This is a genomic window from Sulfitobacter sp. G21635-S1, assembly GCF_027213915.1.
Lineage (GTDB): Bacteria > Pseudomonadota > Alphaproteobacteria > Rhodobacterales > Rhodobacteraceae > Sulfitobacter.
Map to the genome: position 1 here is coordinate 1 of NZ_JAPWGV010000027.1, position 56,245 is coordinate 56,245.

At 62.9% G+C, this 56,245-nt stretch carries 53 protein-coding genes and 2 tRNA genes; 27 read left to right on the forward strand and 28 right to left on the reverse strand.

Annotated elements, in window-relative coordinates:
* The first annotated feature begins 186 nt into the window (after positions 1-186).
* From O4H53_RS21325 to O4H53_RS21345, 5 genes are all read left to right on the forward strand, one after another.
* Positions 187-822 carry an SDR family NAD(P)-dependent oxidoreductase gene (locus tag O4H53_RS21325; protein ID WP_269367137.1) on the forward strand — a complete coding sequence of 212 codons (636 nt, stop codon included), beginning with the start codon at positions 187-189 and terminating at the stop codon, positions 820-822.
* Between the two features lie 80 nt (positions 823-902).
* The gene (gene surE, locus O4H53_RS21330; RefSeq protein WP_269366979.1) at positions 903-1,688 is read left to right on the forward strand and encodes a 5'/3'-nucleotidase SurE; all 786 of its coding nucleotides are present in this window, start codon (positions 903-905) and stop codon (positions 1,686-1,688) included.
* The gene (locus O4H53_RS21335) at positions 1,685-2,341 is read left to right on the forward strand and encodes a protein-L-isoaspartate(D-aspartate) O-methyltransferase (RefSeq protein WP_269366981.1); all 657 of its coding nucleotides are present in this window, start codon (positions 1,685-1,687) and stop codon (positions 2,339-2,341) included. The genes surE and O4H53_RS21335 overlap by 4 nt, the downstream gene beginning before the upstream one ends.
* 62 nt (positions 2,342-2,403) lie before the next feature.
* Entirely contained in the window at positions 2,404-3,639 is a 1,236-nt protein-coding gene (locus O4H53_RS21340; RefSeq protein WP_269366983.1) for a LysM peptidoglycan-binding domain-containing M23 family metallopeptidase, read from the forward strand.
* 145 nt (positions 3,640-3,784) lie between these two features.
* Positions 3,785-4,813 (forward strand): Hint domain-containing protein, encoded by a 1,029-nt coding sequence (locus O4H53_RS21345; RefSeq protein WP_269366985.1) that lies wholly within the window; start codon positions 3,785-3,787, stop codon positions 4,811-4,813.
* A 2-nt stretch (positions 4,814-4,815) separates the two neighbouring features.
* On the opposite strand, the gene O4H53_RS21350 is transcribed toward O4H53_RS21345, so the two are convergent.
* The 4 genes from O4H53_RS21350 to tatA are packed head-to-tail and all read right to left on the reverse strand — an operon-like array spanning position 4,816 to position 7,472.
* A complete protein-coding gene (locus O4H53_RS21350) occupies positions 4,816-5,658 on the reverse strand; it encodes an ATP-binding protein (protein WP_269366987.1) in 843 nt (280 codons plus the stop codon).
* Entirely contained in the window at positions 5,655-6,563 is a 909-nt protein-coding gene (tatC, locus tag O4H53_RS21355; RefSeq protein ID WP_269366989.1) for a twin-arginine translocase subunit TatC, read from the reverse strand. Before tatC ends, O4H53_RS21350 begins: the two co-directional genes overlap by 4 nt.
* A gap of 3 nt (positions 6,564-6,566) precedes the next feature.
* The gene (gene tatB / locus O4H53_RS21360) at positions 6,567-7,202 is read right to left on the reverse strand and encodes a Sec-independent protein translocase protein TatB (protein ID WP_269366992.1); all 636 of its coding nucleotides are present in this window, start codon (positions 7,200-7,202) and stop codon (positions 6,567-6,569) included.
* 6 nt (positions 7,203-7,208) lie between these two features.
* On the reverse strand, positions 7,209-7,472 hold the full coding sequence (gene tatA / locus O4H53_RS21365) for a twin-arginine translocase TatA/TatE family subunit (RefSeq protein ID WP_269366993.1): 264 nt from the start codon (positions 7,470-7,472) through the stop codon (positions 7,209-7,211).
* A 212-nt stretch (positions 7,473-7,684) separates the two neighbouring features.
* Between tatA and O4H53_RS21370 the strand changes: the two genes are divergently transcribed.
* Positions 7,685-7,993, forward strand: a complete 309-nt coding sequence (locus tag O4H53_RS21370) for a hypothetical protein (protein ID WP_269366996.1) — start codon at positions 7,685-7,687, stop codon at positions 7,991-7,993.
* A 21-nt stretch (positions 7,994-8,014) separates the two neighbouring features.
* Positions 8,015-8,680: a helix-turn-helix transcriptional regulator gene (locus O4H53_RS21375; protein WP_269366998.1), complete on the forward strand. Its 666-nt coding sequence runs from the start codon at positions 8,015-8,017 to the stop codon at positions 8,678-8,680.
* A gap of 91 nt (positions 8,681-8,771) precedes the next feature.
* Here O4H53_RS21375 and O4H53_RS21380 read toward each other — a convergent pair whose 3' ends face one another.
* The 7 genes from O4H53_RS21380 to O4H53_RS21410 all read right to left on the reverse strand — a co-directional run bounded on the left by O4H53_RS21380 (position 8,772) and on the right by O4H53_RS21410 (position 14,373).
* A complete protein-coding gene (locus O4H53_RS21380; protein ID WP_269366999.1) occupies positions 8,772-9,131 on the reverse strand; it encodes a Lin0512 family protein in 360 nt (119 codons plus the stop codon).
* On the reverse strand, positions 9,124-9,477 hold the full coding sequence (locus O4H53_RS21385; RefSeq protein WP_269367001.1) for a Lin0512 family protein: 354 nt from the start codon (positions 9,475-9,477) through the stop codon (positions 9,124-9,126). The genes O4H53_RS21380 and O4H53_RS21385 overlap by 8 nt, the downstream gene beginning before the upstream one ends.
* The gene (locus O4H53_RS21390; RefSeq protein WP_269367004.1) at positions 9,470-10,570 is read right to left on the reverse strand and encodes an ABC transporter ATP-binding protein; all 1,101 of its coding nucleotides are present in this window, start codon (positions 10,568-10,570) and stop codon (positions 9,470-9,472) included. The genes O4H53_RS21385 and O4H53_RS21390 overlap by 8 nt, the downstream gene beginning before the upstream one ends.
* A 33-nt stretch (positions 10,571-10,603) precedes the next feature.
* Positions 10,604-11,962, reverse strand: coding sequence for a sodium:proline symporter (locus tag O4H53_RS21395; RefSeq protein WP_269367006.1), 1,359 nt, complete (start codon positions 11,960-11,962; stop codon positions 10,604-10,606).
* 103 nt (positions 11,963-12,065) lie between these two features.
* Complete coding sequence (locus O4H53_RS21400; protein ID WP_269367008.1) at positions 12,066-13,190, reverse strand: DNA alkylation repair protein; 1,125 nt, start codon at positions 13,188-13,190, stop codon at positions 12,066-12,068.
* 2 nt (positions 13,191-13,192) lie between these two features.
* Positions 13,193-13,579, reverse strand: coding sequence for a hypothetical protein (locus O4H53_RS21405; protein WP_269367010.1), 387 nt, complete (start codon positions 13,577-13,579; stop codon positions 13,193-13,195).
* Positions 13,580-13,593: 14 nt separating this feature from the next.
* A complete protein-coding gene (locus O4H53_RS21410) occupies positions 13,594-14,373 on the reverse strand; it encodes an SDR family oxidoreductase (RefSeq protein ID WP_269367012.1) in 780 nt (259 codons plus the stop codon).
* Positions 14,374-14,512: 139 nt separating this feature from the next.
* Here O4H53_RS21410 and O4H53_RS21415 point away from each other — a divergent pair, with 139 nt between their 5' ends.
* Entirely contained in the window at positions 14,513-15,526 is a 1,014-nt protein-coding gene (locus O4H53_RS21415) for a Hint domain-containing protein (RefSeq protein ID WP_269367014.1), read from the forward strand.
* 77 nt (positions 15,527-15,603) lie between these two features.
* On the opposite strand, the gene O4H53_RS21420 is transcribed toward O4H53_RS21415, so the two are convergent.
* Complete coding sequence (locus O4H53_RS21420; protein WP_269367016.1) at positions 15,604-18,450, reverse strand: calcium-binding protein; 2,847 nt, start codon at positions 18,448-18,450, stop codon at positions 15,604-15,606.
* Between the two features lie 76 nt (positions 18,451-18,526).
* Between O4H53_RS21420 and O4H53_RS21425 the strand changes: the two genes are divergently transcribed.
* Positions 18,527-18,841 carry a hypothetical protein gene (locus O4H53_RS21425; RefSeq protein ID WP_269367018.1) on the forward strand — a complete coding sequence of 105 codons (315 nt, stop codon included), beginning with the start codon at positions 18,527-18,529 and terminating at the stop codon, positions 18,839-18,841.
* A gap of 146 nt (positions 18,842-18,987) precedes the next feature.
* Here O4H53_RS21425 and choV read toward each other — a convergent pair whose 3' ends face one another.
* The 3 genes from choV to O4H53_RS21440 form a co-directional block, all read right to left on the reverse strand.
* Positions 18,988-20,004, reverse strand: coding sequence for a choline ABC transporter ATP-binding protein (gene choV / locus O4H53_RS21430; protein WP_269367020.1), 1,017 nt, complete (start codon positions 20,002-20,004; stop codon positions 18,988-18,990).
* The gene (gene choW / locus O4H53_RS21435; protein ID WP_269367022.1) at positions 20,001-20,834 is read right to left on the reverse strand and encodes a choline ABC transporter permease subunit; all 834 of its coding nucleotides are present in this window, start codon (positions 20,832-20,834) and stop codon (positions 20,001-20,003) included. The genes choV and choW overlap by 4 nt, the downstream gene beginning before the upstream one ends.
* 82 nt (positions 20,835-20,916) lie before the next feature.
* A complete protein-coding gene (locus O4H53_RS21440; RefSeq protein WP_269367024.1) occupies positions 20,917-21,840 on the reverse strand; it encodes a choline ABC transporter substrate-binding protein in 924 nt (307 codons plus the stop codon).
* A 409-nt stretch (positions 21,841-22,249) separates the two neighbouring features.
* Here O4H53_RS21440 and O4H53_RS21445 point away from each other — a divergent pair, with 409 nt between their 5' ends.
* The 3 genes from O4H53_RS21445 to O4H53_RS21455 all read left to right on the forward strand — a co-directional run bounded on the left by O4H53_RS21445 (position 22,250) and on the right by O4H53_RS21455 (position 27,507).
* Positions 22,250-24,109, forward strand: a complete 1,860-nt coding sequence (locus O4H53_RS21445) for a hypothetical protein (protein WP_269367026.1) — start codon at positions 22,250-22,252, stop codon at positions 24,107-24,109.
* Positions 24,110-24,145: 36 nt separating this feature from the next.
* The gene (locus tag O4H53_RS21450) at positions 24,146-24,973 is read left to right on the forward strand and encodes a glycosyltransferase (RefSeq protein WP_269367028.1); all 828 of its coding nucleotides are present in this window, start codon (positions 24,146-24,148) and stop codon (positions 24,971-24,973) included.
* A gap of 113 nt (positions 24,974-25,086) precedes the next feature.
* Complete coding sequence (locus O4H53_RS21455) at positions 25,087-27,507, forward strand: class I SAM-dependent methyltransferase (RefSeq protein WP_269367031.1); 2,421 nt, start codon at positions 25,087-25,089, stop codon at positions 27,505-27,507.
* A 14-nt stretch (positions 27,508-27,521) separates the two neighbouring features.
* Here the strand turns inward: O4H53_RS21455 and O4H53_RS21460 are convergent, their stop codons facing one another.
* Positions 27,522-28,541, reverse strand: coding sequence for a hypothetical protein (locus O4H53_RS21460; protein WP_269367033.1), 1,020 nt, complete (start codon positions 28,539-28,541; stop codon positions 27,522-27,524).
* 95 nt (positions 28,542-28,636) lie between these two features.
* Here O4H53_RS21460 and O4H53_RS21465 point away from each other — a divergent pair, with 95 nt between their 5' ends.
* Positions 28,637-30,715, forward strand: a complete 2,079-nt coding sequence (locus O4H53_RS21465; protein WP_269367035.1) for an AMP-binding protein — start codon at positions 28,637-28,639, stop codon at positions 30,713-30,715.
* Positions 30,712-32,529, forward strand: coding sequence for a polyketide synthase (locus O4H53_RS21470; protein WP_269367037.1), 1,818 nt, complete (start codon positions 30,712-30,714; stop codon positions 32,527-32,529). Before O4H53_RS21465 ends, O4H53_RS21470 begins: the two co-directional genes overlap by 4 nt.
* A gap of 91 nt (positions 32,530-32,620) precedes the next feature.
* On the opposite strand, the gene O4H53_RS21475 is transcribed toward O4H53_RS21470, so the two are convergent.
* Positions 32,621-33,391, reverse strand: a complete 771-nt coding sequence (locus O4H53_RS21475; RefSeq protein WP_269367039.1) for a class I SAM-dependent methyltransferase — start codon at positions 33,389-33,391, stop codon at positions 32,621-32,623.
* An 88-nt stretch (positions 33,392-33,479) separates the two neighbouring features.
* Between O4H53_RS21475 and O4H53_RS21480 the strand changes: the two genes are divergently transcribed.
* From O4H53_RS21480 to O4H53_RS21495, 4 genes are read left to right on the forward strand one after another with little or no spacing between them, the layout of a single operon-like run.
* Positions 33,480-33,767: an acyl carrier protein gene (locus O4H53_RS21480; RefSeq protein WP_269367040.1), complete on the forward strand. Its 288-nt coding sequence runs from the start codon at positions 33,480-33,482 to the stop codon at positions 33,765-33,767.
* Positions 33,764-35,062 (forward strand): polysaccharide pyruvyl transferase family protein, encoded by a 1,299-nt coding sequence (locus tag O4H53_RS21485; protein ID WP_269367042.1) that lies wholly within the window; start codon positions 33,764-33,766, stop codon positions 35,060-35,062. Before O4H53_RS21480 ends, O4H53_RS21485 begins: the two co-directional genes overlap by 4 nt.
* 3 nt (positions 35,063-35,065) lie before the next feature.
* Positions 35,066-35,932 (forward strand): phytanoyl-CoA dioxygenase family protein, encoded by an 867-nt coding sequence (locus O4H53_RS21490; protein WP_269367044.1) that lies wholly within the window; start codon positions 35,066-35,068, stop codon positions 35,930-35,932.
* Positions 35,929-36,753, forward strand: coding sequence for a phytanoyl-CoA dioxygenase family protein (locus tag O4H53_RS21495; protein WP_269367046.1), 825 nt, complete (start codon positions 35,929-35,931; stop codon positions 36,751-36,753). Before O4H53_RS21490 ends, O4H53_RS21495 begins: the two co-directional genes overlap by 4 nt.
* Here O4H53_RS21495 and O4H53_RS21500 read toward each other — a convergent pair.
* A complete protein-coding gene (locus O4H53_RS21500) occupies positions 36,750-37,607 on the reverse strand; it encodes a glycosyltransferase family A protein (RefSeq protein WP_269367048.1) in 858 nt (285 codons plus the stop codon). The two genes, O4H53_RS21495 and O4H53_RS21500, sit on opposite strands and share 4 nt — an antisense overlap.
* A gap of 75 nt (positions 37,608-37,682) precedes the next feature.
* On the opposite strand from O4H53_RS21500, the gene O4H53_RS21505 reads away from it, so the two are divergent.
* The gene (locus O4H53_RS21505; protein WP_269367050.1) at positions 37,683-38,840 is read left to right on the forward strand and encodes a cytochrome P450; all 1,158 of its coding nucleotides are present in this window, start codon (positions 37,683-37,685) and stop codon (positions 38,838-38,840) included.
* Between the two features lie 137 nt (positions 38,841-38,977).
* Positions 38,978-41,878 (forward strand): polysaccharide pyruvyl transferase family protein, encoded by a 2,901-nt coding sequence (locus tag O4H53_RS21510; RefSeq protein ID WP_269367052.1) that lies wholly within the window; start codon positions 38,978-38,980, stop codon positions 41,876-41,878.
* Positions 41,879-43,184: 1,306 nt separating this feature from the next.
* On the opposite strand, the gene O4H53_RS21515 is transcribed toward O4H53_RS21510, so the two are convergent.
* The 7 genes from O4H53_RS21515 to O4H53_RS21545 form a co-directional block, all read right to left on the reverse strand.
* Entirely contained in the window at positions 43,185-43,706 is a 522-nt protein-coding gene (locus tag O4H53_RS21515; protein WP_269367054.1) for a hypothetical protein, read from the reverse strand.
* A gap of 90 nt (positions 43,707-43,796) precedes the next feature.
* Positions 43,797-44,297 carry a helix-turn-helix domain-containing protein gene (locus tag O4H53_RS21520; protein ID WP_269367055.1) on the reverse strand — a complete coding sequence of 167 codons (501 nt, stop codon included), beginning with the start codon at positions 44,295-44,297 and terminating at the stop codon, positions 43,797-43,799.
* A gap of 10 nt (positions 44,298-44,307) precedes the next feature.
* Positions 44,308-44,634, reverse strand: a complete 327-nt coding sequence (locus tag O4H53_RS21525; RefSeq protein WP_269367057.1) for a hypothetical protein — start codon at positions 44,632-44,634, stop codon at positions 44,308-44,310.
* A 186-nt stretch (positions 44,635-44,820) separates the two neighbouring features.
* Positions 44,821-45,030, reverse strand: coding sequence for a MerR family transcriptional regulator (locus O4H53_RS21530; RefSeq protein WP_269367059.1), 210 nt, complete (start codon positions 45,028-45,030; stop codon positions 44,821-44,823).
* A gap of 98 nt (positions 45,031-45,128) precedes the next feature.
* Positions 45,129-45,989, reverse strand: a complete 861-nt coding sequence (locus tag O4H53_RS21535; protein ID WP_269367061.1) for a hypothetical protein — start codon at positions 45,987-45,989, stop codon at positions 45,129-45,131.
* 11 nt (positions 45,990-46,000) lie between these two features.
* Complete coding sequence (locus O4H53_RS21540) at positions 46,001-47,206, reverse strand: tyrosine-type recombinase/integrase (protein ID WP_269367063.1); 1,206 nt, start codon at positions 47,204-47,206, stop codon at positions 46,001-46,003.
* Between the two features lie 146 nt (positions 47,207-47,352).
* Positions 47,353-47,442: transfer RNA gene (locus O4H53_RS21545), tRNA-Ser, on the reverse strand.
* 228 nt (positions 47,443-47,670) lie between these two features.
* On the opposite strand from O4H53_RS21545, the gene O4H53_RS21550 reads away from it, so the two are divergent.
* The 3 genes from O4H53_RS21550 to tmk are packed head-to-tail and all read left to right on the forward strand — an operon-like array spanning position 47,671 to position 50,369.
* Positions 47,671-48,561 (forward strand): SPOR domain-containing protein, encoded by an 891-nt coding sequence (locus O4H53_RS21550; RefSeq protein WP_269367066.1) that lies wholly within the window; start codon positions 47,671-47,673, stop codon positions 48,559-48,561.
* Positions 48,562-48,582: 21 nt separating this feature from the next.
* Positions 48,583-49,734: a D-alanyl-D-alanine carboxypeptidase family protein gene (locus tag O4H53_RS21555; RefSeq protein WP_269367068.1), complete on the forward strand. Its 1,152-nt coding sequence runs from the start codon at positions 48,583-48,585 to the stop codon at positions 49,732-49,734.
* The gene (tmk, locus tag O4H53_RS21560) at positions 49,731-50,369 is read left to right on the forward strand and encodes a dTMP kinase (RefSeq protein WP_269367070.1); all 639 of its coding nucleotides are present in this window, start codon (positions 49,731-49,733) and stop codon (positions 50,367-50,369) included. The genes O4H53_RS21555 and tmk overlap by 4 nt, the downstream gene beginning before the upstream one ends.
* Positions 50,370-50,483: 114 nt before the next feature.
* Here tmk and O4H53_RS21565 read toward each other — a convergent pair whose 3' ends face one another.
* Complete coding sequence (locus tag O4H53_RS21565; RefSeq protein ID WP_269367072.1) at positions 50,484-51,197, reverse strand: hypothetical protein; 714 nt, start codon at positions 51,195-51,197, stop codon at positions 50,484-50,486.
* A gap of 269 nt (positions 51,198-51,466) precedes the next feature.
* Between O4H53_RS21565 and O4H53_RS21570 the strand changes: the two genes are divergently transcribed.
* The 4 genes from O4H53_RS21570 to O4H53_RS21585 all read left to right on the forward strand — a co-directional run bounded on the left by O4H53_RS21570 (position 51,467) and on the right by O4H53_RS21585 (position 55,205).
* Positions 51,467-52,582, forward strand: a complete 1,116-nt coding sequence (locus tag O4H53_RS21570) for a DNA polymerase III subunit delta' (protein ID WP_269367074.1) — start codon at positions 51,467-51,469, stop codon at positions 52,580-52,582.
* 10 nt (positions 52,583-52,592) lie between these two features.
* Positions 52,593-53,393, forward strand: coding sequence for a TatD family hydrolase (locus O4H53_RS21575; RefSeq protein ID WP_269367076.1), 801 nt, complete (start codon positions 52,593-52,595; stop codon positions 53,391-53,393).
* On the forward strand, positions 53,393-54,193 hold the full coding sequence (locus O4H53_RS21580) for an MBL fold metallo-hydrolase (protein ID WP_269367078.1): 801 nt from the start codon (positions 53,393-53,395) through the stop codon (positions 54,191-54,193). The genes O4H53_RS21575 and O4H53_RS21580 overlap by 1 nt, the downstream gene beginning before the upstream one ends.
* A gap of 79 nt (positions 54,194-54,272) precedes the next feature.
* Positions 54,273-55,205, forward strand: a complete 933-nt coding sequence (locus O4H53_RS21585) for an AEC family transporter (RefSeq protein ID WP_269367139.1) — start codon at positions 54,273-54,275, stop codon at positions 55,203-55,205.
* A 15-nt stretch (positions 55,206-55,220) separates the two neighbouring features.
* Here the strand turns inward: O4H53_RS21585 and O4H53_RS21590 are convergent, their stop codons facing one another.
* Positions 55,221-56,000 (reverse strand): short-chain dehydrogenase/reductase, encoded by a 780-nt coding sequence (locus tag O4H53_RS21590; RefSeq protein ID WP_269367080.1) that lies wholly within the window; start codon positions 55,998-56,000, stop codon positions 55,221-55,223.
* A gap of 155 nt (positions 56,001-56,155) precedes the next feature.
* Positions 56,156-56,241 (reverse strand) — tRNA-Leu (locus tag O4H53_RS21595).
* Positions 56,242-56,245 lie beyond the last annotated feature (4 nt).

The window sequence follows — 56,245 nt, forward strand, 5'->3', positions numbered from 1 at the left end:
GCGCGGCGGATTTTGCCTCTGCCATCCCGGATGTTCGCTTCCAATGATCACATTGCTGCGCTCACATCAGGGCGCCAACGGCAAAATCCGTCTCGCGCGGGTGGGCGACAATAAATGTCAACACGACCTAAGATCCAGGCCCTGGCAACTATTGACGGCGCGACCGTGGCAAGGCACATGGCCAACATGACAAAAACCGCATTGATCACCGGCGCATCGCGCGGCCTGGGTGCCGCGCTGGCAGAGGCGCTTTGCCCCACCCATCACATCATCGCTGTGGGCCGTACCACCGGCGCGCTGGAAGAACTGGATGACCGCATTCAGGCCCGGGGCGGCGCCGCAACCCTGGCCCCGATGGACGTCACCACGGCCGAGGCCATGGCGGTGCTCTGCCGGGGCATTCACGACCGCTGGGGCAAGCTGGACCTGTGGCTGCACTGCGCCATCCACGCCGCCCCCCTTGCCCCCGCCGATCACGTCGATGCAAAGGACATGGAGAAATCCCTTGTCTGCAATGTCACCGCCACCGCCCGGCTGATCACCTTTGTCGCCCCCCTGCTGGGAACATCCGGTCAGGCGGTGTTTTTCGACGATCCGCGCGCGGGCGAAAAGTTCTTTGGTGCCTATGGCGCCTCCAAGGCGGCGCAGATCGCGCTGGCCCGGTCCTGGGCGGCGGAAACGGAAAAGAACGGGCCAAAGGTGCATATCCTGACCCCGGAACCGATGCCCACCGCCACCCGCGCAAGGTTCTTTCCGGGCGAGGACCGCCACAAGCTGGCCGATCCGCAGGCCCAGGCCGCTGCGGTAATCGCGCAACTCTAGGCACCCATCCTTTTTCAATCGGCCTGACCCGTCCTTGCCGCCCGCGCGGCCCTCGCCTATCAAGGGCAAAAGGGCTTTCCATGCGCATTCTCATTACAAACGACGACGGCATCGCCGCACCCGGCCTCAAGGTGCTGGCCCGTATCGCCGCAGAACTGGCCGGAGCAGACGGCGAAGTCTGGACCGTGGCACCGGCATTCGAGCAATCAGGCGTCGGCCATTGCATCAACTACGTCAAACCCACGATGATCAGCGAACTGGGCCCGCGCCGCTATGCCGCCGAAGGCTCACCCGCCGATTGCGTGTTGATCGGCGTTCATGACGTGATGAAGACCGCCCTGCCCGACCTGGTGCTGTCGGGCGTGAACCGGGGCAACAACTCGGCCGAGAACACGCTTTATTCCGGCACCATCGGCGGAGCGATGGAAGCGGCATTGCAGGGCTTTCCCGCCATTGCGCTGTCGCAGTACTTTGGCCCTGCGAACCGTGATCTGGACGACCCTTTCGAGGCGGCAGCGGCCCATGGCGCAGAGGTGATCCGGCGCATTCTTGCGGTCAGCCCGGAGGATCAGGGCGATTACCGGCTGTTCCACAATGTGAATTTCCCGCCGGTTCCGGCCAGTGCCGTCAAGGGGACGCGTCTGGCCCCGCAGGGTCGCCGCCCCGGCGTGGTCTTTGCAACCGAACCGCATCTGGCCCCCTCGGGCCGCCGTTTTTCCTGGATCAAGGGGGGAAACCAGCAGGTCATGACCGCCCCCGGTTCCGATGCGGCGGTGAACCTTGAGGGATATGTATCGGTCACGCCGATGCGGGCCGACCTGACGGCGCATGACATGATGGACAGATTCGCGGGCATCAACACGTGACCGATGAGGAACTGACAGAAGCCGAACGCAAGATGCAGTTCCTCTATGCCCTCCGCTCCAAGGGGGTGACGGATACCCGCGTGCTGAACGCGATGGAAACCGTCGATCGCGGGCCCTTCATCAAGGGGCTGTTTGCGCAACGCGCCTATGAGGACATGCCGCTGCCCATCGCCTGCGGCCAGACCATCAGCCAGCCCTCCGTGGTGGGGCTGATGACCCAGGCGCTTGAGGTCTCGCCCCGCGACAAGGTGCTGGAGATCGGCACCGGATCTGGCTACCAGGCGGCAATCCTGAGCAAGCTGGCGCGCCGGGTCTATACCATCGACCGGCACCGCCGGCTGGTCCACGAGGCGCGGGTGATCTTTGAGCAGATGGACCTCAACAACATCACCGCGATCACGGCGGACGGCAGCTTCGGGCTGACCGAACAGGCCCCCTTTGACCGCATCATCGTGACCGCCGCCGCCGAAGACCCGCCCAGCCCGCTGCTGGCGCAGCTCAAGGTCGGGGGCATCATGGTGCTGCCGGTGGGCCAGTCGGACACCGTTCAGCACCTGATCCGTGTGCGGAAAACCGCTCAGGGCCTTGAATATGACGAAATGAGGGCTGTTCGCTTCGTTCCGTTGCTCGAAGGGTTGGGCAAGGACACATAATTGCGCTATAAGTGCGGCAAATCCCCGGGATTACACGGGGGAGGATACATGAGGACATGCAGATGCGTCATTCATTCATGCGCCGCCCCGTGCGGCTGAGCTTTCTGGCCGGGTCCAGCGCCCTCTTGCTGAGCGCCTGTGCGGACCAGCCACTGGACTTTGACCTGCGCGGGAATCTGGGCAGCTTCACCACGGCACAGGCCGCGACAGCCCCCCTTGCGGACCGGCCCAGCCCGGACAGCCGCGGTGTGATTTCATATCCGAATTACCAGGTCGCGGTGGCCCGGCGCGGCGACACGCTGGCCGATGTGGCCGCGCGCGTGGGGGCCAGCACCTCGCAACTGGCCAGCTACAATGGCATCGACCCCACGGTGCGCCTGCGCAAGGACGAGATCATCGCCCTGCCCAACCGCGTTGCAGAACCATCCGCGGCAACCGGTGCCGCGTCGGGGCGGCCGGTCGATATCTCTTCGCTGGCAGGCGGCGCGATTGACCGCGCGCCTTCGGCACCCGGCGTCCAGACCGCGACGCTTGCACCGGCCTCCCCCGCTCCGGCGGCCACCGCGCAATCCGCCCGGGAACCGATCCGCCACCGCGTTGAACGGGGCGAGACGGCCTATACCGTGGCACGGCTCTATTCCGTTCCGGTCAAGGCGCTGGCAGAATGGAACGGGCTGGGTCCGGATTTCGCGGTGCGCGAAGGTCAGTTCCTGCTGATCCCCGTCCCGCAACAGAATCCGCCAAAACGCAGCACCGCCGGTACTGCAACCCCGGCAGCCGTTCCGGCGCCCGAGACCACCACATTGCCCGGTCAGGGCAGCCCGACACCGACGCCGCCATCCGCCAAGACGGCCCTGCCCGAAGATGACACCGCCAAGCCGCTGCCGCCTGCCGCCACACCGCAAAAGCCGGTCGCGGATGTTGGCAAGACAACCGCCAGCACCTCCAAGGCCAAGATGGCGACCCCGGTTCAGGGCAGCATCATCCGCGGCTATGCCAAGGGCAAGAATGAAGGCATCAACATCAAGGCCGCGGCGGGTGCGCCGGTCATGGCCGCCGATTCAGGCACCGTGGCCGCCATCACCAAAAGCGCCGAAGGCGTGCCGATTGTCGTGGTCCGCCACGAGGGCAACCTGCTGACGGTCTATGCCAATGTGGCCGGCGTCAGCGTCGCAAAGGGCGACAATGTGGCGCGTGGCCAGCAGATCGCCAAGCTGCGCAGCGGTGATGATGCCTATGTTCATTTCGAAGTTCGCAAGGGTTTTGAGAGTGTTGACCCGGCCCCCTACCTGAACTGACCGGCCTGCCGCGCGCCTTTCGGCGCGCGGAAAAACACCTCTGAAATGTCCCGTATTTGCCTTAAATGCCCGGCTTCTGCCGCAAGGCTGCCGCGTTGCGGTATTAGAAACAATCCAACGCAAATTGTTGCGATTGGATATTCCGATGCCCGTCCACTACGGCTACACGAACACGATCTACGGCACCCAGAGCACGATCAACGGCTCCGCGCATAACTATGCCTTTGCGCCGCCCGCAGGCTCTACCTGGCGCTACACCGGGCCGGACACCTATTTCGTGGTCGACGAGAACACCGGCGCAACCCAGTTCAACGGCGACCCCACGAACGAGGTTGTTTCCCCTCAGGAGCGGATCGGCGGATTTGGCCAGCAGACCACAGATGTCGGCGGCACGCCGCGTCAGGTGATCTACGATTATACCTTTACGGTGACCGATGGCACGACAACCTGGCGCGTCGCGGTCATTGATGTCGACCTGAACAACGACAACGATCTGGACGATGCGAACGAGGACGGCTTTTACCTGGTCTTTCCCGACGGCATGCCGCCAGCCGATACCAACCTCACCGCCAGCGGGATCACCGACAACAGCGACCTGATCCCGCACAGCAGCCTTGGCGCCAGCGTGGTATGCTTTGCCAGCGGCACCCTGATCGAAACGGCAAAAGGCCCCGTCGCGGTCGAAGCGCTCTGCCCCGGCCAGCTTGCCCTGACCCGTGACGGCGGGCTGCAACCCATCGCCTGGATCGGCTCGACCACGGTGGCGGCGCTGGGGGACCTGGCCCCGATCGTGATCAGCAAAGGCACATTGGGCAACACCCGCGATCTGGTTCTGTCGCCCCAGCATGCCATCCTGTTGCAGGACTGGCGGGCCGAGCTTCTGTTCGGGCAGGAGGAAGTGCTGGTGCGGGCCAGGGATCTGATCGGCCATGACGGTGTCTACCGGCGTCCCGGCGGCATCGTGACCTATCACCACATCCTGCTCAAAGCGCATCACCTGCTGCGGTCCGAAGGGCTGTGGACCGAAAGCCTCTATCCCGGCGACATGACCCTGCAGGCGGTCAACGGCGCCGCGGGTGCGGAGATCAGAAAGCTGTTTCCCGACCTTGCAGCATATGGCCCCAAGGCCGCCCCCTGCCTGCGCACCTATGAAGCCGGTCTGCTGGCAACCTGAACTCAGGCGACCCGCACGCCCTTGCGGCCCGCGAGGTCGATAAAGTACTGCCAGGCCACCCGGCCCGAACGGGACCCGCGCGTGGCCTGCCATTCAACCGCCTCGGCGCGCAGGGTTTCCGCGTCGATCCTGACCCCGTAAGCATCGCAATAGCCCCGGATCATCGCCAGGTATTGATCCTGGTCGCAGGCGTGGAAACCAAGCCAGAGGCCAAAACGGTCCGACAGGGAAACCTTTTCCTCGACCGCCTCCGCCGGGTTGATGGCGCTGCCGCGTTCGTTTTCGATCATGTCGCGCGGCATCAGGTGGCGGCGGTTGGAGGTGGCGTAAAGCACCACATTGTCCGGCCGCCCTTCGATGCCGCCGTCCAGCACGGCCTTGAGCGACTTGTAATGGGTATCGTCATGGCCAAAGCTGAGGTCGTCGCAGAACAGGATGAACCGTTGCGACGCGCCGCGCAGCAGATTCAGCAGACGCCCCACCGAGGGCAGATCCTCGCGTTGCAACTCAACCATGCGCAGCGCCTCATGTGATGCATGAACATCGGCGTGTATCGCCTTTACAAGGCTCGATTTTCCCATGCCCCGCGCACCCCAGAGCAGGGCGTTGTTCGCAGGCAGGCCAGCCGCGAACTGGCGGGTGTTCGCCAGCAGGGTATCGCGCGACCGGTCCACGCCGATCAGCAGGTTCAAGGGCACGCGGGAGACATGCTCCACCGGTTCCAGCCGGTCAGGCCCGGTGTGCCAGACAAAGGCCGCAGCCGCGTCAAAATCGGGTGTCGGCAGGGGCGCCGGCGCCATGCGTTCCAGCGCCGCCGCGATACGGTCAAGCGGGTCGTCTATCACTTCAGATCGCCCTCATCGTCTTCGGGATCCTGGTCAAATTCCCTGACCAGAGGATCTTCTTCGACGTCGTCGTCGTAATAGCCATCCGCGCGCAATTGTGCCTCGCGCTTGGCCTCTACCCGGCTGACAAGGAAGATCGACACTTCATAAAGCCCATAGACCACGACAAAGAGGATCAGCTGCGTCACCACATCCGGCGGCGTCACCAGTGCCGCCAGCAGCAGGATGCCCACAACCGCGTATTTGCGCACGTTGCGCAGCCCCTCGGTGCTGACCAGCCCGGCCTTGCCCATCAGGGTCAGCAGGACGGGAAGCTGAAAGCACAAGCCAAAGGCCACGATCATTTTCAGCGTGATATCAAGGCTTTCGTTGACCTTGCCGTTAAAGACGATGTCGATGCCCGACTTGCGCGCATCGCCGTCGACCACCATGGCGGTCAGATAGGAAGCAGCATCAGAGAAGCCAAGGAAGAACTGCATCGCCAGCGGCACCACCACGTAATGCGCAAAGGCCGCCCCCAGCAGGAACAACGCGGGCGAGGCAATGAGGAACGGCAGGAAGGCGTTCTTTTCGTTCTTGTAGAGGCCCGGCGCCACGAAACGCCACAATTGGGTGGCGATCACCGGAAAGCTGATTGCAAGCCCGCCCACCATCGAGATGCGGATCAGGGTAAAGAAATACTCCTGCGGGGCGGTGTATTGCATCACCGGGTTCGGATTGCCCAGGTTGCGCATCGTGTGCTCGATCGGCACCAGCAGGAAATCGAGAATCGTGCTGCCGAAGGAAAAGCAGATGATCATGCCCACGATAAAGGCCAGCACGGACCGGATCAGCCGGGTCCGCAGCTCTGCCAGATGTTCGATCAGCGGCGCTGCGCTGTCGTCGATATCGTCGGTGGCGCTCATGGCTTACTCTTTTTTGGCCGCTGTAGCGGCGGGCTTGGCCGCCGATTTCTTCGCGGCGGGCTTCCTGGCGGCGGGTTTCGCGGCAGGTTTGGCTGCCGTTTTTGTCGCGGCCGGCTTTTTGGCGGGTGTTTTCCGGGCCGGGGCCTTTTTCGCAGGTGCCTTCTGTGCGGCCGGCTTGGCGGCTTCCGCCCTGGGGGCGGCCGGGGCGGTCTCGGCTTCCAGCGCATCGGCGCGGGCCAGGGCCTCTGTCGCCTCGCGCTGCTTGCGTTCGGCGGCGGCGCGGGCGGTCTTGGCCTGAATTTTCTTCACATCCTCGGCCCGTTGCGCGGCCAGCTTGCCGGTTTCGCTGTCGGGGTCGATGTCAGCGAGCGATTTGGTCGCCGATTTGACGCCATCCATCGCCGCTCCCAGCGGGTTTGTCGCCGCCTTGAGGGAGGTGTTCAGGTTCGACGAGATTTCGCGCATGCCGCTGCTGTCGGCCGCGTCGTTCATCGCTGTGGTGAATTCGCGCGCCATGCCCTTGGCCTTGCCCACGAACTGCCCCACCTTTCGGAACAACACCGGCAGGTCCTTGGGGCCCACGACGATCAGCGCCACGATGCCCACGACCAACAGCTCGGTCCAGCTCATATCGAACATGGGTGATTACACCTTGTTCTTTTTCGCGCCCTTGTCGGCAACCTTGTCCGTCTTGGGATGCGTGCCGGTGTCGCTGTGGCTGGGCAGGTCCGCGCCATCCAGGTCTTCGACCTGCGTCATCTCGGTCTCGCCTTCGCTGACGCCTTTCTTGAAGCTGGTGATGCCCTTGCCGACTTCACCCATCAGGCTGGAGATCTTGCCGCGCCCGAAAAGCACCAGCACAACCACCGCAATCAGCAAAAGGCCCGGCAGGCCAATATTGTTCAACATCTCGATTCTCCCATCTAAACCGTGGTGCCCCGGAAAGGGGCCATTTGTTCCTGTCTACCGCCCGGCGCAGGCGCCATGAAGGGCGAAAGCGGTGCACGGATGCCGCCGGACCCGCAGAATTGCTCTTTTTCACAGGCGCGGCACCTCAACTGACAGGTTTATGTCAGTTGGACCCTGTCATAGGCAAGCTGTCAATCACCAAGGAGAGCAAGATGACACAAGAACACGTGAGCGAAATCGTTACATTCCGGCTGATCCCCGGCAGCGACGCAGCGGCCTTTACCAGGGCGGCGGCGGATCTGGCCCCGTTTATCGCACGCAGCGGCGGAATGATACGCCGCACCCTGTCGGTGGATGAAACCGGGCTCTGGACCGATCATGTCATCTGGGAGGACTTGGCCGCCGCCCAGCGCGCAGCGCAGGGGATTTCCAAGGCCCCGGAGGCAGCGGCGCTGATGGCGATGATTGCCCCCGGCGAGGTTCAGATGCGGCATGCAAGGATCACCTTGCAGCAGCCCTGACGCGGTGTCAGTCTAGGCCCGATGCGCCGCACGGACCGCCTTTTTGATATCATCCAGATCCTGCGCGACGGGCGGTTGCACCGCGCGCAGGACATCGCCCGCAGGCTTGAGGTGTCAACCCGCACGATCTATCGCGATATGGATACGCTGGTGGCCTCCGGCGTGCCGGTGGCAGGCGAACGCGGCGTCGGCTACATGATCACCGAAGCGATCACCCTGCCGCCGCTCACCCTGACCCCGGCCGAGCTGGAGGCGCTGAACCTTGGCATTGCCGTGGCCACGCAGATTGCCGATGCCGAATTGCAGGCGGCGGCCCTGACCCTGGCCGACAAGATCGACGCGGCGCTGCCGACCCAGACCATCGCCGAGGCGGACGCCTGGAAATTCGCCGTCTACCCCTTTGCCGATGCGACCCATAATTTCACCCATATGCCCGTGGTGCGCGCGGCGATCAAGGCGCGGCAAAAGCTGCGGCTGGTCTATACCTCCAAGGAGGCGATGGTCACCACCCGCACCGTGCGTCCGCTGCATATGGAATACTGGGGCCGCGTCTGGACCCTGACCGCCTGGTGCGAGTTGCGCGAGGGGTTCCGGGTCTTCCGGCTCGACCTGATCGAAAGCGCGGAGGCCCTGCCGGAGTTGTTCGTGGACGAACCGGGCAAGCGGTTGAAAGATTACGAGCCTTGATCCGCACCGCGCGCGCCGCCGGAGTTTTCGAAAACTCCGGTCCGTTTTCTTTGAAGAAAACGGCGTCGCGCGGTTATAGCCGACCGCCAGATCATCCCTTCAGCCGCCAGACCCCGATCTGATCCGGCAGAAACGCCTCCACGCTGGCCTGGGCCATGACGATGGTTTCACCGCCCGCAGGCACGTTCAGCCCGCCAAAGACTGCGCGCACCTCTGCCCGGCCGCGCGGCAGTTTGGCGGTCAGCGCGTCGACATCCACCTTGTCCGGTTCCTGAACGGCGACCGTGACCTGTACACGCATCTCTTCATGCGAGAGCCCCGTCACCGCAAACAGGGGCAGCGAGGAATGGCGCAGCGCGTCTTTGATCGCTCTGGCGCAGGCCTTGGTGTAATCCATGCCGTGCAGGTCGTTGCCCATGCCCATTTCGATGATCACGCGTTGCTCAGCCATCGGCCCGCTCCATGTCAAAGGCGACGGAGAGGGCGACATTCGCCATGATCGTCGGATGGCCATCCCCCTCGGGGCGCGGCACGTCCAGCCCTCCGCGGTGCAGGTTCACCGTGACATGGCCATAGGGAAAGACCGCGCGCAGCGCCCCGGCGTCCACCTTGTCGGGCTGCTGGACGCCCACATCAAGGGTGATGCGCATGTCCTTCTTGTCAAAGCCGAAAAGCTCGGCGAGGTTGATCGAATTGTGCCACAGGGCATCGCGGACCGCGCGGGTCGCGGCCTGGGTGTAATCGCCCCGGCGCAGGGAGGACCCCATGCCGAATTCCACCATCAATGTTTCAGGCATTGCGCCCTCCTGTCACCGGGAAAACAAAACACCTGTCGCGGCGCACGGTTAGCCACATCACCGCCCCCGGCTGCGGCAGGAAGACATTGGGCACCGTCGCCTTCAGACGCAGCCCGCTGTCGTCCAACACAAATTCCACCAGTGATTCATTGCCCATGAAACGGGCGCGTTCGACCACGGCGCGCGCGGCGGTGCCATCCGTCGCGGTGGGGCGCGGCCCCTGGCCCGCGCGGTCAAAGTCGATGCGCAGATGCTGGGGGCGAAAAACGATGTCCACATCGGTGCCATCCGGCACACCGGGGGCCAGGAACTGGCCAAAGGGCGTATCGGCCAGCGCCCCTTCGACCCGTGCGTGCAGCATGTTGGCGTCAGAGAAGACCGCGACCGCCGCGCGGTCCACGGGGCGGGTATAGACGTTGTAGGGCGCGCCCTGCATCACGATCCGACCGCCGCGCATCAGCGCGATTTCATCGGCCATGCGCATCGCCTCGTCCGGCTCATGGGTGACCAGCAGAACGGCAGTGTCCTCTTCCTTGAGGATGCCCAGCGTTTCATCGCGGATGCCGTCGCGCAGCCGGTTGTCGAGACCGGAAAAGGGTTCGTCCATCAGCATGATGCGGGGCCGCGGTGCCAGGGCGCGGGCCAGCGCCACGCGCTGCTGTTCGCCACCCGACAATTGATGCGGAAAACCGTCGATGTAGCGTTTGAGGTCCACCCGCTCCAGCAGTTCCTCGATCCGGGCACGTTTCTCGGCGCGGGTGCCCTTTTTCAGGCCAAAGCCCACGTTATCGGCGACGCTGAGGTGCGGAAACAGGGCAAAGTCCTGAAACATCAGCCCGATTTCCCGCCGCTCGGGCGGCACGCGGAAGGTGGTGTCGCAGATCAGCTTGCCATCCACATGGATCGTGCCGCTGTCCTGCATTTCCACCCCTGCAATCATCCGCAGCGTCGTGGACTTGCCGCAGCCCGACGGACCCAGAAGGCAGGTCACCTGCCCCGGCATGATCTTCAGGGAGACGCCATCAACCACCGGACGGCCATCATAGGACCGTTTGAGGTCTTTGATTTCGAGGCGGGGAACTTCGGCAGTCATGGGTATCCGATTAAATCACTCGGAGATCAGCTATCAGCCCCGCCGGGTCCCCGCAAGCACCGCAGCAAAGCCCATCGCCAGAACGCACAGGCAAATGATCAAAAGCTGCTCGTATTTGTGACCCTCCGGCAGCAGCGCGGCAAAGACAGGCCAGCCCCGGCCAAGATAGGCCAGCGCGCCCAGCATCGCGGCGCCAAATGCCAGAAGGTACGACCAGCGCGCGACCCTGCGGCCCCCGACCAGCGCCACCGCCAGCACCGGGGTCAGGAACATCGACGCGGTGCCGGATACGGCGACGGCATCGAACAGGGTGGCATTGCCCCAAAGCGTCAGCAGCGTGCCTGCCACCATGAAGCCCACCATCACAATGCGCCCGCCCGACAGGCTGCGCGGGGCGATGCGCCATTCCTCGACCATCAGCCGCGCGGCCGAGGCAAGGGCGGAATCCAGCGTGCTGAGCGCGGAGACCAGAAGCGAGATCATCAGTGCCACAAAGACCCAAGGCGGAAACATCACCCCCCAGGTGCCGATCAGCTCGCCCTCATAGGCCGCGCCGGTCAGCCCCGCCTGAATGCCGAAAAAGCCGAAGCCGATGATGCAAAGGGTCGATATCCAGAAGGCATGCAGAAAGGAGGCCCTGGTTGTGGCCTCATCCGCGATAAAGCCACGGTCCATCATCACCGGGTCATGCGCCGGGTAGGAAAAGACCTGCAGCAGCGCGACCGCCAGCAGCACCCAGCCGTTCCAGGGGCCGGAGGTGCCGGGCGCCGTCAGCACCGCAGCGATGGAGAACTCCGGCCCGGTCACAAGCGCCAGAAAGGCCGCGCCAAAGACCGCGAGAAAGACACACATCTGCACCACATCGGTGCGCAGGGCCGCCGACAGCCCGCCCCATGCGGAATAGGCCAGCCCCAGCACCGCAACGACCAGGATCGCCGTGGTGCCGCTGCCTGCGAGTACCGCATCAAAGATCAGGCCGACCACAAGCAGGTTGGCAAAGACTTCGGACAAGAGCCGCAGCGCCACGACCATATTGTAACAGGCGGTGCCGCTGCTGCCGAACCTGTCGCCCAGCCAGTCCTGCATCGACCGCGCCCCGTTGCGGCGCAGGCGCGCGACGATGAAACCGCCGGTCAGGAAGGATCCGTAATAGGCGGCATAGGCCAGCGTGCCCGCAATGCCATAATAATATCCCAGGATCGCGGCGTTCATCAGGGAGCGGGCGAAAATCCAGGTGGTGACCTGGCTCAATACCAGCACCCAGAGGCCCGGTGCGCCACCGCTGGCGGTCTTGCCGCCAAAGAAGCCTTCGACACTGGCGCGCCGGGGAGCGGCCAGAAGACTGGCCAGAAGAAGCGCCGCAAAAAGGGCAATGAGGAGGCTGGATTGCATGAGGGGCGTCCCGATCTGTTCTGTTCAGGGTCAAGTCGTAGATCAGCCACAGCGGCAGGGCGAGACAGCACGACCCAGCTATCCGAAATGTGATGAACTGTGGTCAGGCAGCAGTCAGATCGAACTGTGCCTCCGCCACGTCCACCCCGTTGACCTGCACGATGATCCCATGCTTGCCGGGATGCAGGGTAAAGGTTGTGGCATCGCCCTTGAGCTTATGGGATTTGCGCAGGCTCAGATTTTGCCCCGCCGCGATCTGCGTCGCTTTCAGCTTGAAGACCTTTTCCGCCTCCTTGCCGCCGGGCCGGGCAAAGCGCAGGCGGTAGTCCACCATCACCGGCAGGTCCTGCGGGGCCTCCAGTTGCAGCGAGAAGGCCAGCGCGCCGCCAATGGCGACGCTTTGCGCCTCAAGCGTCAGCTGTGCGGTCACCGGCACATCGCGGCGGTAGCCCAGCAGGTCGAGGGCAGCAGCGTCGCCCTGTTTGATCAGGGTGCGCAGGGCGTGGCGGGTCATCCAGGCCAGTTCCTTGCCGTCCTGCCGGGCCGATTTTTCCCAGCCGAGCAACAGGTTCACCACCCGGTCCGGTTCCTTTTTCGCGATATCATTCAGGTGGTTGGCCACCGATCTTGAGACATAGCGCGTCGGGTCGGCATGCAGCCTGTCCAGCAGCGGCAGGGTCTGATCGCTGGTCAGGGTCACGGCCCGCGCCCAGGGCAGGCGCGGCCTTGTGCCCTCGCTGACCAGACGGCGCACGTGATAATTGTCATCCTCCACCCAGTGCGAAAGCCGGGCCAGCGTTTGCTCGGGCCAGCGGTTCAGGAAGGGGCGGATATAGTATTCCATCGAAAACCGCCGGGTGGCGGCATGGATCAGGTCCAGCGCGCGCTCGCGGTGATTCTCCAGCCCGTGGCGCACCGCCAGTATCCCTGGCACCGCATGGATGAAGCGGCCAAAATCGTCGTCGCGCAGCCTCGGGTCCAGCGGCGGCGGCATCATCGCCTCCAGCTGCTCCGCCATGGTCGGAAAATCGGCGGCCAGATGCGGTTCAAGGCAATCGGCGATCCAGTCGAGCCGCTCCATCAAGGCGCGCTCGGGGAAGCCGGCCAGGGTTTCCTGCTGAAAACGCGCCGCATCGAATCCCGGCAGGCCGGCGGCATATTCCTCCGCCAGCTCCCCGATGCTTTCCGCGTTGAACAGGTGATCTTTCAGCGAAAAAGGTTCTGCCATGGTTACAACCCCATGCCGCAGGTGCGGGTGATCGGGACCAGATCACGGTTCAGGCGAATGCCCGCATCGCGATGGATGCGGGCGGCCAGACCGCCGAATTCACCCGCAGAACCGAGCCGGGCAGCCTCACTTACCGCCTTTTCGACGGCGCGGACGTAGGTCTCAGCGGTCTTACGGCCCCGCCGGCGCTCAAGTTCGCGCAGGGCACAGGCCGAGGCGGCGCGGCGCGCCGGGTTCCAGCGCGCACCGGCGGGATCAGCGCCCATCACCGTGAGCATCCGCGCGTCGATCGCCCCCTGCGCGGCTTCAAGCCGTGGCAGAAGTTCATCTGCCCCGAGGGGCAGCGCCGCCACGCAGAGCGCGGCGGCACAAAGGACAGGTCTGAACATCCGCCAGGCTCCGCTCACATGGTGAGGTTGGTGGCCCCGCCGTCCAGCAGCAGGTTCTGGCCCACGATAAAGCCCGCGTGCTGCGAACACAGGAAGGCACAGGCCGCGCCAAATTCCTGCCGGGTGCCATAACGCCCCGCCGGAATGCCGGAGGCACGCTCCTTGCGGGCTTCCTCCAGCGTGATGCCCTTGGCCTTGACCACGCCTGCGTCGAGCGAATCCGCCCGGTCGGTGGCGTGGATGCCCGGCAACAGGTTGTTGATCGTCACGCCCGAGCCTGCGACCTGCCGCGAGGTGCCCGCGACATAGCCGGTCAGCCCGGTGCGGGCCGAGTTCGACAGGCCCAGCACACCGATCGGCGCGCGCACGGATTGCGAGGTGATGTTGACCACCCTGCCCCAGCCCCGGTCCATCATGCCCGGCACCAGCGCCTTGATCAGGGCGATGGGGGCCAGCATGTTGGCATCCAGCGCCGCGATGAAATCGGAGCGGTTCCAGTCCTTCCACATGCCGGGGGGCGGGCCGCCTGCGTTATTGACCAGAATGTCGATCTCTCCGGCGGCGTCGATCAGGGTTTTCTGCCCTTCCTCGGTCGAGACATCGGCCGCGACGGTGGTGACAGACACGCCGTAGGTGCTGCGCAGCCGCTCAGCCGCCGCCTCCAGCGCCTCGGCGCCGCGTGCGTTCATCACCAGGTTCACACCGGCCTCTGCCAGTGCCTCGGCACAGCCCAGCCCCAGCCCCTTTGACGACGCGCAGACAAGTGCGGTTTTTCCCCTGATCCCCAGATCCATTTGCGATTCCTCCTGATTGGTTGTCAAAGACCTAACATGCCCCGCCGGGGATGCCAGCAAAACACCGCGCGCTTGACCCAAGTGCGACACAATTCTAGCGTAATCCGCTGACCAGATTTCCAATTGACCCGAGGTTCCGATGGCCCGTTCACGCCCTGCTCCTGCCCAGTCCGCCCCGGTTTTCAGGGCCAGCGACATCCGGGCGACAGATGGGGCAAATATGGGCGATACCCTGTCCTTTGCCGCCGAACTGGTGCTGGATGACATCTATGAGCTGCCCTATGGCGTGGCGCCCCTGCGGCTGTCCCTGCTGCCTTCCATGAGCAACCGGTTCACGGTGGCCGAGGACAGCGAAACCGGCACGCCCGGTTCGGCGCTTCATCTGGACAGCGCGCTGATGTTCATGTCGCCTGACGGCCAGACCCAGGAGGCGCTGTTGCTGGTGGAGGTGGATCAGGACGGATCGGCGGTGGAAATCTATCTCTTGCCGATGGCACAATTGCTGCCGCAGGTGGAATACCGTCTGGTGGGGATCGACACCAAGACCCCGCGCCGCAAGTTCGCGCAGGTGGGATGCGTGTCCTTCACCCGCGGCACCCATATCACCCTGGCCAGCGGCGAACAGCGCCTGATTGAGGATCTGGTGGTCGGCGACCGGGTGCTGACCCGTGACGATGGCGTGCAGGCGGTGCGCTGGATCGGAGAGAGCACGGTGCGCGCGGTGGGCGATTTCGCCCCGATCCGCATTGCCGCCGGAACCCTGAACAACGAGAACGACCTGATTGTCAGCCCGGACCACCGCCTGTTCATCTACCAGCGCACGGATGAGGTGGGCGCGGGCCGCTCAGAGCTGCTGGTCAAGGCGCGGCATCTGGTGAACGGCTATACCGTCACCCTGCTGGACGGCGGTTTTGTGGATTATTTCCAGCTTTTGTTCGACAGCCACCAGATCATCTATGCCGAAGGGATCGCGGCCGAGACGATGCTGATCGACACGCGGACCCGGGCCATCCTGCCCGATGATCTGTCACAGGCCATGGGAGAGGTCATCCCCGGCCATTACGACCTGCCCCATGCCGGGCTGGACGTGAACGAGAAACTGCTGAAACGCCCCGACGCCGCAGAACTGCTGCGCAAGGCCTCCACCCGCTGAGCGCGTCGCGACGGACCGCCCGCCGCGCATGAAAAGGGGGCCGGTGACGGCCCCCTGTCGGTGTTGCGGGATCGGGATCAGAAGATGAAGTCGGATGCATCCAGATCGTTGCGGTCGACCCCTTCCAGCAGGATGGTATTGCCACCGCCCGCGTCGATCAGCACGTCCTGCCCGACCTGGGTCGCATGGTTGGTCAGCAGGTCGTTCAGGTCGCGGATCGAGGAGACAAGCCGCAGGTCGATCCGTTCAAAGACGTTGTTGGCGTCAAAATCCCGGATCGTATCCTGGCCGAAGCCGCCACCGAAATCGGCAAAGACAAAGGTGTCGGCGTTGAAGGCACCGACCAGCAGGTCGTTACCGGTGCCGCCGACGATGGTGTCGAAGCCGGCGCCGCCAGTGATCTCGTCGTCACCTGACCCGCCATCGACAAGGTCATTGCCCTGACCGCCGAACAGCCGGTCATTGTCGCCCTGACCATAAAGCCGGTCATTGCCGAGCTGGCCAAAGAGCGCATCGGTCCCGAACCAGCCATAGGCCACATCGTCGTCGTCGCCGCCAAACAGACGGTCAAACCCGTTGCCGCCCAGCAGGGTATCTTCGCCCTGTTGGCCAAAGAGGTTGTCGGCCTGATTGCCCCCGTTCATGAAGTCATTGCCGGAACCGCCATACATCAGGTCGAAGCCGGCACCGCCATCCATGGTGTCATTGCCGGTGTCACCGAAAAGCAGGTCTTCCTGATTGCCGCCTTCGATCACGTCGTTACCGGCACCACCGCGCAGGGTGTCGTTGCCGTTGCCGCCATTGATGATATCATTCCCGCCCGCAGCCGAAACTTCGTCGTTTCCGGCAAAGGCGCTGATGTCATCCGCGCTTTCGCTACCCACGATGAAATCGGAGGTTTCCTCGCCAAACAGGTACAACACGCCGCTGTCGTCGGGTGTTGTCACGTCATCGGCCAGGAAACCGTCGGACAGAAGGATCACCCACATGCCGCCAAAGTTGGCAATGCCCATGGCGTTGTAGTCCAGCCCGATCAGCGCCTGTGACCCGGCGGTCGAGTTGCTGAGATAGGCAAACACCTCTGCCGCCGTGGCACCGGGGTTCCAGGCCGCGAGGATCTGGGTCTGCGACAGGTCGATCCCCGCCGCATCGGCGATGCTGTCCAGCGCGTCCTGATAGCTTTGCCCGTTGGTCAGCATCTCGGCCCAGGTAGCCGCAGCAGCGGCAGACGCCACGCCGAACGGCGCTTCGGCACGGTTGCCGATCCAGTCCACCGCGATCCGGTTGGCAAGGGCCGAGAGCGCCGCGTTGAATGCGTATTCGGTGCCATCGGTCCGTTGCTCGTTGATGTAATCGGCCAGATTGGCCTCTGGCGTCGTCACACCGTCACCGGGCCGCGTGCCCAGTTCCGCGGCAAAGACACCGATATCAAAGAGGTTCGCGGGATTGTCGATGGTGACATTCAGCGCCAGATCGGCAGGTGCTACTACGGTGCCCTGATCGTTGATCTGATGGCCCTGGTTGATCCCGATCGACAGGTAATAGGCCAGCGCGCTGACCGCGGCACCGGAGTTCACCGCCTCGGCGGCATCGGCATAGGTGTCGAGATAGAAGTCGGCGTCAAAGATGTTGGCCGAAATGTCGACATCGCCCGCAACCTCATCAACCCCGATCAGATCGCCCGGCAATGCGCCGCTGTTTTCAAGGTTCGCCTCGTTCAGCAGGTCATCGTACCAGCCGTTCGCCGCATTGCGTACAGAGTTGCTGAGCCCGAAGGTATAGATCAACCCGGTGACGAAGCCGCCCAGGACGCCCGCAATCGGTGTGCCGACAAACGAAACGCCGGCAGTGACGGCACCGGTCGCGGCCATGCCGGTGAACATGTCCACAATCTCGATAAAGGCCTGTCGGGGCGCGTCATTGGAATTGTAGACGTTGTCGATCCGGTTGCCGATGTCCAGCACCAGACCCAGAACGCCAAAGGCCTTGCCGATCTTGCCCAGGATACGTGCCGCGTCGTCGGCATTGTCCATGTTGTCGATGACAAGCTGGAAAATCTCGTATTTCTTGGCGTTGAAGTCAAAGACAAGCGCCCCGGCCACGCTGGCAAAGAGATCGTCGATCAGATCATCCTCGGGCAGGCGCGTCGGCGGGTTCACATCCACGATCACCGAATAGGGTTCGGCATCGGTATAGCCCGGCAGCGCGCTGAGCTGGATGATGTTCACCCCCTGCTCGAAGGTTACGGCCAGTTCGCGCACATCGTTCGGGTTGCTGTTCAGATAGACCCGGATCGTCGCGGTCAGCTGTTCGTTCGCGGTCAGGCGGATGTAATCCTGCGTGTCCACTTCGCTGACGGAATCGGAAAAGAAATATTCGGTATCCGCCTCGATCACGCCAAGGTCGCGGTCGACCCCTGCGGGCACGGTATCCAGCAGTTCGATGGTCGGCGGATCCAGATCCGCAATCGGATCGCCAAAGACCACGGTATCGACAGAAAATCCCGCGTCATCAAAGCTTTCGTCGATGGCGGCCACCGAGGCAATGCCGAGATCAGAGGCAAATTCGAAGGTCAGAACGCCAAGGCCGCTGTTATGCGCGACATGGATGACATTGCCCGCCGCATCGCGGAATTCGATACGGGTGCTGCCGACATTGTCGAAATAGCCGACATCCAGGCTGACGTAGTTTACCGGGTTTTCGAAATACAGGAACACCGGGCCACGGTAACTGGTATTGGCCGCAATGACCGGCGATTGAGGCTGGGCCCCGTCGCTGACGATCTGACCCACTGTCGTAACAGTGTTGTTGTCGAATTCAAATGTCGGGTTGGTCGTGAAGCGCGGTTGCTCTGAAAAGGTGATGGTGGTCAGGACCTCGGGCACTTCCGTGGTCGGATCCTCTGCAAGCTGAGTCTGGGGCATGGTTCTTCCTTAGGTCGTTAAAATATCTGTGTCAGTGCGAATGACGAAATGGATTGGCGGGTAATTCCGGGCGCGCGTGAAAATGGCCAGCTTTGGAAAGGCGCATGGCGCGGCGCTGCCGCAACAACAGGATGAAAAACTCCCCCCGAAACTTCTTGCACAAATGCAATTCCGGGAAGATCACATCCTGCGAAAAATCGCGGGAACTCCCCAGACAATAACCAACCCTATTACCCAGAACCCCGCAATCTTCAGCAACACCGAGGTCTGGGCATTCGACAAACCCTTTTCGCTCATCGCCGCAACGACAAGCAAAAGTCCCGAGGCCAAATACGCGAAAAGAACCAGCTTATCTGCAAAAAACTGCATCGCGGTTCCATCGGGAAAATAGACCGACAGGCACCTCAGTATTGCCAAAACGACCGCGCTGATCAAGAAAAAGTACAGCATAAGACATCTCCCCCCGAGAAAAAATTATCTGGTCAGAGCAATTCTGCCCTGTCAATCACCTGATTTGACAGCACTCCTGCGCGCGCGTCAGCCTTTCAATCGTTCGACAATTGTCTGCGCCGTGACCGCCCCGATGACCGCACCTCCATCAGTTACGTCGAAACAGCTTTCCGCGCCGCCCAACCGGCTGATCAGATCGGCCACCGGCATTTCCGCATCGACCGATGCGTGTTCGCCGGTCCTGGCCGCCCCCATCACGTCGCGCGCGGTCAGCACGCCAAGCGGGTTCATGTTGGCCACGAATTCGGCCACATAGTCGGATGCCGGGTTCGAGAAAATCTCGCGCGGGGTGCCGACCTGCACGATCCGCCCGCCTTCCATGATCGCGATGCGCCCGCCCAGCTTGAAAGCTTCGTCCAGATCGTGGCTGACAAAAATGATCGTGCGTTTCAAATCGCGTTGCAGTTCCAGCAGTTCATCCTGCAGGCGGGTGCGGATCAACGGGTCCAGGGCCGAAAAGGGTTCATCCATCAGCAGGATCGGCGCTTCGGTCACAAAGGCGCGGGCAAGGCCCACGCGCTGCTGCATCCCGCCCGACAGTTCGCCGACCTTGCGATCGGCCCAATCGGACAGGCCCACCAGTGCCAATTGCCTGTCCGCGCGCTCCAGTCTTTCGTCGCGGGGCACCTTTGCCAGTTCCAGCGCCAGCGCCACATTGTCGCGCACGCTGCGCCAGGGCAGCAGGCCGAATTGCTGAAACACCATCGACACGCATTCGCGACGGACCTTGCGCAGGTCGGGTGCCGAACAGCCCTGCACATTGGCCGACCATGCACCGTCATTGACGGTGACAGAGCCGCGCACCACCGGGTTCAGCCCGTTGACCGCGCGCAGCAGCGTCGATTTACCCGAGCCGGAGAGGCCCATCAGCACCAGGATCTCTCCGGTGGCCACGTTGAGCGTACAGTTATGAACGCCCAGCACCTGCCCGGTCGCCGCCTCGATCTCGGACCGGCTTTGGCCCTGGTCCATCAGCGGCAGCGCCTTTTCCGGCTTGTCGCCAAAGACGATGCTCACATTGTCGAATTCTACCGCGTTGCTCATTTGCGTGTCACCCGCAGCATCCGGTCGAGCATGATGGCCACGACAACGATGATCAGCCCGGATTCAAAACCGAGCCCCGTGTTCACCTGGTTGAGCGCCCGCACCACCGGCACCCCGAGGCCATCTGCCCCCACAAGCGCTGCGATCACCACCATCGACAGCGACAGCATGATGGTCTGGTTCAGGCCCGCCATGATCTGCGGCAAGGCATAGGGAAGTTCGATTTTCCAAAGCGTCTGGCTGGGCTTTGCACCAAAGGCCTGGGCCGCCTCAAGCAGCGCCTTGGGCGTGCTTGAAATGCCCAGCTGCGTCAGCCGGATCGGCGCGGGCAGCACAAAGATCACCGTGGCGATCAGCCCCGGCACCATACCGATGCCAAAGAAGACGATGGCCGGGATCAGATAGACGAAGGTGGGCAATGTCTGCATCAGGTCCAGCACCGGCGCCATGAAACGATAAAGCCCGGGACGGTGCGCCGCCGCGATGCCGATGGGCACGCCCACCCCCATGCAGACCACACAGGCCGACAGCACCAGCGTGAGGCTTTCGGTCGTTTCCTCCCAATAGCCCTGGTTCAGGATGAAGAGAAAGCCCACGATGACCAGCGCAGGCACCTTCCAGTTGCGCTGAATGACCCAGGTGAGGGCCGCAAAGACCGCGACGATGATCAGCGGGTTCGGTGTTTGCAGCACCCAGAGGATCGCCTCGATCAGCGTCTCCATCGCCACGGAAAGGCCGTCAAAGAACCAGCCGCCGTTGATCTGCAACCATTCGAACGCGCCTTCGGCCACGTCGTCGATGGGTATCTTGTTGTCGGTCAGCCAATTCATCCGCGCGTCCCCGTTTCGTCAGGCAAGATCATAAAAATGCCCACCCCGCCGGGGGTGGGCATCTTTCATTCATTGATGGCGATCAATCCAGTTCGTCCTTGACCGCTGCCATCGCGTCGCCGCCGTCCTTGGTGGTCACGCCGTCCAGCCAGCCATCCAGCACGCCGGAATTTGCCTTGAGCCATGCTTCGGCCGCATCGTCCGGGTCCTTGCCGTCATCCAGGATCGCGCCCATGATCTCGTTTTCCATCGCCAGCGAGAACGACATGTTCTCCAGCAATTTGCCGACGTTCGGGCATTCGCCGACATAGCCTGCGCGGGTGTTGGTATAGACGGTGGCACCGCCCAGGTCGGGGCCAAAGAAATCATCACCGCCCGACAGGTAGGTCAGTTCGAAATTGGCGTTCATCGGATGCGGTTCCCAGCCGAGGAAGACAATCGGCTCGCCCTTGCGGGACAGCCGCTGGACCTGCGCCAGCATCCCCTGCTCGGAGCTTTCGACCACTTCGAAATCCTTCAGGCCAAAGGCGTCATCATCAATCATCGACTGGATCAGGCGGTTGCCGTCATTGCCCGGCTCGATGCCGTAGATCTTGCCGTCCAGCGCATCTGCCTTGGCGGCGATTGCATCGAAGGAGGTGATGCCCATGTCGGCGGCGGCCTTGTTCACCGCCAATGTGTATTTCGCGCCTTCAAGGTTGGCACGCACGGTGTCCACGGTGCCTTCATCGCGGTATTTGGCGATATCGGCTTCCATCGTGGGCATCCAGTTGCCCAGAAAGACATCAATGTCGCCCGCGGCCATCGAGGTATAGGTGACCGGCACGGAGAGGATCTTGATCTCCGTCTCGTAGCCCAGCGCATCCAGCACGACGGTGGCAGCGGCGGTGGTGGCGGTAATGTCGGTCCAGCCAACGTCGGAGAAGGTGACCTTGTCACAGCCTGCGGCGGCAACGGCGGTGCCGACCGTCAGGGTAAGCGCCGTGGTGGCAAGTAGGTTTTTCATAGGTGATCTCCCGATATTGTTTTTCTGTAGCTACAGGAAAACGCTCCCGCACGACTTTGCAACCGGATAAATGGATTGATCGCCGGTGCCGCGCCCCCTGCCCGTTGCTGTTCCATCATTACCGCAAAGGGCATTGCGGCACAAACGACACATAGCCAGCCCCGCCCACGGCACGCCATGGGGTGCCGAACCGGGCAGATGTCCGGGCCTGGTCATTTCCAGCCAGGCCAGGACGAAAACCGACTTTGCGATGCCGTCAGGGTCAAAGGGCATCTGCCGGTGGCAGAGTTGCCGCACAGATTAATGTCACGCAACCAGAGGGAAAGTTCTTCCCGTTCGCCAAAGTAGTGATATACCACCTATGGTTACCGCTACCTCAGAAAGTTCAACTATGCCGAATACCGAAACAATGACCAAATTGTCGTATCGACAAGGCGAGGCATTGGGTCGGATCGAAAATCAGCTGGACGGCAAATACAGCGGCTGGCTGGTGGGCGCAGAGGATGGCACTGAACCGCTGGTCCTGAAAAACGGTTTTCCGGTCAAGCTGTTACGAAAGGACATTCCGCGTCGGGATGTCAACAAGAAAGTTGGCCTGCCCGGTGATCTCGGGTTTGAATTCTCTGCCGAGGGCATTGAAATCGGAGACCGGCTTGAGCTGCATGCCTGCAACGGAGAGCATTCCTGGCTCGTACACGTCAAGGTTGCCGAACAGCGCGTCCCTGCCGGGGCCATCCTGCAGCAGGTCATGAAGGCCAGAGAGGTTGCGACGCACCCCGATAGCGTTGCAATCGCCTGCTGGGAATCGAGCCATAATCCCATTGGCCGCGCCCATGTGCTTTACAACGTGATCGCCAGACATCGCCCGGCCTTTCTGTTTTCCTTCAACTTCCCGGAATTCGGAACCAGGCTTTGGGCACCATTGGAGAATGACAGCTTCGACAGGATCGTCATTCCCTGGGAAGAAAGACATCAGTATTTCGCGCTCTTCCAGATGGTCGACCTGCATTTTCCGACGATTTGGCTGAGCAAACCCAGGCTGCCCACGTTCGAACTGGCGGCGCGAATTTCCGGCAAGACCACAAAGCTGATTCTGGATCACGACGACAACGATCATCATTTTTCCAAACAGACCAAGGCAGATCGGTACTATGGCCCGAATTCCGTGCCGCTGGCCTCTTACCTGCAACAGGGTATCACCGCGCATACCGCTGCAAGCGCCACGCTGGCCGAGGAATGCGACGCCGAAATCGTGCGCCACGCGAGGGCCACGCATCACACCATAACGCCACCGGCGGCAAACCCCGCGGCCATCAAGATCGGCTTTATCGGCACCGTGCGGCCCCACAAGGGGCTGATCGAAGCGGCGCGGGCCATACGGGTCTCAAGCTGGAACCTTCAGATTCCCCTGGAATTTCACGTATATGGTGATTTCAGCCCGGCCTCTTTGAAAGATGACCTGACCGAACTGGGCGTCATCGTGCAAGACAATGTCAGGAATGCCGACCTGTTCGACCTGATCTCCACCTTCGACCTTGTTCTTACCGGGTTTCCGACACAGGGCGTCAATGACGAGAACATTACCCGCTATCAGATCTCTTCCAAGATCGGCGATGCGCTGGCGGTGGGCCGCCCGGCGCTTGTCCCCTACAGTCAAAGCGTCGCGGATCTGGAGAACATCAAAGGGGTCTTCATTTTCCACGGATCGACGTTTTCTGCCTCCGTCAAGAATGCCCTGTCCCTGCAAACAGAGATCGGGCTACCGCATCAATTCTCGTTTGACGGCGCTTACGAGGCCTTTCACGCAGCCGAGGCAAAGGCCGGAACACCGCCGATGAGCTTCAGCCTTCTGGCCGAAGACAAAGCCAGGCAGGCGATTGCGCCCCAGGACACATTGGTTCTTCTTTGGAAACAAAATGATGCCGGCATCTACGGTCGGCGCATCGATCAGATCGCGCGGTCCTACAAATCGCTGTTTCCGTCCTTCCGGGTGATCGTGTTGGAGTTCTGCCACCGGACGACCTATGATTCCATTCTCAAGCAGACCTTTGAATTCTCGGGCGATGCCAAGATCGTCGGCCCCGCAATCGAACGGAAGATCGCAAGGTCCTTCCGGGACGGTTTCGGTGTCGATTACCACACCATCCTTCATACCTCTGTCGGGTCGCTGAACGAAGATTTCATGGCCTACCTGATCGAGCAGCGCATATCCCCGACGCACAGCACGCTGATCCTGTTTCCGGTCATTCGTTTTCTTGAAGAAATCTAAGATATCATTTCGCAATTCCGCTGCATCATCGACATCGTGGACAACCAGTTTCCATGGTCGAACGACCAGACCAAGAGATATGTGGGCGCGCAATATTTCAGCCTGATCTCGATGGCGGAGACGCTTGTCTTCAACTCGCAGTTCAACGTGGACTTCTTCAAGGACTACGGAATGATCTCGGACCGCGACATCGAGAGCGGCAGGGTTTCGGTCATCCCGAACTGGTATACCGGCGCAGACGAACAGCCGCCCGAGGCGCAAAACGGTGACGAGACCGGGTTCAACGTTATCTATTCCGGCAACATGAACGACCGGATCGACTGGGGTCTGCTGGAAAGCCTGACCATGATCTCCGATGACATCACCCTGCACCTTGTCGGCGCGGCAAGGCGGCAGATTCCCGCGCTGAGCAGGCTTACCGCCAGAAAAAACGTCGTCTACTGGGGGCCGATGCAGGAATCACAGGTTCTGAACCTGTTGCGCAGATGCGATCTGGGCATTCTGCCCCATGTGTCGGACGAGATATCACGCTACATGAACCCGCTGAAGGTACATATGTACCGGGCAATGGGCGTTCCTGTCATTTCAACCGAAGTGCTTGGCCTGGCGGCGGATGACGGTCTGTCCGTCTTTCCCGATCATGTCGGTTTTCTGGACGCGGTAAAGCTGGCCTGGGAACAACATCACCTGTCAGGCAAACCCTCCCGGATCGACCTGCCGAAAGCCGAAACGAACCCCTCGGCGCGCGCTTACATGAAAATCATTATCCAGTCATTTGCGGGCAGGAAGGACGTAAAAAAGGTGCTTAATATTCAGGAACCTAAAAAGAATCTGCCGGAATTGCTCCCGCCCCTCGATTGCTAAGACCACCAATACAGGCCATCCCGGCCCCCATTATCCAGCCGTCGCCGGAATGCGGTGACCAAAGTTCTGCACTGACGGCTGACTGAACTTACTTCGTGCAAGGAGAATTGAATTTGCAGGAAATCCAACAAAACGGGCTTTGTACGATCTGCGGATACCAGGGAAACTTTCCGCTCGGCAACGAGCGGTCCCTGCGCGAGTCCTATGCCTGCCCCAACTGCAGATTCACCCTGCGCTGGCGTGATCAGGCCAGCGTCATCATCGACGAATTCGGTCGCGGACAGGCCCTGTCGATCGACGATCTCGTCTCGAAGAAGCTGCTGCAGGACGTCGCCATCTACGAACCTGCTCTGCGGGGGCCCTTTGTCCAGCGGCTGCGGGGGCTGAAGAATTACACCAGGTCCTATTTCCGGCCAGATGAACCGCTTGGCACCGAATCGTCGGATGGCGTCCGCAACGAAGACCTGACCCAGCTGACCTTCGACGAGGACAGCTTTGACCTGATCATCTCTTCCGATGTGATGGAGCATCTGCCCAACATCGAACTTGCCTTTGCCGAGACACTGCGCGTGCTGCGGCCAGGCGGGGTGCATGTCTTTACGATCCCCAATGATTTTCCCTTCCCCGACCGCACGGAGCCGCGGGTGAAGATCGTGAACGGCCAGGAGATATTCACCAAGCCCGCGCGTTATCACAATTCCGGAGACGGGACGAAATGTCTGGTCTACACGGATTACGGGGCCGATATTTCCGACATGCTGCGTTCGCTTGGCGGTCGGCTGGCGGTGGTGCGCCGCAGCATCGCCCATAATCCAAGCTATTCCAATGCCACCTTTGTGCTGCGCAAGATCGTGTCCGCCGGCGCGCGGCGCCCGGTCAGCCACCTCGGGCAAAGCCCGGCCTTCAAACACCAGCCGCCAAACCCCGCCCCCGCCAAAGCCGGGGTCAGTGAGGTTTCGGCTCAGACCCCCGAACTGGAATGTCCGATTTGTCAGGGAACGGAATTCGAGGCCTTCAACGGGCGCAACAATGCCCGGTGTACAAAGTGCAGAAGTGTGGAACGCAACCGGCTGATGTGGATGACGCTTGACCGGCTTGGCGGTTTCCAGCCCGGCAAACGGGTTCTGCATCTTGCGCCGGAGCTGGGGCTTGCGCGCAAGCTGACGGAATTGTCCGGCGAGGCCTATCAGGGCGCTGATCTGGATGTGGAGCGCTACAAGAGCAAGTTCATCAAGATGCGCAAGCTGGACCTGTGCACCGATCTGGGCGAAATCCCCGATGCCAGCTACGACATGATCCTGCACAGCCATGTTCTGGAACATGTGCCCTGCGACGTGGAAACCGTCCTGCGCGAGATGGACCGGATTCTGGCACCGGGCGGCGTTCATTTCCTGTCTGTCCCGATCCGGGGCGAAAAGACCGTCGAGGATCTGTCGCCGGATCTCACCGATGCCGAGCGGCTCGCGCGATTCGGGCAGGAGGACCATATGCGGATCTTCGGCTCTGCCGATCTGCAGGCGCTGCTGACCGGGGTCTGGGGACCGGGCGAGCACCTTGTCGAACCGATCCAGTTGTTCAAACGCGATGATCTGCGCCGCGCCGTCATTCCGACTGTCGCCTGGCAGGGCATATCGGGTCACAGCATCTTTCATTACAAGAAAGGCGCGCGCCCGCCAGCGGAGGCGTTTTCGCCTCCAAAGCGGAAAGAGCAGCCTCCAGCGCCCGAACCCGCCGCGCAATCTTGGGCAGCCCCGGCTGCCAATGCCGCACCGATCCTCTCGATGGTCCGTGCGGAACGCGACGCGATGGGGACTGTCTTTCCTGCCGAAGATGTCCCGCCCGGGTCTGATGCCATCCTGGGGCTGGGTGCGCTCCGGCGCGACCAACCCTGGCCGGATTTTCCCTGGGACGAACACGCGCCCTTTCTGCTGGCGCTGGATTGCAACGGCGACGGCGGCCGCGAGATCATTCAAAGCCTGCTGATCGAAAAAGATATCCGCCTGATGGTCGAAATCGGCTGCTTTCTGGGCGGATCCGCCCTGCACTGGCTGAACACCAAGCCGGATCTCGAACTGATCGGCGTGGACCCCTGGAATGGCAACTGGGCAGAGTATGTCGAGAGCATGTCGACGCATCCGACGATGTCCCGTCACGTCGAGCACCTTTCCGACGGCGAAGTGGAACGGATTGTCGGCCTGTTGCTGGAATACGGCAACTACCCCGTGGCACTGAACAATCTGCGCGCCTACAAGGACCGCTTTTATCCGCTGCGTCTTTCGTCACCGGAAGCATTGTATTATCTGCGCCGCCGCGACATCATCCCGGACCTGATCTATATTGATGCCTTCAAGCACCAGGTCGACCTTCAGATTGCGCATCATCTTTTCCCGGATGCCATCCTGTGCGGTGACGATTGGCTTTGGCCGGACGAGACCGGCAAGTTCGTCATGCAGGATGTGGTCAAGAACTTTGCCCATGAACGGGGTTTCGAAGTCGAGGCCAAGCGTCAATCCTGGGTGCTGCATCGCAGATGAGCGCAATGAACCCGTCAGTCCTGCACAGGTTCAAGGGTCAGGATCGGCCCGACATAGATCCGCAACGGCGTTTCCCGGACGCCCTCGCGCAACTGGACGTCGTCGGCGGGGGCCGTGGGAGAGATCCTCAGGCCCCGCAGTTCCCTGCCGCGCATCTTGTCAAAGGCCAGGACGCCAATCCTGGTCGTGTTGCTGTGGGGATCAATCGTGGCCAGGGGCATCGCTTCACCCGAAGGGTCCAGTGTCACGGTGTTGCGCCCGCCGCTGAGATGATAGAGGTGCACAAGGCCCTGCGCCCGTATCGTCCGGTCCAGTTCAAGTATCGCCTCGCCCCCCTCGATCCGCGCGAAATCAAGGGACAGGCCAAGGCAGTCGTGACGCTCTCTTGGCCAGGGCGACAGCGCCTTTGCAGTCGACAAGACCCTGCGACGCAAACGCGGACGGGGCAGGCAGCGCCCCGTCAACGAGGGCTCGCGGCGCAGATAGCCGGTCAGAAAGGGCGTCAGCGTTTCTGCCATGGCTTCGCCCCCCTCTTTCGTGGTGTGCGTTTCATCGCGCATCCATGCCGCGATCTGATCGGCCCCGTGCCGTTCGATCCAACCTGCGGACAGGTCGATCAGCGGCAAATCCAGTTCCGCGCAGAACCGGCGGACAAGGGCATCGAAATCGAGATAGACCTGCCCCGTCCAATGCCGCAGGTGCAACATGAAGGCCGCCTCTGCTCCGCAATCCTGAACCGTGAGGAGGATATCCGCCAACAGCTCCCGACCGTTCTCCTCGGTCGAAAGCGGATGCATGGCGTAGGCCGAAGAATTGATTTCCAGCAGCACATGGGTAAACGGCCCCAGCAACTCTGCGGCCGTCCGGATAAACGGGGGAATGACCTGTGGCTGCAAGGCGCCCAAACCGACACGAAAGGCTTCCAGCCCCGGCCAGGCCTCCTGGAGACGTTCGATTGTCGGGACGGAAAAGCCATTTGTCGTGGCCACATTCGAAAACCCGATGATCAAGAGCCTTGGTTCAGTTCTGGTCATTTGTGCCGTCTTCTCTTTGCCGTTTTATCGCATAAGATGATCCGCTTGCCAGATATGCAATTCCAAGTTGTTGGATGCGTCAGAAGGAACCACCGATGACGCAAGTGCCGGACGCCCTGCACCGCCCTGCCCCGGCCACTTGCGGCTTGCTGCCCGCGGTCGTCCTGTCGCATGCGGACACCAGACCCCGGCAGATTGCATTTCACTACATCAACCCGGCAGCGCCATCGCAGGAGCTGACCTATGGCGCGCTGGCGCAGAATGCGCGCGCCCTGGCAGGCGGGCTTTTGGCAGCAGGCTGCGAAAACGGCGCGCGGGTCGCCCTCATCTGCGGCCACGGCCCGGCGTTCATCACCGGGCTTGTCGCCATTCTCATGGCCGGATGCGCGGCTGTGCCTGTCGTCTTCCCTGCCGGGGCCATCATGCGGTCGCGCGCTGCGGCAATCCTGCGGGAGGCCGGTTGCGCGGCGATTCTGACAGGCGCAAGCCGAGCGGAGATTGAAGCCGCAGGCGCGGATGATCTGTTCGCCGGGCATCCCCTGCTGCGGATCGACGAGCTTGCAAGCCCCGGCGGGACACAAAGCAACCCGGCATTGCCCCTTGTGCGGCCAGAGGACGTGGCAATCGTGCAATATACCTCGGGCTCGACCAGCGCGCCGCGCGGGGTGCTGGTGACCCATGCCGCCCTGGCCGCGCAGCAACGGGCAATTTCAGCGGCGGTCCAACCGCGCGCGCAGGAGCGGTCAGTGACCTGGCTGCCCCCGGAACATGATATGGGGCTGATGGGCGGATTGCTGTTCAACCTCTGGCGGGGGCATACCACCTGCGTGCTGGCCCCTGCGGCCTTCATCAATCGGCCGATCCGGTGGCTGGAGGCGATCAGCCGTTTCAAGGCGACCCTGTCGGTGGCACCGAATTTTGCATATGACCTGTGTGTGCGGACCATCCCGCAAAACCGCCGCGCCGGGCTGGACCTGCGGTCCTGGCGGGTGGCGTTGAACGGTGCCGAACCGGTGCAGGCGACGACATTGGACAGCTTCGCGCAGGCCTTTGCGGACTCCGGTTTCGACCGCCGGGCCTTCCTGCCCTGCTATGGACTGGCGGAAGCGACGCTACTGGTCGCGGGGGCAAGCGGGGGCAATGGTGCCACAACCGGCTGGTTCGACCCCGAGGCGATGGCACAAGGCATCGTCGCGCGGGCCGGGGCCGGACAGGGGCGGCAGCTTGTTTCTTCCGGGCCGGTCCGGACCACCGGTGGCATACGAATCGTTTCAGCCGATACCGGTCACCCCTGCCCGCCGGAGCGGATCGGCGAGATCTGGATCGCAGGCGACAGCATGGGCAGCGGCTATCTCGGCCAGCCGGAGGCCAGCCGGGATACCTTTTGTGCCTATACCGCCACGGGGGACGGCCCCTATCTGCGCAGTGGCGATACCGGCTTCCTGCTTGACGGAGAGCTTTTTGTGACCGGACGCATCAAGGACATCGTCCTGTGGCATGGACGTACCCTGCACGCCGCCGATCTGGAGCGGGCGCTGGAAGGTGTCGAACCCCGTGTCCGGCAACGGCGCCTTGTGCTTCGGCAAACCGGCGCGGGAGAAATCGTGTTGATCGCAGAGGTTCCGCCAAACCGGGAAGACGCGCCAATGACGACGGCAGGCCGTGACGACCAGGCACTTGCATCGCGACTTTGGCGGCGGCTGTTGGCAAAAACCGGGGTCGAGGTCGATCAGGTCGCGCTGGTGCGCCCCGGCACGCTGCGCTGGACATCCAGCGGCAAGATCAGGCGCGCCGCCAGCCTTGCCCGCCTGCAGGATGAGCCGGATCGGGTGATTTGCGACTGGCGGCCGGACCATGGGAAATCCCGGCAGGCGCAGCTTGCCGCGCTGCGCGCGCTGGCGGACAGCGCCCGCAACGGCCCGCCCGATGCGGCGGCGCTGCTGGCGTTCTTCCTGGCATGGGTCGCTGCCGCCACGGATGTGCCGCTGGATGAGGTCGATCCAGATCTGCCCTGGAGCGATCAGGGGCTTGATTCCCTGATGATGACCGACCTCTCGCTGGATCTGGAAAGCGTGCTCGGCGCGCAGATCCGGACCGAAGACCTGTTTGACCAGCCCGACCCGCGCATGCTGGCCCTGACATTGGCACGCCGGATGGTGGCAGCGCAGCCATGACGGCGCAGGTTCCCATTGCGGTGGTTGGCATGGCCTGCCGGTTTCCGGGCGCAGAGTCTGCGGCGGACCTGGCTGACATGCTGCGGACCGGCCGGATCGGGACGGGCCCGGTCCCGGCTGCGCGTCTGGCGCTGATGGGGGTAAAGGAGCCGCCCGCCCCGGCGATGGGCCTGCTGGCGGGCATCGACAGCTTTGATCGCCACCCCTTCCGCATCTCTGCCAATGAAGCGCCGCTGCTGGACCCCCAGCAGCGTCTGGTTCTGGAAATGGCCTGGCATGCCCTGGAAGACGCAGGCCTCTCCCCGGCCCGTCTCGACGGCACGCCGGCGGGTGTCTATGTCGGCGTGGCATCCAACGATCATGCATTGCGGATGGCGCGGTCACCGGATTTCGCCAGCAATGCCCATCTGCCCAATGCGGTTCAGAATGCCGCGGTCTCCGGCAGGGTCAGCTATTGCCTTGGCCTGACCGGGCCGTCGCTGACGGTGGATACGGCCTGTTCTTCGGGGCTGGCCGCCGTGACCCTGGCCGGGGACGCCTTGCGCCTGCAACACTGCGATATTGCCCTGGCCGGCGGTGTGAACGTGCTGCTGGACGCGGCGGGTTTCATGGCATTGGGGAAAATGAATGTCCTGTCACCCTCGGGCCAGACCCGGCCTTTCGATGCGGCTGCGGATGGTTTCGTGCGTTCCGAAGGCTGCGGCATGCTGGTGCTCAAACGGCTGCCGGATGCGCTGGCGGGCAACGACCGTATCCACGCCATTCTGCCGGGCTGGGCGACGGGACAGGATGGGCGCAGCAACGGGTTGAGCGCCCCGTCGCGCGCCGGTCAGGCGCGGGTCATCTCAGGCGCGATGCGCTCTGCCGGGGTCACGGTGGAGGACATCGGCGCAATCGAGGCGCATGGATCGGCGACTGCACTGGGTGACGCCATCGAAACCCTGGCACTCGCGGATGTATTTTCCGGCAGAAAGCAGCCTCCCGCTGCGCTGGGGTCCATCAAGGCAGCTGTCGGTCATCTGGAGGCCGCGGCGGGTATCGCAGGCCTGATCAAGGCCATCGTGATGGTGCGCGACAACATCCTGCCCGGCCAGCCCCGTTTCGACGACCCCTCCCCCCGGGTCGGTTGGAAAGCGCTTCCGTTTCAGGTGCCGCAAGCCACAGGCCCATGGCAGAACCCGCGCCGGATCGCAGGTGTCAGCTCTTTCGGGATGAGCGGGCTGAACTGTCATGCCATTGTCTGTTCTGCCGATGATCGCGCGGTGGCAGATCCCGCTGCCACGGTGCGGGCGACAGCCACCAGCCACCTGTTCCTGCTTTCTGCCGCAAGCCCGGCGGCGCTTCGGGAGCGGGCCAAACAGCTTCTTGCCGCGCTGGAGGACCCACAGGTCTGCCTGCACCGGCTGGCAGCCACGGTGACGCGGCGCTGGACCGGTCTGAACCGGCGCGCAGGGTTCCAGGCGCGCAGCATCGCTGAGGCGAGAGAGGCCGCGGGCAGGATCGCGTCCGGACCACCACAGGACCCCAAGCGGCTGTTGGGCCCGGTGATGCTTGAGACGCCGGAGCCCTTGGCCGGGGCCGATTATGCCAGCCTGCGCCGGGCCTGCCCGGACCTTGTCGCATCGCAGGCCGAAGGTTCGGGTGCCACCGCTGTCCCCGCCCCAGGCGGGGAGATCGCGACAGCCCTGCTTGCGCTGCATCTTGCCGGTGCGACGCTTGATCCCCAGGTCCTCGCAGAAGCAGACCCCACCGCACCGGACCTGCCGGGATACCCATTCGACCGGCAGCGCTGCTGGTATGTTGACGCCCCATGATCGGTCACGTTGAAAACAGGGATAAAGGTCAGATTCGGCAGCGGGACACAGTTGCCGTCACGCCTGCGCATTGATGCTCCCGCCCTGCGCCTCAGCTCACATTGGATGTCGCGCTGCCGTTCACCGCAAGCACCAGCAGATAGCCGGAGACATCTTGCTCGATCGCGCGCCCATAGGCGTGCATTGCATTGGCATGCATTACCTTGGCAAAGGGGGCGGCGGTATCGTCAAGGATGTCTGTGATCTCAAGGGGTTGCAGACCGGTTTCAACCAGGGTCCGGGCATATTCGCTGATCGAGGCTTCACTGTTGGCGGCGGGAATGAAGGTTGTCGGCCTGCGTGCCAGAACATCGGTCAGGATCAGGCGTCCGCCGGGCACAAGCACCCTGCGGGCCTCTTCGAAAAAGCGGCGGCGGGGGTGGAAATGCATGGCGGCTTCGACAGCATGGATGCAATCAATGCTCTGATCCGGAAAATCCAGCGCCGTCGCGTCCATCTGCCGGAAAGTTATGCGCGGACCGGCGTGATGGCGTTCCGCATGGGCGATCTGGCGCGCGGAATAGTTGATTCCGGTGATTTCGGCCTCCGGGTAGGCTGCCGCGAACAGCCCGGTACAGGCGCCCAGCCCGCAGCCGACATCCAGCAGGGTGCGGGTGTTGCCGCGCCCCTGATCGGTCTCGATATGCAGTTGAACCAGCCTTGCCGCGGCCTCGGCCAGCGTGGTGATCCGCCCGCCATCGGCGCTGCGCCAATACCCATAATTGTACAGATCACTTGCACCGAAAAGGCAACGCAGTGCAGGATGGAGAATAGCGAAATCATAATCGCTTTCCCTCAATCTCAGGTCGCGGTCACTTGACATGGATATCCTTTTAGTTGTCCTTGGATGAAAACGAATATAGCATTCCAGGTGAATTGCTATCTTTCATTTCACCGTTGAAAGGACCTCCATGGCCAGCACCGGAACATCACAGGACACCCTGGGCGCGACTGCGGTCAGCGACTGGATGGTAAACTATATTTCGTCCGTGATCGACATGCCGAAGGACTCTTTCCCGGTCAACGAGCGTTTTGACAATTATGGTCTGGATTCCGTCGAGATCACCATCATGTGCGGCATGATGGAGGAGCAATACGAGATCGAGGTCAGCCCCGGCGAAGTCTTCAACAACCCTTCGGTTGCCGCATTGTCCGCGCATATCGCGCAGCGGATCAGCGAGCGTTCCGCCACAGTATGACAGCGGGCGCGCCCGGATCGGAAGGCCCGGGGGAGGTTCTGATTTCCGGCATGTTCGACATGCTCAACTTCGGCGATCTGATGTTCCCCGTGGTGGCGGCACATGAGCTGGGCCAGCGCGGATACCGGGTGCAGGCGCTATCGCCAACCGGGGCCACGGTCGCCCTGAAGCAGGCCTTGCCGACGCGGCCCATCTGGTCCGCCCTTGATCCCGACAGGCAGTTTGCCGGCATGCTGATCGGCGGCGGCTACATCGTTCATACCCACCGGATGGACAGCCTCAGGGAATATCGCGGTCAGGGTATCGGCGCGGCAGTTGCACCCGCCGTCTGGCTGGGATCGACGCTGGCGGCGGCATTGCGTGACCTGCCCCTTGCCTGGAACGCGCCGGGTGTGCCGCATCCGCTGCGTCCGGGTGTCGACGCGCTCGCGGCTGCGGCCTTTGACGCGGCGGATTACCTTTCGCTGCGGGATGCGGGCTCGGCCCGGATGGCCAAGGCCCCCGGGGCAAAGATCGTGCCGGACCCGATCCTGGGCCTTGCCCGGGTCTGGCCGCGGCAGGCGCTGGCAGAGGATTTCCTGCGTCTCTGCGCGCAGATGGGGCTGGAACGACAGGATCGCATCCTGGCCGTTCATGTCCGGCAAAGATCGCTTGGGGGTGAGCCGATCCCGTCTTTTGCAGATGGTTTGGCGGCAGCCTGCGTGTCGCTGGATCTGACGCCTGTGCTGATCGGCCTGGGCACGGCCCATTCCGACGACCGGATCGCACGCGAGATCACTGCGGCATTGCGCGACCGGGGCATCGCGGCGGCAGCGCTGGACCGGCCAGAGGGGTTGCGCGATGTCGCGGCCCTGCTTGCCCATGCCAGGACCTATGCAGGCTCTTCCCTGCACGGCTATATCGCGGCGGCGGTCTATGGCGTGCCGGGGATCTTGGTGGCACGGCCAGCCTACCGGAAATTCGACGGTCTGGTGGCCCATCTGGAGCGCCCCGGGGACCTTGTGAACAGCTGGGACGCGGCGCTGGCGGCACTGCCCGGAACATGTGCGGCCCCGCAGACCAGATTGCCCGACGCCGTGCCGGAACAGCTTTGCCAGCATTGGGACAGCATTGCCGCCGCCTTTGCGGCCGGACCGGCCCCAAAGCGGCAGGCAAGGCTGCGTTTCGCAGCGCTTGCCATGCGCGCCGGACTGGAACAGGCGGGACCGGACTGGGCGATGACGCCTTTCACAACCGCAAAGGACCGCGCAGCGGCGCTGGATGGCACCGACCTGCTCGAAATGGAGCCTTTCTAGATCATGACACAGCAATCCCCTGCCCGCCTTGCCGGATTGGACGAGACCCAATGCGAGACCTTTCGCCGCGACGGGTTTCTGCACCCGGTTGACGTGATGCCCGAGACCGAGGCCAAAGCCCTGAGAGCGCAGATCGAGGCGCTGGAGGCGCGCAAGCACGGGCGTTTGTCCGGCCTGACGCGTGCCAAGCCGCATCTGTTGCTGCCCTACCTTTGGGACGTGGTCCATGATGCCCGTATCCTTGACAAGGTCAGCAGCCTGCTGGGGCCGGACATCATCTGCATCGGCTCCAGCGTGATCGACAAACCCGCCCGCTCGGACGGATATGTCGCCTGGCATCAGGATGCGACATTCTGGGGGCTGACCGAAAACCAGGGTGCCACGGCCTGGCTTGCCCTGAGTGACGTCACAAGCGGCTCCGGTGCCATGCAGGCGATCCCCGGCACCCATGCACGGCAGCTTCGCCATCTGGACACCGCTGACGACAAGAACATGCTGGGCGCCAGAGAGGCGGTCGACAGCCAGCCTGACCTCGGCCGGGCGGTCTGGCTGATGTTGAAACCGGGGCAGATGTCGCTGCACCACCCGCTGGTGCTGCATGGGTCGGGGCCAAATGCCTCTGACGACCGCCGCCTGGGCTTTGTGATCCGCTATACATCCGCGCAGGTCCGGCAAGAGGGGGGCTCCGCGACGCTGGTGCGCGGCAGGAACCTGGCGCAGGTCCCCCTTGAAGTCCGGCCAGAGGCGGAAATGGACCCGGCGGCACTGAAACGGCACGCCGATATCATCCGCCAGGCCGCCAACGTCATCCGCACCGCCAAGGCGCGCCATCTTGCCGAAACGGCGGCTGGCAAGGACCAACTGCAATGACGGGCACATTTGCACAGGATTTCGCGCGCGAAGGCTTTGCCAGCCCGATCAGGGTGATGCCGCAGGCGGCGGCGACAGAGCTTGTGGGCCGTCTTGAAGAGGCCGAGCGCCGGCTTGGCCGGGAAGGGTTTGCGCGGCTCAATGCAAAAAGCCATCTGCTCTATCCGTTCCTCTGGGACCTTGTTCATGATGACCATATCCTTGATCACGTCGCGCAGATTCTGGGGCCGGACATCCTGTGCTGGGGATCGAGTTTCTTTTCCAAGGATGCCGGATCCTCCAGCGTGGTGCCATGGCATCAGGACGGCACCTGCTGGGGGCTGGATGCGCCCAAGGGGGTGACCGCATGGCTTGCCCTGACCCCGAGCACACCGCAAAGCGGCTGCCTGCGGGTGGTGCCGGGCAGCCACCTGAGCGCCGTGCCCCATGCGGTCAGGAACGCCCCCTCCTCCATGCTGCCGCTGGGCGAGGAAGTGGCGGGAGAGGTTGATGAGGCAAACGCCGTGAACTGCCCGCTCGAACCGGGTGAAATGTCGCTTCACCATGTCACGCTGGTGCATGGGTCTGCCCCCAATCAGGCGACCTCCGGCAGGCGCATCGGTTTCGCGATCCGCTATATCGCGGGCGATGTCAGGCAGTTGGGCGATCAGAAGGGTTATGCCACCCATGTGCGGGGGCGCGATCACGGAACCTATCTTCTGGAGGAACAACCGCAAGCCGATCTCGAACCGGCGGCCCTGCGGCGCTACCGCGACATCCTGCGGCACTCGGCCAGTCTGGTGCAGCGCCAGGCGGCGGGGCTTGACCAGCAGCCGCGCTAGCTGCGGGTCAGCGCGCCTGTTGTTGCATCGTAAAGCCAGCCGGGCGCGCGTTGCTTGCGCGGTGGTTTGCCGCGCAGACGAAGATAGTTTCGCGTGGCTTCCTTTACGATTTTTACCGCCTGAGCCGGATCGGAAGTCGATGTGCCGCCGTGGATCTGATGAAATGTCGCGACCCCGGCCATGCGGATAAACTGTGTACCGGCGTGGTTCAGCGCCCGGTCCAGCATGTCGGGATTGCACATGCCGCCGCCCGGCTCCGTAAAGATGGGATCAAAGCCGCGAAGGGCCGACCAGGTGTCGCGATGCAGGAACAGGGCATTCGATTCCAGTATCGGCCCGGTGACCTGGGCCTCTTCGGGCCATGACACGGCAAAAAGGTCCGCTGCCGGATCGGGCCAGCCTGCCTGCGCCAGCAATGCATCCTCGGTCGCCCGGTCATATCCATGCTGCGTCGCGCTGGCCTGACGGTCGAAGCCGAACTGGCGATTGGGCACGGCAATCACCGGGGCCGGATGCGCCTCGGCTGCGCGCGCCACAGCAGCCAGGAGCCCGGATGACGCCATGCGCGCGCCGTCAATCCATGCGCCGACGATCCTGCCCCGCGCCAGTGACAGCGCCTGGTTCATCGCCTGGACCGGCGACGGGGCGGGGTTGCCTGCCGCAATGATCTGCGGGACCGGAGACATCTCTGGCGCGACAGGCAGATGTCCGGAGCCGTTGTCGACCACGATGATTTCCCAGCTCAGCCCTTCGGCACCCTGCTGAAAAGCGCGCGACAGCGACCACAGGGTGCGCGGCAACTCGCGGTCCATCCGCCAGCATGTGATCGCGATTGAAATATCGGGTGCCGCCATCTCAGCGCCTTCCGTTTGCGAGACACTGGGCTTAACCTGCACAACGGCACCATTCTTTTGAAGACAGGCCCGCATATGCGCACATCGGAAATCAATTCTCAAGCCTTCGGCCCGTCCACGATCCGCGAGGCGGCGGACGCCAATCGCGATCCCATCCTGGTCGGCACGCCCTGGCGGCGCGGCTATGGTCATTGGCAGGTGTCGCGCATGCGGGATGTGCGCGCCGTGCTGGCGCACCCGGGCACCACAACCGACGATCTTGCTTTCAGGGTGTTTTCCCGGTTCCGTGAAAGGCACGGTGGTGTTGACAGCATTTTTCGTCTGTCCCGCCAGATCAGCCGCGCACACCGCACCCCCAACGACGCCGAGCGCATGGACGCCATCACCGTCACCAAACGGTTAATGGAATGCCTGCCCGCGCAGGATTTCCGGTCTCCCCTCGCCGCGCTGGTTTCTTCGGGCGAAACCGAGGCTGACGCGATGGCAATGGCAGTGCAAAAGCCGATCATGGAATGGCGCGCCGCAGCACTTGGGATCAACGCGGCCCTGGGTCAGGAAATCGAGACCGACAGCATTGACATATTGGCAAGCCTCGACCGCACCGCGATCCCCGATTTCATCAAGCTGGAGCCAAAGGCCGCGCGCATCATGGGCAATCTCTCGGCGATGAACGTCGGTTGGTCCGCCGGGCAGAAAATACCGCTGATACATTTGATTTCCCCCGCCTTTCTGGCAATTGAGCCCCTGTCCAAGACCAGTGGTCTGATGCTGGCGCATCTGGCCGACAATCCGGACCTTCAGGAGACGCTGCGCAACCGCGCGGAACTTCGCCCGGCCTACCTGCAGGAGGTGGAGCGCCTGCTGGGGGCGGTGCGCTATGTCGCCCGCCAGATCGGACCCGCCGGTCTGGATCTGGGTGACATGCATTTGCCGCCCCATTCTCTTGTGTCCTGCGATCTGGCGGCGGCCAACCGCGATCCGGAGCTTTGGCAAGACCCCGAGGCTTTCCGTTTCGACCGGGCGCGCCTGCAGACAGCCACGTTTTCCTTTGGCTCTCTTGCCTGCACCGGCAGCCAGTTGAGCCGCCTGTTCCTCAGCACCCTTTTGGATGCCGCTCTGGAAACCGTGCGCCTTGCAGCTCCGTTCACCGCAAAGCCGGATGACCGGAGGTTCGCCAGATGGTCGATGATACGGGGCTACGAGAGCTGCCGGCTGCGTTTTGCCGCAATCTGATGGGGTAAACCTTTGAATTTCAGATCATTGCAACCATAGCGATAAGATGCAAAGTATCATGCCATCAGTGGTTTGTATCTTGTCTGTTTTGGTTCATTTTTCACGCCCCACCCGCCCGTAGCGGTCCGGAGAATCCCATGCCTGCTTCCAATGAGCGCCGTATCGCGATTTTCGGCACTTTCGACGTTGAAAACTACGGCGATCTGCTGTTTCCACTGCTGGCACAACAACGGCTTGCGCCTGCAGGTATGGATGTTGTTGCCGTCTCACCGACCGCCGGGGCGACACGCTACCGCGATACGGTTCCGGTCATTTCGCTGGCGGAATTTGCCAAAACGGCGGACAGCTTTGACGGCATCCTGATCGGCGGCGGAAACATCGTGCACATCCGCGATTTCGGTCTGCCGGGCTATGATGAAAACGCCTATCCCGCCCTCTGGGCAGGCGCAACCGCCCATGCCCTGCGCCATGGGCTGCCGGTGGTGTGGAACGCGCCCGGTGTGCTGGCACCGGAAGGGACAGCGCCCGGTCCGGACTGGCTGCAGCGCGTCGCGGCAGCCGCCAACCGTTTTGCCGTGCGGGACACACAAAGCGCCGATGCGATGGAGCGCTGGGCAGGCCGTCGCCCGGAGGTGATGCCGGACACGGCAACCGATCTGCCGCACCTCTGGCCCGAAGCCGCACTGAAGCGGCGCTTTGCCAGGATCAGAAAGAAACTGAAAATCCCGAAAGCGCGGCCGGTGATCGCGCTCCACGTCAAGGCACGCAGCCTGCGCAGAACTTCCGTCGCCGATTTCGCGCAACAACTGGATGCAGCCCTTGAAGCCGCCGGCGCAACCGCCGTTCTGATCGCAATCGGGCGCTGCCATGGCGACCACGAACTGGCCCAGGCGCTTCATGCCGCGGCGCCCCGCCATACCATTGCCTACGACGATGCCGATACCCTGCAAGACATCGCCGCCGTCATTGCGGGGGCAAACGCCTATCTTGGGGCCTCCCTGCACGGCCAGATCACGGCTGCGGCCTATGGCGTCCCGGCGCGGCTGGTTGCCGTGCCGAACCTGCACAAGTTTGAAGGTCAGGCGATCCAGATGGACCGGACCGCGGATGTCGTGGACAGTTGGGAAACCGCGCTGAAGGATCTGCCCCGCGTTCTCGAACAGCCCAAACAAGCCCTGCCTGACGCAATCGCGCCACAGCTTGAGGCCCATTGGAACCGGGTCACCCAGATCTTTACCGCCGGGAAACAAGCTGCGGCGCATGGCGACATCTTTCCAGATGCCGAGATTGAAACAGCACTTGCCGACGCCGTGGCAGAGATGCGGAAGGGATCGGCAGCCCCCGCCAGATCCGGCAAGGACGCGCCCCCACCCGCCGATGACACGGCTCCCCCTGCCCAGCTGGCGTGGGACGCCAGAGCGTTTAACGGGCTGATCGCCGATCAGGACTATGCAGCGGCAGACAGCTATGTCGGCAGCCATCTTGCCCAGACCCCTGCGCATCTGCCCGCACGTCTGGGCGAAGTGCGCCTGGCAATGGCCCGCGATGAACCCCAGAAGGCCCTCGATCTCTCCGCGAAACTGGCCGAGGAATCGCCTGCCAACCCCTGGGTCTGGAGCACCCACCTCAAATGCCTGACCAAGGCGGGACAGACAGATGACGCCATGGCTTGGTTTCTCGCCGGGCTCGATATGCCGGACATCGACGAGACCATGCTGAAGGCCGCAACCGGCGATGTGTTGTCGTCGATGCCCATGCAGGCGCAGGTCGCCTTTCTCAAGACGGCGCTCGAAAAACGCCCCCAAAGCACGCATTTGATGCTGCGTCTGGCAATGCGCGCTGATGTGAGCGGCGATTACCAGCTTGCGCTCGACCTGTTCAGGAAAGTCGAACAGGACGGCCCCCTGCCCGATTACGCGGCCAAGGTGCGCAATCATCTGCGTTCAATCGAACTGTCCCTGCCCGACGCCCTGGACCGTCTGCAAAGCGATGTGGAGGCCGGTGCAGAGGATGTTGTCAGCCTGTGCCGGCTGTGCAGGCTGGCCGCTGCGGCGGGGCGGTTCGACCTGTCGGTTTCGGCGCTGCGGCGGGCGCTGGAACTGTACCCGCTGGAATGGCGGACGGTCTACAGGCTCAATCGTGTTTTCCTGACGCGGGCCGAGGACAGGAAGATATTCGCGGCCCTCAAAAGGCTCGCGACAACCAAGGCGCCGGAGCCCGCCTGGCTGTTGCAATACGCGCTTTTCGCCCTGCGCGCAGGATACAAGGGCGAAGGTCGCGAAACCCTCTTGCTGCTTGCCGAAACGGAGCTTCTGGGCCCGACCGCACGCAGCCTGCTGGCCGCGCTTGATGTCCTTGGCAAGGCCCGACCGCGCAAAGCGGTGCTTGGCGACGGCGATGTCAGGATTGTCAGAAAGCGGGGCGCAGAGAACATCGTTGTGGTGTTTGAAGGCCTGATCGGCGGGCTGAGTTACATCAACAGCCGGTATCTGGATAAGGTCATGGCGGATATTCCGGCACATATCATCTATCTGCGCGATCCCCATGGGCAGATATTCCTCAAGGGTATTCCCGAGCTTGGCGCAGATGAAGCGGCAATGCAGGCGGCACTGGCTGCGATGATTGCAACCCTTGGCCGGGGCAAGGTGGTTGCAATCGGAGGATCGGCCGCCGGATTTGCGGCCCTGCGCACCGGCCTGGCAATTGATGCGGATGCCGTCATTTCACTGGCGGGCTTTGTCACGCCCGGCGCCGCCAAAGCCGGGGACGCCGACCATGCCCGGCGCGGCATGGCGGAGATATTCGGAGCCGATCTGGACGCCTTCGATCTGCGCCCGCAGCTTCGCTCACACCCCAAGCTGCAACTGACACAGGTTGTCGGCAGCAACTACGCGCCCGACATGACCCGCCTGCGCGCGCTCGACGACATAAAGAATGCAAAGGCCATTGTCCTCGACGGTATCGACACCCATCACGTCGCCTTGCCCGCGGTGGCGGACGGCACCCTGAAACGCCTGCTGAACGACGCTTTGTCATAGCTATGGAAAAGGCACTGAGGTCGGAAACGTGCGCATCCTTCGGCAGCCAAAGGGCCAAACCGGGCAGTGCCGCTGCTGTGAAATGGGTTGAATGGCGGGTCGAAGACGGCGAAACCGGGAACTACACCTACGCGATAGCTCTACAAACTGATTCACAAACTCGATGGCGTCGCAACTGACGACCATCAAAAATATCAGAGTGGACCTTCATGCACCGCGCAGCGAAAGTCAGCTTCGAGCCCTTTCCGCTTCCCCCGCGCGGAATCAAGGCCGCAGGCCGCCGCGCATCGCCGGGCCGTCCCCTGGCACGGCGATTTGGCTGCTGTTATGCCTGACAGACGGGTAGAATGTGCTTGGCCGCCATAAAGTGCCAGTCACCAAGGTCGGACCGCCGCACCACGGCCCGTCAATGCGCGGCTCGACGTTTCGCAGCGAACGGCAAGAAAGTCCGCTTAACTGACCTTCACACGTGTCGCAGCGAAGGGCGGGAGAGAGCCCGGAGTTACATGAGGCGTCAGCCGGGCCAGCGCCTGCCCGGGGTGGGCGATGCTGACCTTGGTTCATGCCACTTTATTTCTCAACCGTGATGAATCCTAACGAGGGAACACCCAGCCTCACCAAATCGCCTACCCGAGGGGCGGGCAGGCGATGGCCCGGCGCCTTCGGCTTGTTCCGGGCCTGGGTGCTCATGTTTGATGGCAGCAAAGTCCGCTCTGCTGACATCGAAACTGGAAGCTACCTTTGTCCGCTTCTCCGCGGGCACTGCGAAACCGAACAGCAATGGCCACCGCCCTCCGGTGATAGGCGGGAAATAGGCTGTTTTTGGTGGCAATCGGCGGTGAATGGCGGAGGCTCAGTCATCCGAACATGCCACACAAGCCATTGAAACTGATAGATAACTCGTATTGCGAAGAAATTCATACCACATTTAGTACCACAGCATGGTCGGATTTCTGACAATCTGGCGGGGGGATGGGGGGACTGTCAAAGTTCAACACTGCACGTCCGGGGACCGGTGCAGGGTGGCAAATTCGCAACGCCACAATTCGGACAACGCAACCTTACACCTTGCCCAGCGCCTTGACCATCACCCGCACCATCCGCACCTCTTTCGACCGCAGACCGTTCCGGTAGTTCGGATGGGCGGCACCGCAGGGTGCACCACCGCCTGCGCCGTGCATCCGGCAGACCGTGTAGCCCGTCTTTGCTGGGGAACGGCATCGCTGACCCGACCGCTTGGCCTTCGCCGTGCAACGTGGCGCGTTTTGCAGGCGCTGGGCTGGGTGCATGGGGTTATTGTCGGTTTTCATCTAGCCCCGCCCCCGCCATGCCGCACCTCGCCCACGATTGCCTGCCCGCCGTCATGCACCGTCACCCGCTCCACACGCACAACCTGCTGCGCCTTGGCGCGGTATTTCTTGAGCGCGTCCATCTGGGCCAGATACGTCCGGCTTAGTCGCGTCATGGATCGTTCATGGCTTTCCCTCACATCGTAGAGGTTGGCCCCGCTTAACTTGCTCGCCGTAACGGTCATCGCGATATGGGTCGCGGTCATCTGCCCCACCAGCATCGCCTCGATGCCGTCGCGCGGTTCCAGCTCGGCATACATCGCGGCCACCATCTGCGCCTTGGCCTCGGCATGGACGCCCAGCGCCTCCAGAGCGCTGTAGAAGACGCCTAGCGCGGCATCCTTGGTCTTCATGCCCAGAAGGGCCGGAATCTCTCTCTCGCCCCCTGTGGTGCACGTCAGCGTGTTGCCATCCCCGAAGGTCATCCGGGGATAGGCGCGTTCCGGTGCTTTGGTGTCAAGTTCGGTCGTGTTCGTCATAGTCGCGCCTTCCGATGGCTTGGACGGCATCAGCACCGCCGGGTTGCCTTGCTTCCCTCTGCCCCGTTTCCTGCCGGGGAGTGGTAACTATCAGTGTTCCGAACCAGAACCCAAGCTTTTTGACAAATCGGCCCTGACGGGTTCTACATCGGAACCAAGGGCAACCTTTGGGTTTTGGAACGGAACCACGGATGCCCCCTTCTGGTCCGAACCAGAACCGCGTTGCGGAATTTTCTCGCGCCATAAACGCCAATCATTAGTCGGCGCTTCCCGGCCTTTTGCTTTTTGCACGGGCTTGGCCGTCAGACGCCATTCATGCGCCTGCCGGTGATACCAGTTCCCGCCGCGCTCCAGCACAAGGAACCCTTTGGCCTGTAGGTCGTCAAACGCGCGCTGCACGGTTGCCTTGCCGATTCCCAGTGCCTTCGATGCCTCGGCATAGGACAGGCGCACCGCGCCGTTATTGCTGCCGTTGAAGCGCGTGTGCAGTTCCAGGTACACCCGCACCGCTGCACCCGACAGGCTACGCCAAGCATCGCTCTTGAGCATCGCGTAGGTGAGAGGGGCAAACTGCCCCTCCCCCGATTTCATGCTGCCCTTCCTACCCATCGACGCCCCCGGCGCGGCCACCGCACGGCAGGATGCCCGACGCCTCCAGTTCGGCCACCAAATGCTGGGCCGATGGCGGATAGTCGAGTTGCGCCGGGTCGCAGTACTTGGGCAGGTGATAGTGCCCGATGCGCTCCGGCCCTCGATACTCGGTCACAATGGGCCAGCCGTATTCGGTGCGCAGGGTGTGGGCTATCGCCCCCAGCCGCCAGCCTTTCACCCCCCGGATAACGTCCATGTGGTTCAGGGTCTGGCCCAGCGCCAGAGCGCGGCAGGTGAAGTAGATTTGGGTCGGATTGCTGTACCAGTGTTCACCCATGATAGCCCCTCCGCAAATGGCGCGTGGCGCGCTCGATGGAGTTGCTGCGCCGATCCCAGACGAATCGGGCTTCCTTCGGGCTTGCGGGATCGTGGCGGCATGTGGCATCAACTGGACTTGCTAGGGTGGCAGTCGATGCCGCTCGGAAAGCCCTGACCCCGCCGCGTGCGGTGTTGGGGTTTTCCATCAAGCGGCCTCCCCGTTGGGATCGGTGCGCTGGGCGCTCAGGTAGGCGTTTAAGTCAGCGCCGAAATAGCCGATGCGCCGCCCGATGCGGATAAAGGCTGGCCCCCGGTTGCGGTGACGCCACTGGGCTAACTTCTCTATAGCCCCGAAGACCCGCAATTCAGGGTCCTCCGGAAAAAAAACCCGGTCGTCGTCGAATATCTTCACCATCGCATTGCCCTTTCTTTGATTAGTCGCGATTGCGTGAAGTTACGAGGTCCGGCCTACCCGGTCGAGACTTTCCCTGCGAACCAATTGGAAAGGCCGAATTATTTCGGATCCTTTCGTTTCTTGTCATAGTTCAGTATTGATCGAGAGGTGACGGGAAACCCGGCGGCAGAAAGTTCTTCGGCAATGGCTTCGCTGCTGAGACTATCTGGTATTCCATCCGGATAGCGGCGAAAAAATTCTGACCTTGCGGGGAGATACTTCGGCCCTCGCTTTTTGGGCTTTGGCCTATCGACTTCTAAGTTATTCGAAGGTGCCCATTCAGAAGGAAACGCGAACTCTGCGATAAGCTCTTCGAAAGTTTCGGGAATGCTCTCCGGCTTCAATACGACCGAACATCCCAGAAAGGGCGCGACGAAAAGGTCAAAAGCTGACTCTTCTCCCCAATAGCTTGCAAAGTTGTTTCTGGTTTGGACTTTTTCTTTGACCTCTCCCGTAACCGGGTCAAGGCAAGAATAACGATCCCACAGGTCGCCAGCGCCCATCCTTCGCGCGTCGTATTCCTCAAATATTCGACTGAGTTCCGGCATCGACCTCAGAGGGAAGTCTAAGGCGAAATAGTAAAATTGGTCAGGGTGCAAGAAGATCGTGTCATTGGCTCTCAAGAGATTACCCTCGCGCGAGCATAGGAGGGGATCAAAACTGCTGCATACCGCATTTACTGCCCAGAAGCTGATTAGCTGAATATCGAAATGCCGGTCAGGAAATCTCAACTTGTTGGCAGCGTCAGGGAGCCGCTCTAATGCTTGGATATCGCGATACGACCTAAACTCGGTCGAAAATGCAGGGTCAGTTTCCTTGCCGTACAACGACAACGCATTGGCAACGTAGAACCGTTCCGCCCACTCGTCCGCTAAGATACGAATGTCCGGCCAATTAAGGTATCCGGGGGGACAAAACATCGCAATCTACCCTAACATCCGTTCTTGCTCGCGCGTTCACACCAAGCCACCATCAGTTCTCGCCGCCGCTCCAATAGGTCCGACCGTGCATAAGCGCGCTCAACGTCTGACCCCACCTGATGCGCCAGCGCCGCCTCGGCCACCTCGCGCGCTGCGCCCGCTTCCTCTCCCGCCCAATCGCGGAAACTACTGCGGAACCCGTGCACCGTGAATTGCTCGCGCCCCATGCGCCGCAGAAGCATCAACATCGACATATTGGATAGCGGCCTGCCCTGCGCCTGTTCGTCTGGCGTCTTGCCGCCCGCCTGCCCCCGGAAGACGTAGGCACCGCCCAAGGGCCGCACCGCTTCCAGCACCCGCAGCATTTCGTCGGTCAGAGGCACCCGGTGCGCCACCCCGCCCTTCATACGCGCCGCCGGGATCGTCCACAGGCGCGCTTCTAGGTCCATTTCGTCCCATGTGGCCCCCAGCACCTCGGAGGTGCGGCAGGCGGTCAGGATCGTGAATTGCAGCGCCTTTGCCGCCATGGCGGTGCGCCCCTCCAGTTCGCCATAGAAGGCAGGCACATCACGCCACGGCATCGCGTCATGGTGCACCGCCTTTACCTTCACCTTTGGCAACACCCCGGCATCCTTGACCGCCGTAATGGGGTTCTCACCCTCGCGGAACCCGCGCGACCGCGCCACGTCCAGCACCGTCTTGATGCGCTGGGCCAGCCGCCGCGCCGTTTCGTGCTTGTCGGTCCAGATGGGGGAGAGGCACATGAGTACCTCGGGTTGCCCGATGGCATCGACCGGCATCCGTCCAATCTTGGGGAAGGCATAGTCGCGCAAAGTGTTCAGCCATTGCGCCCCGTGCTTGGCGTTTTTCCAAGTCGGCATCCGGTCAATGTGCACCTGCTGCGCCAGTTCCTCGAAACTCGGTACGTCGCGCTGGGCATTGAAACGTGGGTTCAGGCCGGACTTCGCCATCCGGCGATACTCCAGCGCCCGTTCGCGCGCCGTGTTGAGCGTCACCACGTCAGCGCCCCCAAGCCCGAAGTCGGTGCGGAGCGGCGCGCCCTTCTGGTTCTTCTGGCCTTTCACCGTGACACGCACAATCCAACGCCGCGCGCCGGATGGATCGACAACCAGATACAGGCCCGCGCCGTCCCCATGCCGCCCCGGTCCCAGGTTCTCCACCAGTCGTTTCGTCAGTTTGCCCGATAGCGCCGCCATCCGTACCACCATTCATACCACGCAATGAAAGCGTACAGGTGAAACCGAATGAAAGCGAGAGAAACCTTGCGCCAGCATGAAAGCCCGCACGTACAGCGAGTTAGGTAGTTCTAAGCCATCTAGTGATATCGGGGAAAATTTCGTCGTGGCGGAGGCTCAGGGATTCGAACCCTGGGGACGCTCTCACGCCCGCCGGTTTTCAAGACCGGTGCATTCGACCACTCTGCCAAACCTCCGCAACGCCCCCCTCCTAGAGTGCCGCAATCGATTCGGCAAATGCTCCGATGTGCCGAATTTACCGGCCGTCACACGGGGAAATTTGCCGATCAGGGCAGCCCAGCCTTTTCAGGCTGTCCCTTGCAGGTTAGAGTGCGGCAAAACCCTCGTCCAAGGGGGTGTTGAGCGTTGCCGCAAGTTGCGGCGTGAAATGGCCCATCAGGCCAGCAGGCAAGGACGACAAATTGATGAGCAGGCTTATTTCCCGCCCCGACAGCCGCGCAGGCCGTTTGACCGTGATGGCAGGTCTGGTCCTGTCGGTGGGCCTGTTGGCAGGCTGCGAAGACACCGGGCAGCTTGGCTTCCTCAAGCCCAAGGCACAGGCCAGCACGGCAGGTGCCACCCGCTCCACCAAGCTGGTGGAACGCGATGTGGAGGCACCCGAGGTCTTCAACGTGACAGACCAGGGATTGTGGGATGGCCGCCCCTCGCTGGGGGGCGTCTGGGTGGCGCATCCCGATGTGACCGAACCCGAGCGGGTGATCATCCGCAACGAGGCGAACGGAAAGTTCGTGATTGGCGCCCTGTTCCGGCGCGAGCGTGAACTGCCCGGCCCGAACCTGCAGATGTCATCGGACGCCGCCGCAGCACTGAATGTTCTGGCCGGCGCGCCCGCACCGCTGAACGTGATTGCCCTGCGCCGTGAAGAGGCCGAGGAAACCGCCGAAGCCGAGGCCGCCGCCGCGAGCGTGCAGGCCCCATCGGATGTGACGGAAACAACGCTGGACCCCATCGCATCGGCCGAACAGGCCATTGATGCGGCAGCACCCGCACCCGCGGCGGCCGCCCCTGCAGCCCCGGCGGCAGCAAAACCTGCGGCACCTGCCCCGAAACCGGCATCCAGCCTGTCCAAACCCTATGTTCAGATCGGCATTTTCAGTGTCGAAGCCAATGCCGAACGCGCGGCCAAACAGATGCGCGGCGCCGGGCTGGTCCCGACGGTCAAGAAATCAGAAATCAATGGCAAGCCCTTCTGGCGTGTCGTTGTCGGCCCGGTCACCAGCCAGTCCGAACTCAACAGCCTGGTCAAGAAGATCAAGGGCGAAGGGTTCTCGGACGCCTATGCCGTGTCGAGCTAATCACAGGAGCTTTCCCAGACCATGATCCGCCACTTCGCTGCCTGCCTGGCGCTGATCCTGTTCAGCCTTCCCGCCCAAGCCTTCGAGACCAAGGCAAGTGCCGCCTATGTCTATGACCTGACCACCGGCACGGTGCTTCTGGCCAAGAATGCGGACCAGCCGCTGCCGCCCGCCTCCATGTCCAAGCTGATGACGCTTTACATGGCCTTCGAGGCGCTGGAGAACGGGCGGCTGGAACTGGATGACGAATTGCTCGTCTCTGCCGATGCGGCGTCCTACGGCGGTTCCACCATGTTCCTGCAACAGGGCGAACGGGTGTCGGTCGAAGATCTGCTGCGCGGCATCATCGTGCTGTCGGGCAATGACGCCTGCGTGGTCCTGGCAGAGGCGCTGTCGGGGACCGAAGCGCGTTTCGCCCGCGACATGACCACCCGTGCGCAGCAGTTGGGCATGACCAATTCGACCTTCATGAACTCCAACGGCTGGCCCAAGCCGGGCCACCGCATGTCGATGCGCGACCTCGGGTTGGTGGCCACCAAACTGATCACGGAATTCCCGCAGTTCTACCCGATGTTCGCCGAAGAGGAGTTCCTGTTTGATGCGAACGAGTCGGCGAACCGCTACAACCGCAACCCGCTGCTCAAGCTGGGGATTGGCGCAGACGGTCTGAAGACCGGCCACACATCCGAGGCGGGCTACGGGCTGGTCGGATCGGCTAAACAGGGGAACCGGCGCGTGGTTTTCGTGATCTCGGGGCTGGATACCGCCGAAGCACGCGCGCAGGAATCCGAAGCCATCGTGAACTGGGCCTTCCGCCAGTTCTCTGAACGCACCCTGGGCGAGGCCGGCACGCAGATCACCGAAGTGCCTGTGGCGCTGGGTGCCGTGCAGACCGTGGGGCTGGAGCTGAAAGACAAGCTGACGATGCTGACCCCCTTTACCGGCAGCAATGATGTCACGGCAGAGGCGATCTATCAGATGCCTTTCAAGGCTCCGATCGAAAAGGGCGCCGAGATGGGGGAACTGGTGATCACCCGCGAAGGCCTGCCGGAAGTGCGCGTGCCGCTGGTTGCCTCCGATGATGTGGCCCCCGGCGGCTTCATGATCAAACTGGCCGCAGCGGCGCAGCATCTGCTGGCGCGGATCAATGCAGGTCCGCAGGAAGCCTCGTGAGCGACAAGGGGCTGTTCATCAGCTTTGAGGGCATCGACGGTTCGGGAAAATCCACCCAGGCCAGGCTGCTGGCCGATCATCTGCGCGACGCAGGCCGTGACGTGATCCTGACGCGGGAGCCCGGCGGCTCTCCCGGGGCGGAGGAGATCCGCGCGCTGGTCCTGCAGGGCGATCCCGACCGCTGGTCGGCGGAAACCGAGATTCTGCTCTTCACCGCCGCGCGCCGCGATCACCTGGAACGCACCATCCGGCCCGCGCTTGCGGCGGGCAAGGTTGTGATCTGCGACCGTTTTGCGGATTCGACCCGGATGTATCAGGGCCTGTCGCGCGGCGATCTGCGCGGCGTCGTGGACCGGTTGCATGACCTCATGATCGGGGTCGAGCCGGATCTGACCATCCTGATCGACATGGACCCCACCGAAGGGTTGAGCCGCGCCCTGTCCCGCAAGGGGGCCGAGGAACGGTTTGAGGATTTCGGCGAGGATCTGCAAAAGGCCATGCGCGCGGGGTTCCTGGCGCTGGCCGATGAATTTGCGGACCGGTTCCGGGTTCTCGACGGCGCAAGGGCTGTTGATGACGTGGCCTCAGATGTCCGCGCGGTGGCGGACGGGTTTCTACCCAAGCGGCGCGTCTGACGGCTGGCACCGACATGCGCGCGGCTTGTGCCTCATGCGACACCAGACGCCCCCAAAAACGGCAAAAGGCCCCGCAAAGGGGGCCTTTTCCGGAGGTACGAGGTCGGGGAGGTGTTATTCGCGTTCCAGCACGAATGTCCCGCCGCCGCCGATGAGGATCGGCGCGCCGCCGGGCCGGTCTGTCACGACAACCGTGGCCGGTCCGACAGCCGCCTGCGCCTGACCGCCGCCAACCGGGCCAAGGAAGGAACCGCCGAGGCCAAGGTTGACCTGACCGATGCTGCCGCTGACCGGATCAACCAGTTCGCCGCCCATGTTCAGGGTAAAGACGTTGGTCACGACTTCGGTGGGTGCGCCGGGGATTGGCGGCACGCCGGGGGGCAGGATGATCGGCTGGGTCTCCTCAGAGAGGACCGACGGCGCGATGCCGTCTGCGCTGTCCAGCGTACCGTCGAGGGTGAAGGCTTCGCCGCCCAGTTCGCCGCGGAAATTGGTGGCGGTCCCGGCGATGGTCTCATTGTCGAAATCCGCCTGAACTTCCAGATCGCCAAGCGCAAAACCGGTGGTATTGGTGTTGTCGTTGGCGGTGATGTTCAGCAGCGTGGAGCCGCGGAACGTGCCCTGCCCCACCAGTTCGACACTGGTCGGCGCCAGGCTTGTGGTGTTCGACAATTCGTCGAATTTGGCGTCATATTCGGCGCGGGTTGCAGCCGGTCCGCCGCCGGGTCCGCCACCCGGTCCGCCGCCAACCGCATTGCTGGTGCAGGCCGCCATCGCGAGGCAGGCTGCCCCCAGCAGACCGGCACGTAAAATACTTTGATTGTTCACAAGAATTTCCCCTTCGTGGCTCAAAACACATTCAGATGGATGCCCTCCGGCCCGGCACGGAATTCGCAGGGCACAGGCAGAACCATGCGTTCAATAGCCTTGTGAAACGGCGTTTGGTCACTCCCCCAATCGGGGGATGCAGGGGCAATTCTGGCTTTAATGTGCCGTTTGCATCGCAAGTTGCGACCACAGGTTGTTGCCTGTGGCTTGACGGTGCCATCCCACCACCGCCCCCTTTCAACCGCCGCGATCCGTGGTAAACGAAACCCATGAACGACGAGGTCCCACATCCCGATCAGCTCGACGGTGCCCTGCATCCGCGCGATACCCCCGCCCTGATCGGACAGGCGGAGGCCGAAGCGGGATTCCTGGAGGCCTGGAACAGCGGCAAGCTGCATCATGCCTGGCTGCTGAGCGGTCCGCGCGGTGTGGGCAAGGCAACCCTGGCCTGGCGGATTACGCGTTTTGTCCTGGCCACGCCCGATCCCGACGCGGGCGGCATGTTTGACACGCCTGCGCCCCGGACCCTGGACATAGATGCCGGTCATCCCGTTGCACGGCGCGTGGCCTCGGGCGGTGAAGGCGCGCTGAAATCCGTCACCCGCAGCGTGAACCCGGACACCAAACGGATGCGCAAGCAGATCGTGGTCGATGACATCCGCGCGCTGAACGGTTTTTTCCAGATGTCCGCCGCCGACGGCGGGCGCCGCGTGGTGATCATCGACGATGCGGATGTGATGAACGTCAACGCCGCGAATGCCCTGCTGAAAATGCTGGAAGAACCGCCCGCGCGGGCCATTTTGCTGCTGATCAGCCACCAGCCCTCCGGGTTGCTGCCCACGATCCGGTCGCGCTGCCGCACGCTGCGGCTGGGCAGGCTTGACCCCGATCAGATGGCGGCGGCCCTTGCCGCCTCCGGCGTCGCGGTCGATGGCGATCCGGCGGCCCTGGCCGAACTTTCCGGCGGCTCGGTCGGCGGGGCCCTGCGGCTGTCGCTGATGGGCGGGTTGCAGATCTATGCGGAACTGATCGCCCTGCTGTCCTCGATGCCGCGCATGGACCGCGCCCGCGCCATCAAACTGGCCGAAGCCGCCGCCCAGCGCGGGGCGGAAGAAAAGCTGAACCTGCTGTTCACCCTGGTCGACCTGATGCTGGCCCGGCTGGCACGGACCGGGGCCACAGGTGCGCCGCCCGCAATCGAGGCGGCAAGGGGCGAGGCACAGACTCTGGCGCGGCTGGCCCCCACGCCACATCAGGGCCGGATCTGGGCCAATCTGGCGCAACAGGTCTCCGACCGCGCGCAACATGGGCTGGCGGTCAACCTTGACCCTGCCGCGCTGGTCCTAGATACCCTGCTCAAGATCGCAGAAAACGCGCCGCGCTAGGATTACAGGCATGACCCCGCAGATCACCGACAGCCACTGCCACCTCGATTTCCCCGATTTCGAAGGCCAGTTGCCGCAGGTCATCGCCCGCGCGGCAGAGGCTGGCGTGACACGTATGGTCACCATCTGCACCAGGCTGCGCAATGAACCCGCCGTGCGCGCCATTGCCGAGGCACATGCGCCGGTCTTTTACGCCGCAGGCACCCACCCGATGTCCGCCGCCGCCGAACCGCTGGTCAGCCACGATACGCTGATGGCGCTGACCCGCCACCCCAAGATGGTCGGCATCGGCGAAACCGGGCTGGATTACCATTACACCGCCGAAAGCGCGGAGGTGCAGAAGACTTCGCTGCGCATCCATATTGCCGCTGCGCGCGACTCCGGGCTGCCGCTGATCATCCATGCCCGCGACGCCGATGACGACATGGCCGCGATCCTGACCGAGGAATATGCAAATGGCGCATATCCCTGCGTCATGCATTGCTTTTCCTCATCGGCCGAACTGGCCCGCACCGCGCTGGACCTGGGGTTCTACCTCAGCATGTCGGGCATCACCGCCTTTCCCAAATCGCAGGAACTGCGCGACATCTTTGCCAATGCGCCGATGGACCGTATCCTGGTCGAAACCGATGCCCCCTATCTCGCCCCGCCGCCGCACCGGGGCAAGACCAACGAGCCCGCCTTTACCGCCCATACCGCGCGCCGCGCGGCCGAGACCTTCGGCCTCGACTACGCCGATTTCGCCGCGCGCACGCAGGAAAATTTCGACCGCCTGTTCAGCAAGGCTGCGCAGTTTGAAAAGGCCGCCTGATGGCCGAGATGCGGGTCACAATACTGGGCTGCGGATCCTCGGGCGGCGTACCCCGTCTTGGCGGGCACTGGGGCGATTGCGACCCCGGGGAGCCGCGCAATCACCGCCGCCGCTGTTCCGCGCTGGTGGAACGGATCACCGATGCAGGCACCACCACGGTGCTGATCGACACCTCCCCCGACATGCGCAGCCAGTTGCTTGACGCAGGTGTGGGGCGGCTGGACGGGGTGCTTTATACCCATGCCCATGCCGATCACGTGCACGGGCTGGACGATCTGCGGATGATCGTCATCAACATGCGCGCGCGGCTGCCGGTCTGGGCCGACGCCCCCACCCGCGCCGCCCTGCTGGAGCGGTTCGGCTATGCTTTCATCCGGCCCGAAGGGTCGATGTATCCCCCGATCCTGGAAATGAACGACATCGACGGCGATGTGACCATCGACGGGCCCGGCGGCGCGCTGACCTTTTCGCCTTTTCTGGTCAATCACGGCGGCATGGACGCGCTGGGATTCAAGATGAACAATGTCGCCTATCTGCCTGATGTCGTGAGCATTCCCGAAGATGCCTGGTCCCAGTTGCAGGGGCTGACCTGCTGGATCGTCGACGCCCTGCGCCGGGCACCGCATCCGACCCACAGCCATCTGGCCCAGACCCTGGACTGGATCGCTGCGCTGACGCCGGACCACGCGGTGCTGACCAACATGCACAACGATCTCGATTACCGTACCCTTGCCGCTGAAACCCCTGACCACATCGAACCCGCCTATGACGGCATGGTGTTGCGTTTTCCCCTGACCTGACCTCTTTTTGGCTCCAAATATTCCCACGGGGGTCCGGGGGTGTGAAACCCCCGGCGCTCCCGGCAAAGCGAAAGCCCAGATCGTGCAGAACCTTCTCGACGTCATCCTGCCTGTCTTCCTGGTCATCGGCTTTGGCTATTTTGCCGTCTGGCGCGGGCTGTTCCCGATCTCCGGCATTGATGGGGTCATGAAGTTCACCCAGAACTTCGCCATCCCCTGCCTGCTGTTCCAGGCGATTGCGAAACTGGACCTTGGCAGTGATTTCGACCCCGACCTGCTGATCAGCTTCTATGCCGGGGCCGCGATCTGCTTTGCGCTGGGGATCTTTGGCGCGCGGTTGTTGTTGCAACGGCCCTGGGAGGATTGCGTGGCAATCGGGTTTTGCTGCCTGTTCTCCAATTCGGTCCTGCTGGGCCTGCCCATCGCGGAACGCGCCTATGGGCCGGATGCCCTGACCGGCAACTATGCGATCATCGCCCTGCATTCGCCGTTTTGCTACGGTCTGGGCATCACCGTGATGGAGGTTGTGCGCAACCGGGGCCAGTCCACGGTGAAACTGGCAGGCGCTGTCGGGCGGTCGATGTTCAGCAATGCGCTGGTGCTGGCCATCCTGGGCGGTTTTGCCTTCAACCTGACCGGTCAGCCGATCCCCGGCGTTGTCGATGACGCTCTGTCGCTGATCGCCCGCGCCGCCCTGCCCGCCGCACTTTTTGCGCTGGGGGGTGTGCTGATCCAATACAGGCCCGAAGGTGACAAGATTGCCATCGCCATGGTCTGCATGATCGCCCTGCTGGTGCATCCCGCGCTGGTCTGGAGCTTTGGCACGGCCCTGTCGCTGCCGCAGGATGGCTTCCGCTCCGGCGTGCTGACAGCGGCCATGGCACCGGGGTTCAACGCCTATATCTTTGCCAATATGTACGGCAAGGGCCGCCGCGTCGCCGCGTCATCCGTGCTGATTGCAACCGGCGCGTCGCTGCTGACGGTCTGGCTGTGGCTGGAAATACTGGCCTGACACTGCCCCGGCTTCTCAGCCCGCCCATTGCCTGCCGCCATCCATATCGATCACCGTGCCGGACAGGTAATGCACCCTGGGGCTGGCCAGCATGACGGCAAGATCCGCCACCTCCTGCGGGTGGGCAGGCCGGCCAAAGGGATATTGGTCCGGGTTCAGCAACTCCGCCCATCGGTTTTCGTCGCCGAACTGCTGACGCGCCTCGCTGCGAAGCCTGTCTGTCATGCGGTCGGTCCGCGTGGCAGCAGGATTGATGCCAAAGACACGCAGGTTGTCCTGCGGGGTTTCCGCCCCCAGCGCATTGGTAAAGCCGATCAGGGCCGCATTCCCGGCCGCACCGATGATATAGGAGGGCCGCACAGCCCGTCCGCCCATCCCGATGACATTGATGATCGTGCCGGATTTCCTTTCGCGCATCCGGGGGGCATAGAGCATGCAAAGGTGGATATACCCCCAGACCTTCAGCTCGAACCCTGTGCGCCAGTCTTCCATGCTGTGCGCGGACAGCGGGCCGGACTTGATGGCACCGGCGTTGTTCACCAGAATGTCGATGTCCGGCGCCTGGTCAAACAGGGCCGCGCGCTCCTCCTCCTTCGACAGATCCGCCGTGATGTGGCCAATGATCCCGCCGCTGTGTTCTCTCAGCTCCTCGGCGGCGCTGCGCAACGCATCCTCCCGGCGAGAGACAAGTGTGATCCGCGCGCCCTCCTGCGCAAATGAACGCCCAATCGCCAGCCCGATGCCTTTCGACGCGCCGGTCACGAGAACATGCTTATCCTGCAGGTCGAGATCCATCAGCCAACCTCCGATACAAGGCCCCGGTCCGGCGCGGTTTTGCTGCGCTGACCACCGGCCAGTTTGTGGCAGGGACAGGGTAAGGACAATGCGCCCGTTCGAACAGGATAAGATTAGGCTCGAACAACCGGCTGCATGGTTTGACTTTGGGAAGTTGGTGCGGTCGGAGAGACTCGAACTCTCACGGGTGTTACCCCACAGCGACCTCAACGCTGCGCGTCTACCATTCCGCCACGACCGCACGC

What these genes read in the sequence shown, in the direction of transcription:
- O4H53_RS21495 (WP_269367046.1), top strand. Translation starts at nt 35,929, where the DNA reads ATGACGGGCACATTTGCACAGGATTTCGCGCGCGAAGGCTTTGCCAGC.
- tatA (WP_269366993.1), bottom strand. Translation starts at nt 7,472, where the DNA reads ATGTTGAACAATATTGGCCTGCCGGGCCTTTTGCTGATTGCGGTGGTT.
- O4H53_RS21485 (WP_269367042.1), top strand. Translation starts at nt 33,764, where the DNA reads ATGACAGCGGGCGCGCCCGGATCGGAAGGCCCGGGGGAGGTTCTGATT.
- O4H53_RS21385 (WP_269367001.1), bottom strand. Translation starts at nt 9,477, where the DNA reads ATGCCTGAAACATTGATGGTGGAATTCGGCATGGGGTCCTCCCTGCGC.
- O4H53_RS21590 (WP_269367080.1), bottom strand. Translation starts at nt 56,000, where the DNA reads ATGGATCTCGACCTGCAGGATAAGCATGTTCTCGTGACCGGCGCGTCG.
- O4H53_RS21405 (WP_269367010.1), bottom strand. Translation starts at nt 13,579, where the DNA reads ATGTTCAGACCTGTCCTTTGTGCCGCCGCGCTCTGCGTGGCGGCGCTG.
- O4H53_RS21555 (WP_269367068.1), top strand. Translation starts at nt 48,583, where the DNA reads ATGATCCGCCACTTCGCTGCCTGCCTGGCGCTGATCCTGTTCAGCCTT.
- O4H53_RS21340 (WP_269366983.1), top strand. Translation starts at nt 2,404, where the DNA reads ATGCGTCATTCATTCATGCGCCGCCCCGTGCGGCTGAGCTTTCTGGCC.
- O4H53_RS21530 (WP_269367059.1), bottom strand. Translation starts at nt 45,030, where the DNA reads ATGGTGAAGATATTCGACGACGACCGGGTTTTTTTTCCGGAGGACCCT.
- O4H53_RS21505 (WP_269367050.1), top strand. Translation starts at nt 37,683, where the DNA reads ATGCGCACATCGGAAATCAATTCTCAAGCCTTCGGCCCGTCCACGATC.
- O4H53_RS21465 (WP_269367035.1), top strand. Translation starts at nt 28,637, where the DNA reads ATGACGCAAGTGCCGGACGCCCTGCACCGCCCTGCCCCGGCCACTTGC.
- O4H53_RS21475 (WP_269367039.1), bottom strand. Translation starts at nt 33,391, where the DNA reads ATGTCAAGTGACCGCGACCTGAGATTGAGGGAAAGCGATTATGATTTC.
- tatB (WP_269366992.1), bottom strand. Translation starts at nt 7,202, where the DNA reads ATGTTCGATATGAGCTGGACCGAGCTGTTGGTCGTGGGCATCGTGGCG.
- O4H53_RS21515 (WP_269367054.1), bottom strand. Translation starts at nt 43,706, where the DNA reads ATGACGAACACGACCGAACTTGACACCAAAGCACCGGAACGCGCCTAT.
- O4H53_RS21395 (WP_269367006.1), bottom strand. Translation starts at nt 11,962, where the DNA reads ATGCAATCCAGCCTCCTCATTGCCCTTTTTGCGGCGCTTCTTCTGGCC.
- O4H53_RS21470 (WP_269367037.1), top strand. Translation starts at nt 30,712, where the DNA reads ATGACGGCGCAGGTTCCCATTGCGGTGGTTGGCATGGCCTGCCGGTTT.
- O4H53_RS21400 (WP_269367008.1), bottom strand. Translation starts at nt 13,190, where the DNA reads ATGGCAGAACCTTTTTCGCTGAAAGATCACCTGTTCAACGCGGAAAGC.
- O4H53_RS21460 (WP_269367033.1), bottom strand. Translation starts at nt 28,541, where the DNA reads ATGACCAGAACTGAACCAAGGCTCTTGATCATCGGGTTTTCGAATGTG.
- O4H53_RS21390 (WP_269367004.1), bottom strand. Translation starts at nt 10,570, where the DNA reads ATGACTGCCGAAGTTCCCCGCCTCGAAATCAAAGACCTCAAACGGTCC.
- O4H53_RS21510 (WP_269367052.1), top strand. Translation starts at nt 38,978, where the DNA reads ATGCCTGCTTCCAATGAGCGCCGTATCGCGATTTTCGGCACTTTCGAC.
- O4H53_RS21345 (WP_269366985.1), top strand. Translation starts at nt 3,785, where the DNA reads ATGCCCGTCCACTACGGCTACACGAACACGATCTACGGCACCCAGAGC.
- O4H53_RS21490 (WP_269367044.1), top strand. Translation starts at nt 35,066, where the DNA reads ATGACACAGCAATCCCCTGCCCGCCTTGCCGGATTGGACGAGACCCAA.
- O4H53_RS21525 (WP_269367057.1), bottom strand. Translation starts at nt 44,634, where the DNA reads ATGGGTGAACACTGGTACAGCAATCCGACCCAAATCTACTTCACCTGC.
- O4H53_RS21380 (WP_269366999.1), bottom strand. Translation starts at nt 9,131, where the DNA reads ATGGCTGAGCAACGCGTGATCATCGAAATGGGCATGGGCAACGACCTG.
- O4H53_RS21480 (WP_269367040.1), top strand. Translation starts at nt 33,480, where the DNA reads ATGGCCAGCACCGGAACATCACAGGACACCCTGGGCGCGACTGCGGTC.
- choW (WP_269367022.1), bottom strand. Translation starts at nt 20,834, where the DNA reads ATGAATTGGCTGACCGACAACAAGATACCCATCGACGACGTGGCCGAA.
- O4H53_RS21410 (WP_269367012.1), bottom strand. Translation starts at nt 14,373, where the DNA reads ATGGATCTGGGGATCAGGGGAAAAACCGCACTTGTCTGCGCGTCGTCA.
- O4H53_RS21540 (WP_269367063.1), bottom strand. Translation starts at nt 47,206, where the DNA reads ATGGCGGCGCTATCGGGCAAACTGACGAAACGACTGGTGGAGAACCTG.
- surE (WP_269366979.1), top strand. Translation starts at nt 903, where the DNA reads ATGCGCATTCTCATTACAAACGACGACGGCATCGCCGCACCCGGCCTC.
- O4H53_RS21420 (WP_269367016.1), bottom strand. Translation starts at nt 18,450, where the DNA reads ATGCCCCAGACTCAGCTTGCAGAGGATCCGACCACGGAAGTGCCCGAG.
- O4H53_RS21520 (WP_269367055.1), bottom strand. Translation starts at nt 44,297, where the DNA reads ATGAAATCGGGGGAGGGGCAGTTTGCCCCTCTCACCTACGCGATGCTC.
- O4H53_RS21445 (WP_269367026.1), top strand. Translation starts at nt 22,250, where the DNA reads ATGACCAAATTGTCGTATCGACAAGGCGAGGCATTGGGTCGGATCGAA.
- choV (WP_269367020.1), bottom strand. Translation starts at nt 20,004, where the DNA reads ATGAGCAACGCGGTAGAATTCGACAATGTGAGCATCGTCTTTGGCGAC.
- O4H53_RS21580 (WP_269367078.1), top strand. Translation starts at nt 53,393, where the DNA reads ATGGCCGAGATGCGGGTCACAATACTGGGCTGCGGATCCTCGGGCGGC.
- O4H53_RS21440 (WP_269367024.1), bottom strand. Translation starts at nt 21,840, where the DNA reads ATGAAAAACCTACTTGCCACCACGGCGCTTACCCTGACGGTCGGCACC.
- O4H53_RS21575 (WP_269367076.1), top strand. Translation starts at nt 52,593, where the DNA reads ATGACCCCGCAGATCACCGACAGCCACTGCCACCTCGATTTCCCCGAT.
- O4H53_RS21500 (WP_269367048.1), bottom strand. Translation starts at nt 37,607, where the DNA reads ATGGCGGCACCCGATATTTCAATCGCGATCACATGCTGGCGGATGGAC.
- O4H53_RS21415 (WP_269367014.1), top strand. Translation starts at nt 14,513, where the DNA reads ATGGCCCGTTCACGCCCTGCTCCTGCCCAGTCCGCCCCGGTTTTCAGG.
- O4H53_RS21570 (WP_269367074.1), top strand. Translation starts at nt 51,467, where the DNA reads ATGAACGACGAGGTCCCACATCCCGATCAGCTCGACGGTGCCCTGCAT.
- O4H53_RS21375 (WP_269366998.1), top strand. Translation starts at nt 8,015, where the DNA reads ATGCGCCGCACGGACCGCCTTTTTGATATCATCCAGATCCTGCGCGAC.
- O4H53_RS21550 (WP_269367066.1), top strand. Translation starts at nt 47,671, where the DNA reads ATGAGCAGGCTTATTTCCCGCCCCGACAGCCGCGCAGGCCGTTTGACC.
- O4H53_RS21370 (WP_269366996.1), top strand. Translation starts at nt 7,685, where the DNA reads ATGACACAAGAACACGTGAGCGAAATCGTTACATTCCGGCTGATCCCC.
- O4H53_RS21535 (WP_269367061.1), bottom strand. Translation starts at nt 45,989, where the DNA reads ATGTTTTGTCCCCCCGGATACCTTAATTGGCCGGACATTCGTATCTTA.
- tatC (WP_269366989.1), bottom strand. Translation starts at nt 6,563, where the DNA reads ATGAGCGCCACCGACGATATCGACGACAGCGCAGCGCCGCTGATCGAA.
- O4H53_RS21325 (WP_269367137.1), top strand. Translation starts at nt 187, where the DNA reads ATGACAAAAACCGCATTGATCACCGGCGCATCGCGCGGCCTGGGTGCC.